Annotated in this window: 51 protein-coding genes, 2 pseudogenes and 1 CRISPR repeat array (1 of these 54 running past the window's edge); of the genes and pseudogenes, 25 read left to right on the top strand and 28 right to left on the bottom strand. The window is 43.1% G+C overall.

The genetic code is table 11. The annotated features are described in order from the left end of the window. From RCO84_RS01320 to RCO84_RS01285, 9 genes and pseudogenes are all read left to right on the top strand, one after another. Positions 1 to 2184 carry the 3' portion of a SusC/RagA family TonB-linked outer membrane protein gene (locus RCO84_RS01320; RefSeq protein WP_287838465.1) on the top strand. Its footprint begins 780 nt before the window's first position, so 2184 of the gene's 2964 nt are visible here — the last part of the coding sequence; its start codon lies off the left edge, out of view; the stop codon is at positions 2182 to 2184. Between the two features lie 17 nt (positions 2185 to 2201). Further along, complete coding sequence (locus RCO84_RS01315) at positions 2202 to 3848, top strand: RagB/SusD family nutrient uptake outer membrane protein (RefSeq protein ID WP_317583581.1); 1647 nt, start codon at positions 2202 to 2204, stop codon at positions 3846 to 3848. Between the two features lie 236 nt (positions 3849 to 4084). Beyond that, a complete protein-coding gene (locus tag RCO84_RS01310) occupies positions 4085 to 5641 on the top strand; it encodes an IS1182 family transposase (RefSeq protein WP_317583579.1) in 1557 nt (518 codons plus the stop codon). 191 nt (positions 5642 to 5832) lie between these two features. Further along, positions 5833 to 6018, top strand: a complete 186-nt coding sequence (locus RCO84_RS16995) for a hypothetical protein (protein ID WP_445081690.1) — start codon at positions 5833 to 5835, stop codon at positions 6016 to 6018. After that, positions 6006 to 6212 (top strand): annotated as a pseudogene (gene nagB / locus RCO84_RS16990) (glucosamine-6-phosphate deaminase); the annotation flags it as partial. The gene RCO84_RS16995 and the pseudogene nagB, both read left to right, overlap by 13 nt. Before the next feature lie 209 nt (positions 6213 to 6421). Further along, on the top strand, positions 6422 to 7960 hold the full coding sequence (locus RCO84_RS01300) for an arylsulfatase (protein ID WP_373690113.1): 1539 nt from the start codon (positions 6422 to 6424) through the stop codon (positions 7958 to 7960). Positions 7961 to 8009: 49 nt separating this feature from the next. Beyond that, positions 8010 to 9227 carry an anaerobic sulfatase-maturation protein gene (locus tag RCO84_RS01295; protein ID WP_317585489.1) on the top strand — a complete coding sequence of 406 codons (1218 nt, stop codon included), beginning with the start codon at positions 8010 to 8012 and terminating at the stop codon, positions 9225 to 9227. 90 nt (positions 9228 to 9317) lie between these two features. Continuing rightward, positions 9318 to 10478 carry a dicarboxylate/amino acid:cation symporter gene (locus RCO84_RS01290; RefSeq protein ID WP_117728424.1) on the top strand — a complete coding sequence of 387 codons (1161 nt, stop codon included), beginning with the start codon at positions 9318 to 9320 and terminating at the stop codon, positions 10476 to 10478. Between the two features lie 616 nt (positions 10479 to 11094). Then, positions 11095 to 11226 (top strand): annotated as a pseudogene (locus RCO84_RS01285) (anaerobic sulfatase maturase); the annotation flags it as partial. 181 nt (positions 11227 to 11407) lie between these two features. Here the strand turns inward: RCO84_RS01285 and RCO84_RS01280 are convergent. After that, positions 11408 to 12091: a DUF418 domain-containing protein gene (locus RCO84_RS01280; protein ID WP_317583578.1), complete on the bottom strand. Its 684-nt coding sequence runs from the start codon at positions 12089 to 12091 to the stop codon at positions 11408 to 11410. Continuing rightward, positions 12033 to 12227: a hypothetical protein gene (locus RCO84_RS01275; RefSeq protein WP_264901258.1), complete on the bottom strand. Its 195-nt coding sequence runs from the start codon at positions 12225 to 12227 to the stop codon at positions 12033 to 12035. The genes RCO84_RS01280 and RCO84_RS01275 overlap by 59 nt, the downstream gene beginning before the upstream one ends. A 254-nt stretch (positions 12228 to 12481) precedes the next feature. Between RCO84_RS01275 and RCO84_RS01270 the strand changes: the two genes are divergently transcribed. Then, positions 12482 to 13783, top strand: a complete 1302-nt coding sequence (locus RCO84_RS01270; protein WP_317583577.1) for an ATP-binding protein — start codon at positions 12482 to 12484, stop codon at positions 13781 to 13783. 68 nt (positions 13784 to 13851) lie between these two features. Here RCO84_RS01270 and RCO84_RS01265 read toward each other — a convergent pair whose 3' ends face one another. After that, entirely contained in the window at positions 13852 to 14061 is a 210-nt protein-coding gene (locus RCO84_RS01265) for a hypothetical protein (RefSeq protein ID WP_287798474.1), read from the bottom strand. A gap of 477 nt (positions 14062 to 14538) precedes the next feature. Here RCO84_RS01265 and RCO84_RS01260 point away from each other — a divergent pair, with 477 nt between their 5' ends. From RCO84_RS01260 to tnpC, 8 genes are all read left to right on the top strand, one after another. Continuing rightward, on the top strand, positions 14539 to 14985 hold the full coding sequence (locus RCO84_RS01260) for a DUF6078 family protein (protein WP_006848382.1): 447 nt from the start codon (positions 14539 to 14541) through the stop codon (positions 14983 to 14985). Positions 14986 to 15196: 211 nt separating this feature from the next. Then, positions 15197 to 17278: a VapE domain-containing protein gene (locus tag RCO84_RS01255; RefSeq protein ID WP_317583576.1), complete on the top strand. Its 2082-nt coding sequence runs from the start codon at positions 15197 to 15199 to the stop codon at positions 17276 to 17278. 120 nt (positions 17279 to 17398) lie between these two features. Next, on the top strand, positions 17399 to 17809 hold the full coding sequence (locus RCO84_RS01250) for a hypothetical protein (protein WP_317583575.1): 411 nt from the start codon (positions 17399 to 17401) through the stop codon (positions 17807 to 17809). Continuing rightward, positions 17797 to 17997 (top strand): IS66 family insertion sequence element accessory protein TnpB, encoded by a 201-nt coding sequence (gene tnpB, locus RCO84_RS01245; RefSeq protein WP_144155435.1) that lies wholly within the window; start codon positions 17797 to 17799, stop codon positions 17995 to 17997. Before RCO84_RS01250 ends, tnpB (RCO84_RS01245) begins: the two co-directional genes overlap by 13 nt. Positions 17998 to 18121: 124 nt before the next feature. Beyond that, positions 18122 to 19147 (top strand): IS110 family transposase, encoded by a 1026-nt coding sequence (locus RCO84_RS01240; RefSeq protein ID WP_287851789.1) that lies wholly within the window; start codon positions 18122 to 18124, stop codon positions 19145 to 19147. A gap of 287 nt (positions 19148 to 19434) precedes the next feature. Next, positions 19435 to 20460: an IS110 family transposase gene (locus RCO84_RS01235; RefSeq protein WP_264957586.1), complete on the top strand. Its 1026-nt coding sequence runs from the start codon at positions 19435 to 19437 to the stop codon at positions 20458 to 20460. A gap of 171 nt (positions 20461 to 20631) precedes the next feature. Continuing rightward, entirely contained in the window at positions 20632 to 20889 is a 258-nt protein-coding gene (gene tnpB / locus RCO84_RS16915) for an IS66 family insertion sequence element accessory protein TnpB (RefSeq protein ID WP_373690109.1), read from the top strand. Between the two features lie 101 nt (positions 20890 to 20990). Then, positions 20991 to 22571, top strand: coding sequence for an IS66 family transposase (tnpC, locus tag RCO84_RS01230; RefSeq protein WP_317583572.1), 1581 nt, complete (start codon positions 20991 to 20993; stop codon positions 22569 to 22571). A 646-nt stretch (positions 22572 to 23217) separates the two neighbouring features. Further along, positions 23218 to 27022: a CRISPR direct-repeat array (repeat unit 30 nt; unit sequence ATTTCAATTCCATAAAGGTACAATTAGAAC). Between the two features lie 214 nt (positions 27023 to 27236). Here tnpC and cas2 read toward each other — a convergent pair. From cas2 to RCO84_RS01180, 10 genes are all read right to left on the bottom strand, one after another. Then, entirely contained in the window at positions 27237 to 27500 is a 264-nt protein-coding gene (cas2, locus tag RCO84_RS01225) for a CRISPR-associated endonuclease Cas2 (RefSeq protein ID WP_118255157.1), read from the bottom strand. A gap of 1 nt (position 27501) precedes the next feature. Then, complete coding sequence (gene cas1b / locus RCO84_RS01220) at positions 27502 to 28518, bottom strand: type I-B CRISPR-associated endonuclease Cas1b (protein ID WP_117693558.1); 1017 nt, start codon at positions 28516 to 28518, stop codon at positions 27502 to 27504. Further along, complete coding sequence (gene cas4, locus RCO84_RS01215) at positions 28515 to 29033, bottom strand: CRISPR-associated protein Cas4 (RefSeq protein ID WP_317583570.1); 519 nt, start codon at positions 29031 to 29033, stop codon at positions 28515 to 28517. The genes cas1b and cas4 overlap by 4 nt, the downstream gene beginning before the upstream one ends. Beyond that, positions 29030 to 31327, bottom strand: coding sequence for a CRISPR-associated helicase Cas3' (gene cas3, locus RCO84_RS01210; RefSeq protein ID WP_317583569.1), 2298 nt, complete (start codon positions 31325 to 31327; stop codon positions 29030 to 29032). The genes cas4 and cas3 overlap by 4 nt, the downstream gene beginning before the upstream one ends. Before the next feature lie 18 nt (positions 31328 to 31345). Further along, complete coding sequence (gene cas7p / locus RCO84_RS01205) at positions 31346 to 32386, bottom strand: type I-PGING CRISPR-associated protein Cas7/Csp1 (protein ID WP_287828759.1); 1041 nt, start codon at positions 32384 to 32386, stop codon at positions 31346 to 31348. An 18-nt stretch (positions 32387 to 32404) separates the two neighbouring features. After that, the gene (locus RCO84_RS01200; protein ID WP_317583568.1) at positions 32405 to 33844 is read right to left on the bottom strand and encodes a hypothetical protein; all 1440 of its coding nucleotides are present in this window, start codon (positions 33842 to 33844) and stop codon (positions 32405 to 32407) included. Continuing rightward, complete coding sequence (gene cas5p, locus RCO84_RS01195; protein WP_287828756.1) at positions 33841 to 34608, bottom strand: type I-PGING CRISPR-associated protein Cas5p; 768 nt, start codon at positions 34606 to 34608, stop codon at positions 33841 to 33843. The genes RCO84_RS01200 and cas5p overlap by 4 nt, the downstream gene beginning before the upstream one ends. 1 nt (position 34609) lies before the next feature. Continuing rightward, positions 34610 to 35389, bottom strand: a complete 780-nt coding sequence (gene cas6, locus RCO84_RS01190) for a CRISPR-associated endoribonuclease Cas6 (protein WP_287828754.1) — start codon at positions 35387 to 35389, stop codon at positions 34610 to 34612. A 643-nt stretch (positions 35390 to 36032) separates the two neighbouring features. Next, on the bottom strand, positions 36033 to 37301 hold the full coding sequence (locus tag RCO84_RS01185; protein WP_317583566.1) for an ammonium transporter: 1269 nt from the start codon (positions 37299 to 37301) through the stop codon (positions 36033 to 36035). Positions 37302 to 37413: 112 nt separating this feature from the next. After that, positions 37414 to 37770: a P-II family nitrogen regulator gene (locus RCO84_RS01180; RefSeq protein ID WP_006849503.1), complete on the bottom strand. Its 357-nt coding sequence runs from the start codon at positions 37768 to 37770 to the stop codon at positions 37414 to 37416. 452 nt (positions 37771 to 38222) lie between these two features. Here RCO84_RS01180 and dapF point away from each other — a divergent pair, with 452 nt between their 5' ends. The 3 genes from dapF to RCO84_RS01165 all read left to right on the top strand — a co-directional run bounded on the left by dapF (position 38223) and on the right by RCO84_RS01165 (position 42682). Next, positions 38223 to 39068, top strand: coding sequence for a diaminopimelate epimerase (gene dapF / locus RCO84_RS01175; RefSeq protein WP_317583565.1), 846 nt, complete (start codon positions 38223 to 38225; stop codon positions 39066 to 39068). A 154-nt stretch (positions 39069 to 39222) separates the two neighbouring features. Next, on the top strand, positions 39223 to 40455 hold the full coding sequence (locus RCO84_RS01170; protein ID WP_144151089.1) for an LL-diaminopimelate aminotransferase: 1233 nt from the start codon (positions 39223 to 39225) through the stop codon (positions 40453 to 40455). A 37-nt stretch (positions 40456 to 40492) separates the two neighbouring features. Then, entirely contained in the window at positions 40493 to 42682 is a 2190-nt protein-coding gene (locus RCO84_RS01165; RefSeq protein WP_118139671.1) for a glutamine synthetase III family protein, read from the top strand. Positions 42683 to 42922: 240 nt separating this feature from the next. Here RCO84_RS01165 and RCO84_RS01160 read toward each other — a convergent pair whose 3' ends face one another. The 5 genes from RCO84_RS01160 to RCO84_RS01140 form a co-directional block, all read right to left on the bottom strand. Continuing rightward, complete coding sequence (locus RCO84_RS01160) at positions 42923 to 43669, bottom strand: ZIP family metal transporter (protein WP_317583564.1); 747 nt, start codon at positions 43667 to 43669, stop codon at positions 42923 to 42925. A 187-nt stretch (positions 43670 to 43856) separates the two neighbouring features. Continuing rightward, a complete protein-coding gene (gene eno, locus RCO84_RS01155; protein WP_317583562.1) occupies positions 43857 to 45164 on the bottom strand; it encodes a phosphopyruvate hydratase in 1308 nt (435 codons plus the stop codon). 165 nt (positions 45165 to 45329) lie between these two features. Beyond that, a complete protein-coding gene (gene trxA, locus RCO84_RS01150; RefSeq protein WP_317583560.1) occupies positions 45330 to 45812 on the bottom strand; it encodes a thioredoxin in 483 nt (160 codons plus the stop codon). Between the two features lie 94 nt (positions 45813 to 45906). Next, the gene (locus RCO84_RS01145) at positions 45907 to 46614 is read right to left on the bottom strand and encodes an SIMPL domain-containing protein (protein WP_118154522.1); all 708 of its coding nucleotides are present in this window, start codon (positions 46612 to 46614) and stop codon (positions 45907 to 45909) included. Positions 46615 to 47460: 846 nt separating this feature from the next. Then, positions 47461 to 47589, bottom strand: coding sequence for a hypothetical protein (locus RCO84_RS01140; RefSeq protein ID WP_264911349.1), 129 nt, complete (start codon positions 47587 to 47589; stop codon positions 47461 to 47463). 424 nt (positions 47590 to 48013) lie between these two features. Between RCO84_RS01140 and RCO84_RS01135 the strand changes: the two genes are divergently transcribed. The 4 genes from RCO84_RS01135 to RCO84_RS01120 are packed head-to-tail and all read left to right on the top strand — an operon-like array spanning position 48014 to position 50204. After that, the gene (locus RCO84_RS01135) at positions 48014 to 48229 is read left to right on the top strand and encodes a hypothetical protein (RefSeq protein WP_005823733.1); all 216 of its coding nucleotides are present in this window, start codon (positions 48014 to 48016) and stop codon (positions 48227 to 48229) included. A gap of 12 nt (positions 48230 to 48241) precedes the next feature. After that, positions 48242 to 48481 carry a DUF6926 domain-containing protein gene (locus RCO84_RS01130; RefSeq protein WP_022159259.1) on the top strand — a complete coding sequence of 80 codons (240 nt, stop codon included), beginning with the start codon at positions 48242 to 48244 and terminating at the stop codon, positions 48479 to 48481. A 23-nt stretch (positions 48482 to 48504) separates the two neighbouring features. Beyond that, positions 48505 to 48930, top strand: coding sequence for a PcfK-like family protein (locus RCO84_RS01125; protein ID WP_317583558.1), 426 nt, complete (start codon positions 48505 to 48507; stop codon positions 48928 to 48930). Continuing rightward, complete coding sequence (locus RCO84_RS01120; RefSeq protein ID WP_317583556.1) at positions 48927 to 50204, top strand: PcfJ domain-containing protein; 1278 nt, start codon at positions 48927 to 48929, stop codon at positions 50202 to 50204. The genes RCO84_RS01125 and RCO84_RS01120 overlap by 4 nt, the downstream gene beginning before the upstream one ends. 168 nt (positions 50205 to 50372) lie before the next feature. Here RCO84_RS01120 and RCO84_RS01115 read toward each other — a convergent pair whose 3' ends face one another. From RCO84_RS01115 to RCO84_RS01070, 10 genes are all read right to left on the bottom strand, one after another. Beyond that, a complete protein-coding gene (locus RCO84_RS01115; protein WP_264906991.1) occupies positions 50373 to 50858 on the bottom strand; it encodes a lysozyme in 486 nt (161 codons plus the stop codon). Next, positions 50855 to 51346 (bottom strand): DUF3872 domain-containing protein, encoded by a 492-nt coding sequence (locus tag RCO84_RS01110; RefSeq protein ID WP_373690147.1) that lies wholly within the window; start codon positions 51344 to 51346, stop codon positions 50855 to 50857. Before RCO84_RS01110 ends, RCO84_RS01115 begins: the two co-directional genes overlap by 4 nt. 15 nt (positions 51347 to 51361) lie before the next feature. Further along, entirely contained in the window at positions 51362 to 52231 is an 870-nt protein-coding gene (locus RCO84_RS01105) for a toprim domain-containing protein (RefSeq protein ID WP_264906987.1), read from the bottom strand. Positions 52232 to 52243: 12 nt separating this feature from the next. Beyond that, positions 52244 to 52825 carry a conjugal transfer protein TraO gene (locus tag RCO84_RS01100; RefSeq protein WP_287830124.1) on the bottom strand — a complete coding sequence of 194 codons (582 nt, stop codon included), beginning with the start codon at positions 52823 to 52825 and terminating at the stop codon, positions 52244 to 52246. A 3-nt stretch (positions 52826 to 52828) separates the two neighbouring features. Beyond that, entirely contained in the window at positions 52829 to 53857 is a 1029-nt protein-coding gene (gene traN / locus RCO84_RS01095) for a conjugative transposon protein TraN (RefSeq protein ID WP_195204526.1), read from the bottom strand. A gap of 59 nt (positions 53858 to 53916) precedes the next feature. Then, a complete protein-coding gene (gene traM / locus RCO84_RS01090; protein WP_317583551.1) occupies positions 53917 to 55260 on the bottom strand; it encodes a conjugative transposon protein TraM in 1344 nt (447 codons plus the stop codon). After that, positions 55241 to 55531, bottom strand: a complete 291-nt coding sequence (locus RCO84_RS01085) for a TraL conjugative transposon family protein (RefSeq protein ID WP_287830127.1) — start codon at positions 55529 to 55531, stop codon at positions 55241 to 55243. Before RCO84_RS01085 ends, traM begins: the two co-directional genes overlap by 20 nt. 11 nt (positions 55532 to 55542) lie before the next feature. Then, positions 55543 to 56166, bottom strand: a complete 624-nt coding sequence (gene traK / locus RCO84_RS01080; RefSeq protein WP_068856390.1) for a conjugative transposon protein TraK — start codon at positions 56164 to 56166, stop codon at positions 55543 to 55545. Positions 56167 to 56196: 30 nt separating this feature from the next. After that, the gene (traJ, locus tag RCO84_RS01075) at positions 56197 to 57210 is read right to left on the bottom strand and encodes a conjugative transposon protein TraJ (RefSeq protein ID WP_068856391.1); all 1014 of its coding nucleotides are present in this window, start codon (positions 57208 to 57210) and stop codon (positions 56197 to 56199) included. A gap of 3 nt (positions 57211 to 57213) precedes the next feature. After that, positions 57214 to 57671 (bottom strand): hypothetical protein (locus RCO84_RS01070; RefSeq protein WP_317583548.1); only part of this gene is annotated, 458 nt, incomplete at its 5' end.

Genomic DNA, 57671 nt, shown 5'->3' with positions numbered 1-57671 from the left:
TTAAAAAATGGCTCTGATCCAGACCACTATGCTAACACAGATTGGATGGATGAAATCATGCAGACAGGTCACATGCAGCAGCATAGTTTATCGGTATCAGGTGGTTCTGAAAATGTACAATTTATGACATCTATTAACTATTCTGACCAAAAGGGTATAATGAAGGAAACTGGAGTACGTAAACTAGGCTTCCGTTCCAACGTCAACTCTAAATACAAAAGATTTAGTTTTGGGTTAAATATAGCAGGAAATTTTAATGATGTAACAGCCCCAGGAAAGAATGTTGCTGGTGAAGGAGGTGTAATGCGATTGATTTCATGGTTTGCACGCCCAACTGTACCTTCACGCTATACCAATGGCCATTATGGTTATGTAGATGGTTCTAATAAAGATGCAGAAGCGTTTAAAAATCCATTAGAGGCTATCAATCTTGGATATAACAAGAATAATGCATGGCGCTTTAACGGAAAGGCAACCATTGGTATTGACATCTATGATGGTTTAAAATTCCAGACTAGTTACGCATATACATTCTATAACAAAGCGACAAAAAGCTACTCACCTAGCGATATAGATGCACGCTATGACGCAGAAGGAAACATGCTGAAAGTAGGGTCTGTAAACAATCAATTAACTGATTACAGATATCGTGAAACCATGTGGACTAATGAAAACCTTCTTACCTATAACAAGCGTTTTGGTCTTCATACAATCAATGCATTGGCAGGTCATTCTATTATTGGCTACGATGAAGAAGGTTTAACTGCATCTAAGCAAGGTTTCCCTACCAACAACATCTATGAGCTAGATGGTGGAACCAAGAATCCTAATACAGGAGGTAATGCCGGTGCTTATCGCTTACAGTCATTCTTTGGACGTATACAGTACGATTATGACAACAAATATCTCTTCGAATTCAATGTTCGACATGATGGATCTTCACGCATGCCAAAATCACACCGCTATGCAACATTTCCTTCTGTATCATTAGGTTGGGTCTTCACCAGTGAGAAATTTATGGAAGAACAGAGCAAGTGGCTCTTCGGTAAGCTCCGTTTTTCTTGGGGAAAGTTAGGTAATCAGGAAATCGGAAATTATCCTTACACTGCAACCTATGCAGCAAGCGGCAACTACTATTTTGATCAGAGTGGAACTCCTCAGGCTGGTCTTATACAGAATTCAGTTCCAAACGAAAATATCAAGTGGGAGACTACACGCAGCGTGAATATTGGTATTGATCTCGGATTCTTCAACAATAAGGTAACCACCTCATTCGATTGGTTCGACCGCAAGACTTCTGATATTTTGATGCAGCTTTCTATGCCAGGTACGTTCCTCGGATTATTGAGTGCTCCTTATCAGAATGTTGGTGAAGTTCGTAACCGTGGTTGGGAATGGAGTGCTAACTATCAAGACCACCGCGGTGACTTTGGCTGGTATGCAGGTTTCAATGTAACCCATGTAAAGAATGAAATTCTCTATATGGGCGGTTTAGATGAGCGTATCAGTGGTGAAACCATCAATAGAGTAGGTGATGCTATTGGTTCTTATTACGCTTATAAGGCTATCGGCATCTATCGTACAGAGGCTGATCTCAACCGAACTAATTCAAAGGGTGAGAAGATTAAACAGAATGGTATTGAGCCAAAATTGGGTGACATCATGTATCAAGATACTAACGACGATGGAAATATTACACCAGACGACCGTGTGATTATCGGTAATCCATTCCCTAAGTATTCATTCGGTTTTAATATCGGAGGATCTTGGAAGAACTTTGATCTCTCAACACTTTGGCAGGGAGTTACTGGAATTTACCGCTATAACTGGGAATCCACTAGTGACTGGCAGGGTAACCGCACAGATCGCTGGTTAGACCGTTGGTCTGAAAGTAATCCAAATGGTTCTATGCCACGCTTGGGTTATAACTTCAATGATACATTCTCTTCATTCTGGTTGTCAAAAGCAGATTACTTGCGCTTAAAGAACTTAGAGGTAGGGTATACATTCGACCAGCTTGCAAAATGGGGTGTATCCAAGGTTCGTGTCTACTTCGCAGCAACCAATCTGCTCACACTCACTTCTTTAGATAACTACGATCCAGAAAAGACCAGTGGAGATTCACGTAACGATATCCACCCTAACATGAAGAGCGTATCATTCGGTGTTAATATTAATTTCTAAAATAGGAGGACTTTACAATGAAACAGAATAGAATATTCAACTCTATAAAAGTTGCGTCATTTTGCAGTATGATGGTGCTTACAGCAACATCTTGCTCTGACGACTTCTTTGATGTAAAAAACCCTAATGAGATTTCTAGTTCAACCTTCTGGAAAACTGAGTCAGATGCCTTGATGGCGCTTACGGGTTGTTATGACGCTATGCAAAATGGCGATTTGAACAACGATTATATTGATGGTGGGAAATTTGGTTTTCTCACCCGTGAAACTTGTACAGACAATGGTGGACACTCTTGGGGTAACTGGATGCTCGGTTCCTCTATTGCACAGGGAACATCAACAGCAAACGATCAGTGTTTCTCTAAGTATTGGAATGCGAACTATGAGCTTATCAAGCGCTGCAACGCATTGCTCGAGAATGTTGATGAAATCAGTATGAGCGACGACAAGAAGGCTGCTTTTAAGGGTGAAGCTATAGCTTTGCGTGCTCTCGGATATTGTAACTTGGTTTCAGTATTCCGCGATGTACCTTATCTCGAAAAGCCATTGACATTGGCTGAATGCCAACCTGCCCGAAATACAAAAGAAGAAATTGCCACCAAAGTTTTAGCAGACCTCAAGAAAAATATTCCTAATATCCCTGTTAAGGGAAAAGCAGGTAAAGGTCGACTTACACAAGAAGCAGCATACGCTATCATGGGGCGTTTAGCTCTCTTTACCAAGCACTACGATGAAGCTATTGAGGCATACAACCATGTAATAGGTAAATACAGCTTGTTCACCTATGGTGATGGTTCTGATGGATATAAGAATTTCTCTGAGCTCTTCACAGAAAAGAATGAGGAATGCGATGAAGTAATCTTGGGTATTCATTATGCAGGACCTGGAAAGAACGAGGGTCAGACCTTCAGTATCAGCTGGGGTGGTCCGATGAATGCAGTTGAGGCTACTCGAAATCTCTGTGATGATTATTATTGCATTGATGGTCTGCCTATAGATAAATCACCCTTGTTCAAGGGTAAGACAGGCAAAGCAGCATACGATAAGGAAAATCCTGATTTTGCACGTTATGAGAATCGTGATCCTAGGTTGAAGGGAACTCTCTTTGTTCCTGGTATGAAGTGGCTCAACGATGTATATAATTATCCTAAAGAAGGTGGCAAGAAAATTCCTTCTGTTTCTCAAGTTGCCATTATGAAATGGTTCGTACCTGAGAATATGGCAAATGAGTATGATGGTAGTCTTGATTACTATGTAATCCGCTATGCAGAAGTTCTCCTTTCTCTTTCTGAAGCTATGATTGAGAAAGGTGGATATAGCCAAGAGCAGATTACCAAGTATATCAATGAAGTACGTGAACGTGTTCATATGCCAAAGGTTGAGGCTGTTGAGGGTAATGGTTTGTCAACCGAACAACTTCGACAGATTGTTCGTCACGAACGTCGCGTCGAGCTTGCTTTTGAGGATCTTCGCTTTGCAGATCTCTACCGCTGGGGCGAATGGAAGGATGCTATCGAACGTATGAATAAAGAATATGAAACATACGGTATGGGAGATTATTCCCGTTCTTACAGAGGGTCTCAGGATGATGTGTGGCCAATCCCACAAAATGAGATTGATACCGATCTCAACTTAAAGCAACATAAAGAATGGGGAGGAGAATGATTTTATAACACGATTCGGTTTAATTTCATTTTTGATTTCACATTTTAATAAACGTTATCAAATTCTAGAAGAGGGTGTGTCATAAGTCTGTGGCGCACCCCTTTTTATTTTTTGCCTTTTCACAGATACGAAATCTTTAAAAAACATTTTTATTTACAACAAAGCCCAAACTTTCACAAGCTCGGGCTTTGTCTTTCCGCAAAAGATTTGTATCTTTGCAGAAAACTTCTTTAAGTATGGCAAAGATACAAATAAAATCTGAAACTCGGCACGAATTGAGCTTTTTTCCTAACTCTTTCGATGATTATGTGCCAAAAGACAGCAAAGTTCGTATGGTGGATCGTATAGTTCGCAGTATGGACATCAACCCTCTCATGGATACCTATGATGGGATTGGTGCTCCTCCTTATAGTCCGAAGATGCTTCTAAGTTTAGTTGTTTTTGCCTATATCAATGGCGTTTATTCCTGTCGTGGCATAGCGGACGCACTTAAATACGATGTTCGCTATATGTGGATTTGTGGAGGTAAGCAATTATCTTTCGCAACAATCAACCGCTTTAGATCCCATCATATGATTAAATGCATCGACTTTTATTTTGATGCAGTCGTCGCCATATTGTTTGAAAAGGGCGTGATTAGTCTGGAGGAACAATATGTTGATGGTACTAAGATAGAGTCGAAAGCAAACAAGTACACGTTTGTATGGAAGAAGACTGTGGAAAAGAACAGGGCTAAGCTCTTGGAAAAGACATCTGCTGCATTGGCTCAGATAAAAGAACAAATTCGCCTGAATGGCGGGAGTGACATTAGGGAAGAAGACAGCGAGCCAGCCACTTTCGCCAAGGATGTAGAGAGAAGTGCACGTTTGTGTGAGAGGCAAGTGAAGAACCTTCCTAAGGCAAAGCTTACAGGAAGAGAGAAGCAAAAGCTAAATACTCAGATAGATCACTTGTTCAAAGCCTCGGACAAACTGCGCGAGTATGAAAAATCACTGGATATACTGGGCGAGAGAAACAGTTACTCCAAGACTGATCCCGATGCGACCTTCATGCGCCTCAAGGAAGATGCCATGAACAATGGGCAGACAAAGCCTGCCTATAACCTTCAAATTGCGACAGAGAATCAATATTGGACGAATTTCGCCCTTTATCCCAATCCAACAGACACCCTGACCTTCAAGCCTTTTTTGGATAAGTACAAGAAAAGACATGGAAAGCAATCCAAGAGCGTCACCGCAGACTCAGGGTATGGCTCGGAGGAGAACTACGAGTACCTAGAGATGGAAGAGATGATGGGTTATGTAAAGTACAACTGGTTTCACAAGGAACAGCATAAGCCTTTCAAGGAGGATGCCTTCAACCAAGCGAACTTCTACTACAACAGGGATGATGACTATTATGTCTGCCCCATGGGACAACACATGGAACCTTGTGGACAACGGCAAACGAAAAGTGACTCCGGCTATGTGTCTGTCATTACATTATATAGAGCACAACGATGTGATGGATGTCCGCTTGGAAGTCTCTGCAAGAAATCCAAAGGCAACAGAACCATATATGTCAACCATAAACTGAATGCATATAAAAAGGAAGCCTTCCTGCTACTAACGTCTGAAGAGGGCTTGAAACACAGAAGCCAGCGACCGATAGAGCCGGAAGCTGTATTTGGGCAGATGAAGGCAGATATGCATTATAAGCGATTCAGGCATTTTGGAATGGACAAGGTTTACATGGATCTAGGATTGTTCGGAATGGGATTCAATTTGAAGAAATATTTGGGTATAAAACGATAAAACTCAATTTTGTTTTTTTTATCGTCAGGGATAACTATGCCCTTTTGTGAACTTTGGGGCTGTTTTGTTATCGATAAAACAAGAAAAGTAAAGTTTCTATACAATATAATAAGATTCCCTTTGTGAAGAAAGACTACGATTCAACTAGAATATATAGAAACACACACAAAAAAAAGGTGCGCCACAGACTTATGACACACCCTCTTCTTTTTGGGTTTTCAAGTTCAGAAGAGCCATTCGTATTAGGTTTGCCTACCGGTTCTTCACCTATGGGCATGTATGCAGAAATCGTAAAGGCTGTGAAGGCTGGCGAAATCTCTTTCAAGCACGTCCTCACCTTCAACATGGACGAATATGTAGGCTTGCCAGAGAGGTAATGATTCTCTGCAATGGTCATAACAAGTCACGTGCGCTCCAGGCTGCCATTGAGGGACCTGTTACCCAGGCATGGACCATCAGTGCTCTGCAGCTTCACCAGCATGGTATCATCGTCTGCGACGAAATGGCTACTGACGAGCTGAAGGCCAGCACATACAAGTACTTCAAGGAAATAGAAAAAGACAACTTATAGTTTTATCATAAAAAATCAACTATTCTATGTTATATCAACACATCATGTACGAGAATAGACTAGGTTGTGTGCCCTTCCTATTGTGAAACAGGAAGGGCACTGTTGCTTTATGAAGAATAAGAGAAATATTCTTAAGAAATATCCCGAAATTTTTGGTAATTACGAATATTCAGCGTACCTTTGCAAGATATAACTTAATACAAAACATTATGGCTAATAATTATCAACCTTTCAACCGATCTTTGCTGGCGATGGCTGCCCTACAAGCCTTGCCGCTATCTCTCTTCGCCCAAAACACCCCGCCCAACATTCTCTTCATACTGTGTGACGACATGGGATATGGCGATCTGGCTTGTTACGGCCAACCTTATATCCACACACCTAATATAGACCGGATGGCGCAGGAGGGGATGAGATTCACCCAGGCTTATGCCGGTTCTCCCGTCTCGGCTCCGTCGAGAGCTACCCTCATGACGGGTCAGCATACGGGACATACACATGTGCGTGGAAACAAGGAATACTGGAGAGGTGTGCCAATGGTAAAATATGGCAACAACGAGGAGTATTCTGTCGTAGGACAGGAACCTTACGACCCGCAGCATAAGATTCTGCCCGAAATCATGAAGGACAAAGGATATAGAACCGGTGTATTCGGGAAATGGGCTGGCGGATATGAGGGTTCGGTTTCTACTCCCGACAAGCGTGGCGTGGACGAATTCTATGGCTATATCTGCCAGTTTCAGGCTCATCTTTATTATCCTAACTTTCTGAACCGCTACAGTCGTGCAATGGGAGATACAGCGGTGGTAAGAGAGGTGATGGAACAGAACATCCAGCATCCGATGTTCGGCAAGGATTATTTCAAGCGCAAGCAGTATTCGGCCCGCATCATCCACGACAAGGCACTGGAATGGATTGACAGTCAAGACAAGGAACATCCTTTCGTAGGATTCCTTACCTATACCCTGCCGCATGCCGAACTTGCCCAGCCGGAAGACTCTATTCTAGAGAATTACCAGAGACAGTTCTTTACCGATAAAACCTGGGGCGGATGGGAAGATTCGAGATACAACGCTGCGGTTCATACCCATGCACAGTTTGCCGGAATGATTACCCGACTGGACCAGTATGTGGGCGAAATCTTCGCCAAGCTGAAGGAGAAGGGACTCGACAGGAATACCATTGTCATCTTTACTTCAGATAACGGGCCGCATGAAGAAGGTGGTGCTGATCCAGAGTTCTTCGGTCGCGACGGTAAGTTGAAAGGTCTGAAGCGCCAGTGCTACGAAGGCGGCATCCGCATACCATTTATCGCCTGGTGGCCTGAGCATATCAAGGCAGGAGCGGTGAACGATACCCAGTTTGCCTTTTACGACCTGCTGCCTACTTTCTGCGATTTGGCTGGCATCAGAAACTTTGCCAAGCGTTATACCAACAGAAAGTTGGCTGGTGATGGTTTCGACGGAATCTCTATCGCTCCTACCCTTCTGGGCAAGGATGCAGAGCAGAAACATCACGATTACCTGTACTGGGAATTTCACGAAACCGACCAGATTGGCGTGAGAAAGGGCGACTGGAAACTGGTGGTAGTAAAAGGCGAGCCGCGGCTCTATAATCTGGCTTCCGATATCCACGAAGACCATAATGTGGCGGCAGAACATCCTGAGATTCTTTCCGAACTCCTGGCTGCCATCAGAAAGGAGCATCGAGACAGCAAGGATTTCGAAATTACGCTGCCAAAGTTCTGATTTTCTCTCCCGGTTACAGAGAAATTACAACTAGATTCAAGAAAAAATGATGAACGACAACATAGCAAATCCCTTTGCCAAGCCACTATATGTAATGCTGAAGCCTGCGGGTGCCCATTGCAACCTGGCATGCAAATACTGTTATTATCTGGAGAAGAACAAGCTCTATCCCACTGCTCAGCGACATCTGATGAGCGATGAGATGCTGGAACAGTTTACCCGAGAATATATAGAGGCGCAAACCATGAGCCAGGTGCTCTTCACCTGGCATGGTGGCGAGCCTCTGCTGCGCTCCATCGACTTCTACCGCAAGGCTTTATCCCTACAGCAAAAGTATGCTGGAGGCAGGCGCATCGACAACGTAATTCAGACCAACGGCACGTTGCTGACCGATGAATGGTGCGAGTTTTTTGCCCAGAACCATTGGCTGGTAGGCATCTCTATCGATGGTCCGCAGCCTTATCATGACCATTACCGGCTGACGGCTGCGGGAAAACCATCGTGGAAGAAGGTGATGCAAGGCATCAAACTGCTGAAGAAACACGGGGTAGAATGGAATGCGATGGCGGTGGTAAATGCCTATAATGTCAATCATCCACTGGAGTTCTACCGCTTCTTCAAGGAAAACGGCTGTCAGTTTCTGCAGTTCACACCTATCGTTGAGCGACTGACCCGACATGAGGATGGCCGTACCCTGGCAAGTCTTGCCGACAAGGATGAGATTTCTCTGAGCGAGGCATCGGTTGCGCCGGAGCAGTGGGGCTACTTTCTCTGTGCAATTTTCGATGAATGGGTTCGGAAGGATGTGGGCAAAATCTTCGTTGAGATTTTCGACTGCACGCTGGCAAACTGGATGGGTATTTCTCCCGGCATCTGTGCTTATTCCAAGGAATGCGGTCATGCGGGAGTGATGGAGCACAATGGCGACGTTTATTCCTGCGACCACTTCGTTTTTCCGGAGTATAAGTTGGGCAATATCCGTGACCATTCGCTCATCGACATGCTTTATGGTGAGCAGCAGCAGGAGTTCAGCCGTCTGAAACACAGTTCTCTTCCCCGTCAGTGCAAGGAGTGTGACATGGAGTTTGCCTGTCATGGAGAATGCCCAAAGAACCGCTTCATGAAAGATAAGTATGGCGATTCCGGTCTCAACTATCTCTGTCCGGGTTATTACCATTATTATCAGCATGTAGCGCCCTACATGGATTATATGAAGCAGGAACTCATGGCGCAGCGCCCACCTTCGAACATCATGAAAGTTTTATAGTGAGCATGACAGATTCTAAAAAAACAGCAAAATACTTGGAAAAAAGTCAGAAATATCGTACCTTTGTAGGCAAAAAGCAATTTTACGAATATGAAAAGAATCAAAATGCCACTATTGGCAAGAATCATCATTGCCATCCTGTTGGGTGTAATCTTCGGCAATTTCTTCAATGAAGCGGCCGTCAGAGCGTTTCTCACCTTCAACGGCATCTTCAGCCAGTTTCTGGGCTTTATGATACCGCTCATCATCATCGGTCTCGTAACACCAGCCATTGCCGACATCGGTCACGGAGCCGGAAAACTCCTTCTTGCCACCGTGGGCATCGCCTTTGCCGACACCATCCTGGCTGGTCTGCTAGCCTATGGTACAGGTTCGGCACTCTTTCCACACATGATTGCCAATTCTGCCCATGTGGCAGTAGATAAGGCAGAAGAACTCAAACCCTTCTTCGAAATCAAGATACCAGCCATGGTTGATGTGATGAGTGCACTTGTGTTCTCGTTCATAGCTGGATTGGGCATTGCCCACAAAGGCAGCCGCACCATGCAGAAGATTTTTCAGGAATTCAAGGAAATCGTATCAGGTGTCATTGCCAAAGTCATCATTCCCCTACTGCCCCTTTATATCTTCGGCATCTTCCTGGGCATGACTTTCTCCGGCGAAGCCTACCACATTCTGCTGGTCTTCGCACAGATTATCCTCGTGATTCTCGTACTTCATATCGTCATCTTACTTTACGAATATCTGTTGGCTGGCGGCTTGTCCCATAAGAATCCGTTTAAGCTGTTGCTCAACATGTTGCCAGCCTACTTCACGGCACTTGGCACATCATCATCAGCAGCCACAATTCCGGTAACTCTGAAGCAGACCTTGAAAAACGGCGTCACCGATGGCATTGCCGGCTTCACCATTCCGCTCTGTGCCACCATCCATCTCTCGGGATCAATGATGAAGATTACCTGTTGTGCGCTCACCATCTGTCTCATCAATGGTATGCCTTGCAATCTCCCCCTCTTCCTCAACTTCATCTTCGTGCTCGCCATCTGCATGGTAGCAGCTCCGGGAGTTCCGGGAGGAGCCGTCATGGCAGCGCTAGGTCCGCTAGCCTCAGTTTTAGGTTTCAATGCTGATATGCAAGCACTTATGATAGCCCTCTATATTGCGATGGACAGTTTCGGTACCGCCTGCAATGTAACCGGCGATGGCGCCATTGCTATAGTCGTGGATAAGATATTCAGAAAGGATAAATAAAAAACAAAAGAGGGTGTGTCACAGACTTATGACGCACCCTCATCTTTATATAAATCTCTCTATTTCTAAAGTGATTCATATATATATTATGTATATCGTATGTTCTATTCTTACTTGCTCAAGCTAACAGAATGGCTCATGTTAGTCATTTCTGGAATTGAGTTTACTACGTGTTTCAAGAACATGCCCATGCAAAGAACCATACCTGAAAACATAACTGCGGCGAAAGCCATTGTAAAAATAGTCATCATAATTATTAACCTTTTTAAAATTTATTATTTGTTATTCCTTAAACACGAGTGCAAAGTTAACACTTTTTTATCGAATAACAGCATCTTTTGCCGAGAAATATCATTGCAATATGTTTTTCTTGATATGGGTCAACCACTTGTTTTTAGCCTTAAAAATGACATTTTGCTATCGGACATGTTGTTTTTGTGGCAATAATTTATATATATATCATTTTTCTCGCTTTATTATGTGTGTAACAAGATAGGGCTTCCTGTCAGATGATAAGAAGTCAGAATCGAAGTGAAAGCCAATCATCGAGCTTCACGTAAAAGAAGGATATGCCTATAACTACTTTTACCTTCTGATAAGCCGCATTAATAAGTATGGCGATTCCGGTCTCAACTATCTCTGTCCGGGTTATTACCATTATTATCAGCATGTAGCGCCCTACATGGATTATATGAAGCAGGAACTCATGGCGCAGCGCCCACCTTCGAACATCATGAAAGTTTTATAGTGAGCATGACAGATTAAAAAAAGCCGCACCATGAAGAACATCTTCCAGGAATTCAAGGAAATCGTGTCTGGCGCCATCGCCATTGTCGTGGATAAAATATCCAGAAAGGATCAATAAGAGATAAAAAAAGGTGTATCATGGATTTATGACACACCTTTTTTTATCTCAAAATCTTAAAGTTTTAGAACTTAATCCAGGTCAGCTTCTTCCAAATTCCCTCGAAAGGACCATGGGAGTGATACTTGAGCCAGAGGTTGGAGAAGAGGCATTGTACTACCACCATGGCGATGCCCACAAAGAAAGCGTAGGTGATGCCGAGCTTCGTCTGGAGATTGAAGCCATAATAAGCAAACAGTCCGCAACTGATGATAGACTGGAGGAAATAGTTGGTCAGACTCATCTTACCAAACTGGCGCAGGAACGACAATCCCTTTCTGAACCATTCCTTTCCGTACCACAACAAAACGAATCCTGATACTACAAACGAGAGGATGAAGAAGTTGTAGATAGGATAAAGCCAATTGTTCCATGTTTCCATGTGGCGCACATCAGCGATGCCTCCCACAATCAATACTAGGATGGAAACCGCCAGCACCTTCTTCCACAAAGCCAGGTTGTTGTTCTCATTATAGAACCAACGCTTTCTACCCACCAGCATTCCGAGTACGAAAAGGCAGATGGTCTGCGTATGTCTTCCCTTCATCAGGCACCAGTAATAGGTAGCCACCTGTCCGTATCGCAGGTTACTGTAGGCATTCTCCAGGAAGGTGCCGTGCTGATGACCATTATACATATTTCCATACACCTCACTCAATACCGATGCATCCACCTGCCATCCAATCATCACATCCCAGCGTATAAGCATGCGCTATGCTTCCATCGTACATATTGAAATGCTCCACAGAGTGATAGAGAATAATACCTGCTACGGCCAATCCTCTCAAGGCATCAGCCACGTCGATACGACTATTTTTCAGTCCTAATGTCTTGTAAAAATTCATTTTGATATTATTTGTTAGTTATTATGAGCCCACAAAGGTATAACATTTTATTGGAAAAAGAGAATAATCCCAAATGTATAACAAATATTAAGTTTTGAAGGAAAAAGAGAAAAAGTCGGCCTTTTCCTTGGTTATTCGTTAGAAAAAGTGTATCTTTGCTCCGCCATTCGTCAGAAAAAGTGTGAAGTTCATACGATTATTCGTCAGAAAAAGTGCGGAATTCATACGATTATTCGTTAGAAAAAGTGTAAATCATGGAAAGAAGCATCTATAACAAACTCGTAGAATGGAAGAACAAGCAAAATCATAAACCTCTGATTCTCAACGGAGCAAGACAAGTAGGCAAGACCTATATCCTGCAAAAATTTGGAAAAAGAGAATATAAAAAACTTGCATTCTTCAGTCTCGACAGAAATCAGAAGGCAGCAGAAGTGTTTGAAAAAGGCGGCACAACAGCTGATATACTGATGGCACTCTCCGCCATCAGCCAGGTAGATATTACCCCCAACGATACACTTATGGTACTCGATGAGATACAAGATTGTCCTAAAGCATTAGAAACTTTAAAGTTCTTTTGCGAGGATGCTCCTGATATTCATATCATCGTGGCAGGATCCCTGCTGGGAATATCACTCCATAGCGGGGTATCATATCCAGTAGGAAAAGTAGAAGAGCTGCGCCTCTACCCGATGAACTTCATCGAATTCCTCGATGCCATGGGAAAAGCGAAACTGGCAAGCATCCTGAAAGAAGGAAATTGGAACGTCATCAATTTACTGGAAACAGAATTGATCAGCCTGCTGCGACAATATTATTATGTAGGAGGAATGCCAGCCGCCGTACTCGCCCATGTAGAGCAGAAGGGACTACAGGAAGTCCGTTCCATCCAAAAGCAGATTATACAAGACTATCGCCGAGATTTCTCGAAGCACGCACCAGATAGAGAAGTGCCTCGCATTAATATGGTGTGGGACAGTATCCCTGCCCAACTTGCCAAAGAGAACAAGAAGTTCATCTATGGAGCCGTGAAGAAAAGTGCCAGAGCCGCAGATTTCGAACTGGCCATCCAATGGCTGATAGATGCAGGACTGGCATATAAGGTTCAGAGAGTCAATACCCCACGCCTCCCTTTCAAATTCTATGAAGACCTGAACGCCTTCAAACTCTTCATGCTCGATGTGGGACTGATGGGAGCGATGGCAGAGACTTCAGCAGAATCGATGCTGGTGGGCGATGGCATTTTCTCTGAATATAAAGGTGCCTTTACAGAACTATATGTCTTCACCCAGCTGAAAAGCCAGGATATTCCATTATACTATCATGCTGTGGATAACTCCACAATAGAGATTGATTTCCTGACCCAATGGCACGACAGGGTTATACCGATAGAAGTAAAGGCAGAGGTGAACGTTAAGGCGAAATCTCTCAGAACATTCATCACCAACAATCCGCAACTGAAGGGACTTCGCTACTCCATGCTTCCCTATAAGGATCAAGACTGGATGATCAACGTTCCGCTCTATGCCTGCCTGACACCATTTGACAAATCATTCTGATGCCTTTTAATAAAAGCTTCGATTCTGACATTTCCGTCAGAATCGAAGTGAAAGCCAATCATCGAACTTCACGTTCTGGAAGGTATGGATGCATCACAGAATGCTTCGGTGGTAATCATCCCCACACCCAGTTTGCTCATCAGCTTCATCCCTTCACTCTGGGGATTCGGATTAGCCAGTTCCCCCATTCCTATCGCCTTGAAAGCCCCGATGCATCCTTCCGGATTGAGCTTCACCAGGACATTACCCAAATCAAATATGATATTCTTGTATCGCATAATCTATACCTTATTTTAAATTTCACTTTTAATCTTTAATTAGATACTTACTGCAAAAGTACTGTAAATTCGGGAGAAAACGAATGATTTGGAAAAGGAATGGCGGGAATATAACATTTATTAGTAAAAGAGGAAAGCCTATGTATGGGAAAGTTTTTCTAAAACTATTGCCACTATTGCCACACTTCTAGTTAACCAATTGGTTTTTAGCTATTTAAGCGTTACAATAAGGGCATTTTCTATTATCACCTATTGCCACCTATTGCCACACTCGGGCGAAAAACGGGGGATTCTCAGCGAAAAAGCAGAGGAATACTTATTGTTTTCGCAGAAAAACATTAAAAAAGTGAAGAAAAAGGCATGCGGTTTCGAACATTTTTTGTATTTTTGCAACCAACAGGAAAAATTCCTGCCGATTCCACCTAGAAGCTTGCGACTCCTGTGAAACCACTTTATACACATTTAACCCAAAAACCAATGACACAAGCAGATTTAGTCAGACTCTACTTCAACAAAGAAAGTGCTTACAACTCATGGGACTATTGCTTCAACCAGCAATGTCCACTGGCTCAGGAATGTGCACACTATCTGTCCGTAACCTACAAAAAACCGGAACAGACCAAAGGCTACGCCATCTATCCCGATGCCTACCACGACAACAAGTGCGAACATTTCCTGCAGCTGCAGATGATGAAAATGGCATACGGCTTTATGAATATTCTTGAAGAACTGAAGCGTAAAGACGAAGCCAGTTTCAGAGTACACATGACTTCCTACTTCGGAAGCAAGACTTCATACTATCGCTATAAATTAGGACAGACAGGACTCGTGCCTGAACAGCAGCAGTACGTGCTGAAATGGTGCCAGCAACATGGATACACCAACATGAGGTTCGACCGCTATGCAGAAGAGGTCAACTATTAACAGCCGCACGCCGATAAAGATTTTAACCCACGTACATGGTCACTCGTACCCGTGTACATGAGTATCCGTACCCATGTACACGGGTACGGATGACCAACACGATGAGCACGGATGACCGAGACGACGGGCACATTTGCCCAACGCCTTGGGCAAAGCTGGGCAAAACCATCGACAATCCTAAGTATCACCCTATCAATAAATTAACAGAAATATGAAGTTTACTATTACAAGAATCAACAAGCAGAACAAGTTGATGGTCAGTTCGAAAACCGTAGAACGGTTTCTGGAGCGCATCGCTAAAGATGATGCCAAGCTGAGTGTCACCAATTTCAGAATGAGTGTGCCACTCATGGAGGCCGACTACCAGTACTACAAAGGCATCAAGGAATGGCAGCACGTTTATCCAGCCGCAGAATTCAACAAGGATGAAAGCGGCAATCTCGTCTTCCAGAAATCAAACGGGCTGGTGATGCTCCACTTCATCAACCTCATGTCGGACCAGGAAAAAGATGCCGTCAAGAAGACGGTCAGTTTGCTGCCGATGACCTTTGCTGCCTTCGAAGGAGCCGACGGCAGAAGCCTCATCGTGCTCGTAAGCATCTGCAACGAAGAAGGAAAAATCCCGACAAAAGAAGCCGACGCCGACTTACTCTACCAGTCTGCCTACGAACAGGTAAAGACGCTCTACCAGTCGCAGGTACAGGCAGCCATCAAACCCGAAAAGCCATCAATGGCATCCAACTTCATGCTTACGCTGGATGCCTCTCCTTATTATAACAGTAAGGCAGTGGCGATGCGCATCTCCCAAAATATGAAGAAGGTAGCCTCAGCCCCTAAAAATGTAGACGATTTAAAGACATACGATGACTATGAGTTCCTCTACCGCAAGGCAGCAGAAGAGACGAAGGAAGAGATGAAAAAAGCCAACATCTCATGGCAGAACGATGGAGACCGGTTCCTTGCCGGTTTCTCAGCCATCGCCATCAAGCTCTGCAACATGGGCCTCAGCGAAGAAGAAGCTTTCATCCATATCCGCCGCAACAACTGGGGACATGTGACAGAAGAGAAACTCCGCCAGATAGTGGGCACCGCTTACGATACCCATTCCAAAGACAAGAGGATGGAGATATCAGCCTCTGCCAGAAAAGGACGTGCCGACATCCTGCAGATGATCAGATACCTGGAGAGCCGGTACCAGTTCCGTTGCAATACCGTGATGAAATATACCGAATACCGCCCGAACAATTCATGGGTTGGCGATTTCAGACCGGTGGATGCCCGTGTGCAGAAAAGCATGACGCTGGATGTTCAGATAGCCGACATCCACGTAAGCATCAAGGATGTAAGGAATTTTCTAGAGTCAGACCGCATCAGAAACTACAGTCCGATAGAGTCCTATCTCTATGACTGTCTGGGAAAATGGGACGGCAAGGACCGCATCCGTGCCCTGGCACGAACCATACCCACCAACAATCCTCATTGGGAAGACTGGTTTTACACCTGGTTTTTGGGAATGGTTGAGCAGTGGCGCGGCATGTATCGCCGTCAATATGGCAACAGTACCATGCCGCTGCTCATTTCCAAGCAAGGTTACAACAAGAGCACCTTCTGTCGCCGTCTGATACCGAGCGAACTGTCGTGGGGCTTCAGCGATAATATGATTCTGTCAGAAAAGCGTCAGGTATTGCAGGCGATGTCACAGTTTCTGCTTATCAATCTCGATGAGTTCAATCAGATTTCGCCACAGGTTCAGCAGGGTTTTCTGAAGAATCTGCTGCAATTGCCAACGGTGAAAATCAAGCCGCCATACGGAAGTCATGTACAGGAATTTCCTCGTCTAGCCTCCTTCATTGCCACGAGCAACATGACCGATATTCTTTCCGACCCATCCGGCAACCGCCGTTTCCTGGGAGTAGAACTGACGGGACCTATCGATGTGAGTGGCAGACTGAACTATGAGCAACTTTATGCGCAGGCGATGCAAGCTCTGGAGCGTGGCGAAAAATCCTATTTCGACGCCAAGGAAACCGCCATCATCATGCAACATAACAGACAATTTGAACAGATTTCCCCTATCAAGCAATGTTTTCTGCAGGTTTTTGAGCCTGCAAGTACCCCGGGAAATGGCGAATATCTGATGGCAGCCGCCATTTTCGACATTTTGAAGCAGAAATTCGGCTCTTCTCTCCAGGTTTCGAGTATACAGAAATTGGGCAGAGAGCTTCAGAATATAGAAGGTTTGAAGAACCGAAGAACAAGATTTGGTACTGAGTATCTGGTAGTTAGGAAATAACCTGCTCACTTTCCATCTCATTCTCTCATAAAAAGAGTGGTAAGCGGCTCCGCGTTTATACCTTGCCCTTTATCGTAAAAGTTCTTACCTTTGCACCATAATTTTAAAAGCAACGAAATTATGAGAGCAACAGAACGTTATGAGAGGGCATGGAATGCCTTCCAGATTCATTTGAATCATAATCCAAAAGCCAGTTTGATTCCTTTTTTAAAGGAACGGCATGTAAACCATCGCTCGATGCATAGATGGATGTCAGAGAAAGGTTATTCTGTTAGGTTAGCCAAACAGCAGATTCGTCTGCTTCAGGCCGAAGCCCGTAAGGAATGTTCCGAGGCAATAGCCAAGGACACTGGGATGATGTTCCTTCCCATGGAAATGCCATCCGAACCCGTCTGTCTAGAGAACTATCTTTTTGGCATAACCCTAACCTTCCCAAATGGAACGATAGTCACCATCAAGAAAGGTAGCGCCAAATCTGTCATGCATCTGATGAAACTTTATGAAAAGGAGGATATGCTATGTTTGGACTAAACGAAAATACCCAGTATTACGTCTGCCAGCGATATGTCCGAATGAACATGGGCATAAATGGCCTGTACCAGATTGTGAGGACGGAGATGGAGCTGCCGCCACTCGGTGGTGCCGTCTTCATCTTCTTCTCAAAGAACCGCCAGCAGGTAAAAATGCTCTTTTACCTTTGCACTCGGAAACAAGTTTAAACGAATTGGTTAACGGGTGTTAAGGTGAACTATAAAATGCTCTAGAATATCACTATCATTTGACTCAGTCCTTCGCCAAGCCAAATGTTTTCTTGTATCCATTTAATATTAAAATGTTAATAATATGGATAAAGAACTGTATTTTGGCGTAGATGTCTCCAAGAAGACTCTCGACCTTGCTTATTATGATGGTGAAGCCATCGATTGGAAGAATGCCCATATTCAGGTGAGCAATGATGATGCTGGATTCAAAAAGATTGGCTCCTGGGTTGCAAAGGTAGGAAAAGACTTTGCTACCTTTTTGTTCTGTATGGAATATACTGGACTTTATAATCAAAACTTCAGATTATGGCTGGAATCCAAAGAATATATCTATGGTATGGTGGAACCTCGCAAAATGCATCGCTTCGAGCCAGACTTGGATGATGACCAGCGCTCTCTAGACCGTATCAAGACTGATGAACTGGATGCTTTCAGAATAGCAATCTATTGTGAGCAGAACCACAAGAAGATTCTTCGCAATCCCTCCAAACTTCCTTCATCTGTCTATTTCAAGTTGAAGAGATTGCTGGCTGAGCGTAAGCAGAACACCAAACAGTCTGTTCTTTACAAGCAACAGCTTCATGATATCTGCGCATACGACACAGACTTATCCGTTGAACGCAAGAAACTCCTGCTGAAGAACATGCAGGAAAACCAGAAAGCAATAGACAAGGAGATTGACAGCTACATGAATGAAGATACAAGCATCAGAAAGAATTACAATCTGCTGACCTCCATTCCTGGCATTGGTCGCATCATAGCGTTGGAAACCATTGTATTGACGGAAAATTTCACTGCAATCAGCAATCCTCGCAAATATGCCTGTTACATAGGAATAGCCCCTTTTAAAAAGGAATCTGGTACCTCAGTAAGAAAGAAAACGGGTGTTTCCAAGAAAGGCTTTTCTGAAGCCAAGGCAGACTTATCCATAGCTGTCCTTTCCGCCATAAGGAACAATCCTTCAATAAGAGACTATTGGATACGCAAGAGAAAGGAAAAATGCGGTGGCATCGTACTCAATGCCATCAAGTTCAAGCTAGTCCTTCGTATGTTTGCCGTGATAAAGCGTGGAACACCATATGTGGAGACAGATGCATATAAGAACTAAAATGCAGCAAAAGTGAACTATCGCACTTCTTAGAGCATAACTATTTCCCGACTAAGTCTTTTGTCTGCGTTTTTTTCACTACCTTTGCCGGAGCATCTGAAATGGAAGGAACTCCGGACGGGGGTAGTGAACTATTTTGTCTTAGACAAAGACCTTTCCCTGATCTAGTCTCCCCAGCCTGAAATGCCAGGTCAAGTGCCGTTTAGGGAATTAGCCGTGGAAGCTTTTAAAAGATGTGGCTTACCCTGACATAGAGAGCTCCTTCCTGCAAAATGCGGTACAAAGGTATGAAAAATAAATCATTTATCGGCATCGACATCTCAAAAAATGTCATTGACGTATCAATTTTCTGTGAAGAAGCCCCAATTAAGGACTTTTCTCACGATGTATTCAACAATTCCCGCAAGGGATTTGGCGAAATGTGCACATGGCTCAAGAAGAATCATGTGGTTCTCTCGAACTGTCTCTTTGGAATGGAGTTCACCGGCAGCTATTCCATGGAACTGGAGAAGTTTCTTAATGCCAGGAACTATCAGTTCTGCATGCTCTCCACCCATGTGGTAAAGCATTATCCCATGGAACCCAAGGACAAGAGCGACAAGATTGACTCTGCCAAGATTGCAGACTTTCTCTATCGCTATAATGGTACCGAATGTGTCAAGCCTTATAAAATGCCTGACAAGACCATGCAGAGACTCAAGGCACTGATGAATGAGCGTAAGTTCCTGGTGGAACAGCGTACATGCTTCATGAACAGAAGACAGCTGTGCACCACAAAGGAAGATGCCCAGTTATATGATGGCTACATCAAGAAATTCAGCCGTGACATTGATAACATCGAGTTGGAAGAGCAGAAGTTGCTGGCTACAGACGATAGCCTTTTGGCTACTTACAAGAATCTTCTGACAATACCAGGAGTCGGCTTCGTCAATGCCATAAATGTCATTGTCATTACCCGAAACTTTACCGCATTTGAAACAGCAAGGCAATATGCCAGTTATGTCGGCGTGGCACCGCACTCCCACACTTCAGGCACCAGTGTGAGATGGCGTCCCCGACCTTCAGCACGCTGTGATGGTCAGGCGAAAGCGGATCTATCCATGGCGGCCACAGTTGCTGTACAATATGATGCAGAGTTACAATCATTTTATAACCGTAAATTAGGAGGTAAGCAAGATTCAGACACTAAACGCAAGGCATTGAATGCCGTTAAGTTCAAACTTGTTCTCAGAATGTTCGCCATAGGTAAGCAGAACAGAAAATGGGAACCGTTGGATTCAAAGAGCAGCAATGAAAAACTTGCAATATCATAAGTCCGAAACAAGTGAACTATAGCAGTCTGTGCTACTGCCATTTAGAGTCTTGTAAAGACACAAACACGGATAACTAATTAGGAATCTAGCCACACGCTATTAAAAGAACGAGTTCCGTGTTGATTTGTAACAGAAAAATCATTTTTGACCATTTCTGCTACCGATATTTTAGTGCCTGTATGCTTCAAAACGCCTCTTTTATATTTATTAACACAAAAAATTGCTCAAAAATTTGGCTATGTCTTAGGAATCAAATGGGATGGCGACGGTTTCCTGCTGTACCAGAAGCGACTGGAGCGAGGAACCTTTGAATTGCCATTCTTTGATTCCCAAAGCAAACAATGCAAAATGCCTTACAAGACGCTATCTGCCATCATGAGCGGAATTTGCCTGAAAAGTATGAGATATCGAAAACGGCTTAATCTGTAGGTGTGTAAGGTTGTGTTTAATAGGTTGTATATCAGTAAGATAGTAAAAATAAATATCTGAAAATCCTTGCATGTCTCGATATTTTTTCGTACCTTTGCACTATGAAAAAGGACGAAATTATAGTACTTTTGAAGGAACAGCTTCAGCTTGCAAACGAACAGCTTCAGCAAGCTAATGCTACGGTGAGTTCGTTGACTGCACAGGTCAACGAACTCATTGAACGTATAAAGTCATTAGAAGAACTACTCGTCCAGAAAGGAATCGCCATTGACAAAGCGAATCGTCAGAACAAGGCACTCGGCAAGCTCGTTTCAGGCAAGAAGTCCGAACGTCAGGAAAAGAATCCACAAGCCTCGATGACGCAGGAGGAATTTGACAAGAAGAAAACAGAGCAGGCCGAAAAGAGAAAGGCACGCAAAAACAACGGTGCCAAGCGTGACATGCATTACGAGATGAAAGAGGTGCATGTTACGATAGATCCAGTCATGGATGCAGGGCTTTTGAAGACGTTGCGTCTCTTCGGAACTCGTACCTGTATACGTTACAGCATGGAACCCATCAAATTCATCAAGACCGTGTATCACATCAACACTTATACTGATAGAAGTATCATGTATCCGGGGAAAACTCCGCCGGCTCTGTTGTTGAATTCTTCCTATTCACCTTCCTTTGCAGCAGGACTCCTGCAGATGCGATACATCTATTCCATGCCGGTAGAGCGAATCATCAAATACTTTGCCGACAATGGGTTTACGTTAAGGAAAACCACGGCAAACAAGCTGATTGCCAGAAGTGCCGATGTACTGGAAAACTTCTATAAGGCTATCTGCCAAGTAGTGTTGCAGCAGGATTATGTCTCGGCGGACGAGACATACCATAAAGTACTGTTAGCCAAGACAAAGCCTGCGGACAAGGGGTCGAAGAAAGGCTACTTCTGGGCTGTAAGTGCGCCTAAACTGGGACTTGTCTTCTTCGTATATGAGGATGGATCACGCTCAGAGCAGGTCATACTTAACGTATTCTCTGATTATAAAGGTACCATACAGAGTGATGCATATGCTCCTTACCGGAAACTGGAGTCGGATGCTTATCCTGACATTATGAGAATCGCCTGCCTACAGCATGTCAAGAGAGATTTCATCGACTGCGGCAAGGAAGACAAGGATGCTCAGGAAGTCGTAGATATCCTCAACAGATTTTATCGAGAAGACAAAAAACATAAGGTTGGGGTAAATGGATGGACCGTTGAAGACCATCTAGCCTATCGGCAGTCATATGCACCGGACATTTTACAGGATTTATTGGAGAAACTGGAGGAAATATCTTCCAGGAAGGATTTGCTGCCCAAGTCTACCTTGGCGCAGGCGGTCGGTTATGCCCTTAATGAATATAATGCCATTTGTGACATCTTCAAAAGAGGTGATACGGCTCTCGATAACAACTATATTGAGAGAATCCAGAGGTACATATCACTATCAAGAAGAAACTCAATGTTCTTTGGTTCGCACGAAGGAGCAAGCCGGGCGGCTATCCTATATTCCATCGCCATCTCATGCAGGCTGAATGGCATTAATCTGTTTGAATACATATGCGACGTAATAGAAAAGACTGCAGAATGGCAACCCAATACCCCATTGGAAAAATATAGAGACTTACTTCCTGACCGATGGAAAAAGCAGTAACAGCATTAGTTTAATCAGCTGTTACTGCTTTTTTTGAATTATGCAAGGTATAAACGCGGAGACGCTTACAAAGAGTGTGGCAATGCGTGGCATTAGGTGGCAACAGAAACACCGCTTACTGCCACGCATTATTCACTTATAATCAGAGAGTTAAACGTATAGGTGATAGATGTGGCAACAAAAACAGAAAAACATTTTCGTATAAGAATCATAAAGGTAGGAGTAAACCACTTTTTGCATTACCATTCGCATGTATTGGCAATGGTGCAGAAATCATGAACTTCATTATGCGAACTCATCCACTTCATTTCACGACTTCATCTACTTCATTGAGTTGACACATACGGCTGCGGTGACTGAAGGAGACGACTGAGTTAGCAGAATGAGACGGCTGAGTTGGCAGAATGAGACGGCTGCATTAGCTGGAGGAGTCGAATGCAGTGGCTGAAGGAGACGAATGCAGTGGCTGAAGGAGACGAATGCGATAGCTGAAGGAGTCGAATGCAGTGACCGGAGGAGACGAATGCGATAGCTGAAGGAGTCGAATGCAGTGACCGGAGGAGACGAATGCTGTGGCTGGAGGAGACACATTCTGAACACTTATAACTAGAGATTGCGGTATAATACTAAAGCTATCAGTACTTCTGAATTAATTCCATAAAGGTACAATTAGAACAGGGATACGCCTTCTCGCAGGATATGCAGGTTGTAGTATTTCAATTCCATAAAGGTACAATTAGAACTGCACGATGAATACAAGATTAAGACCTTTGTATCTTATTTCAATTCCATAAAGGTACAATTAGAACAAGAATGCTTGAAAAGTAATAGGAGAATAATAAAAATTTCAATTCCATAAAGGTACAATTAGAACGTACCAGTCCGCGCCCGTCTTACCCTTGAAGGTTATTTCAATTCCATAAAGGTACAATTAGAACGTTATCAATCTAGCTATTGAATATTGCATCGACCAATTTCAATTCCATAAAGGTACAATTAGAACACAAAGCGGAAAAACCGCCAAAACGTCGCAGATACCTATTTCAATTCCATAAAGGTACAATTAGAACTGCCCTCTGCCCTTCCTCTCGCTTCGCTCATTGTTAATTTCAATTCCATAAAGGTACAATTAGAACTGAACTTCAGGAGCTTCACATCTCTGCCATCGTCAATTTCAATTCCATAAAGGTACAATTAGAACAACAGATTGCAAGATTCTATTTTTGATTTGTCTGTATTTCAATTCCATAAAGGTACAATTAGAACATACCTATGAAAAACACTAGCCTTTTGTTTCTTTATTTCAATTCCATAAAGGTACAATTAGAACGCTCTACAAAAAGTTTAACATTCAGTGTCCTTGAATTTCAATTCCATAAAGGTACAATTAGAACTCAGTATCAAGTTCAAAAAGCTAATATGGACTTTGATTTCAATTCCATAAAGGTACAATTAGAACAATACTTGTGTCGCTGTTCGTCCGTTCTCTTTGTAATTTCAATTCCATAAAGGTACAATTAGAACAATCCAGAAGCTTCTTCGTTGATATTGAAACCAGAATTTCAATTCCATAAAGGTACAATTAGAACCTTGCAGTCTTCTCATTCTTGTGTCGATAATTATAATTTCAATTCCATAAAGGTACAATTAGAACTATTTTTATGGTCTGAGCGTTGTTTACTTTCGCAATTTCAATTCCATAAAGGTACAATTAGAACAGCTGAAAGATACCGATCCATACGTAGCAGTAGTCATTTCAATTCCATAAAGGTACAATTAGAACAGTCGGCACGGAATTAATCCTCAATAATGGACCGAATTTCAATTCCATAAAGGTACAATTAGAACGTACACTTACGTAAACGAAAAGGAGCACCACCAAATTTCAATTCCATAAAGGTACAATTAGAACGACGACTTTGATGATAACCCAGTCATCGCCCATCGATTTCAATTCCATAAAGGTACAATTAGAACCCACCTGCTCCGATACTTTCTTTATCTGTTCGCGAATTTCAATTCCATAAAGGTACAATTAGAACATTGAGGCAAACGAGAGTATGGTGCGCTTCACATATTTCAATTCCATAAAGGTACAATTAGAACATATAAAAACCTTCACGGCTTGCCGCATTCATTTATTTCAATTCCATAAAGGTACAATTAGAACTCAGTTTGGTTCTGAAAGTGTCGTTAATTTAGATTATTTCAATTCCATAAAGGTACAATTAGAACTGGTTCTGCTTCTGTTAAGTTTACTGCTAAGACCTAATTTCAATTCCATAAAGGTACAATTAGAACCTGACGGCAAATATACTCTCAAGCAGACAGAGAATTAATTTCAATTCCATAAAGGTACAATTAGAACCGAGCATTGAGCTTTTATACGCACGGCGATGTACATTTCAATTCCATAAAGGTACAATTAGAACGTCCCAATACAGACCGCAACCAAACTTTTTGCTAAAATTTCAATTCCATAAAGGTACAATTAGAACCGACAATCCAAGGGAAATTTGTATTAAACTCGATAATTTCAATTCCATAAAGGTACAATTAGAACGTCTTGAGGCTGCTGGTTTAAATCCTTATCTTATGAATTTCAATTCCATAAAGGTACAATTAGAACTAGCTTATTAGCCACCTCTTGCATAACCTGAAATGATTTCAATTCCATAAAGGTACAATTAGAACTTCAAATTTTTATTTCTATCTTTGCACCCATGAAAAATTTCAATTCCATAAAGGTACAATTAGAACTCAAATTGAGCACGGAAATTGGATGTCTCAATCATATTTCAATTCCATAAAGGTACAATTAGAACCAAGTTTGTTTCCTTCCGTGTAGCTCATTCAGAAAAAATTTCAATTCCATAAAGGTACAATTAGAACATACGGCATACCATCCGTTAACGAGGAGAAAGGAATTTCAATTCCATAAAGGTACAATTAGAACTCAGATCTGCCCAGGCTTTGCCCGTCTCCTTATGAATTTCAATTCCATAAAGGTACAATTAGAACATCTATCTTTGTGGGCTACGTGTGGGGCTGTGGCATTTCAATTCCATAAAGGTACAATTAGAACTCGGGAGCACTTCCGTTCGTTCAGCATCGCTACGCAATTTCAATTCCATAAAGGTACAATTAGAACACGTTGGCTGGCGGCGGCGGGATGCAAACAAGGTATTTCAATTCCATAAAGGTACAATTAGAACGGGAGGACAGAGATATGAAACAATACATTTTGAAATTTCAATTCCATAAAGGTGCGATTAGAACACAACCAACAAGAGTAACACCATGTCGACCAACAACATTTCAATTCCATAAAGGTGCGATTAGAACAAGTAAGAAATGCCTATGTTATCTAATATGATTAATATTTCAATTCCATAAAGGTGCGATTAGAACTCAAGAGCAATTTAAGGCTGAATTGGCTAATTGGCAATTTCAATTCCATAAAGGTGCGATTAGAACTGGGTTTTCATTCTGCATTACATCCGGACCCTGATAATTTCAATTCCATAAAGGTGCGATTAGAACTTTTTTAAGATAACTCGCATTAGCATTAGCATATTTCAATTCCATAAAGGTGCGATTAGAACGATGCTGATTTCGTTTCTCAGATTGAAGCACATTTATTTCAATTCCATAAAGGTGCGATTAGAACCATGGCGATTGGTGGGTACCCGATGAAATGTATAAATTTCAATTCCATAAAGGTGCGATTAGAACGATGTATCAGCGTCTATGTAGAGAAGGCTTAAATATTTCAATTCCATAAAGGTGCGATTAGAACCCAATGCCTTTCATCCTTGCAAGCGGTTCACTGCCATTTCAATTCCATAAAGGTGCGATTAGAACGGAATCTTCGAGCCCGAATCTTGCCATATCAGATATTTCAATTCCATAAAGGTGCGATTAGAACTCGTAAAAGATTTTGCAGATATGTTTGATTATCATTTCAATTCCATAAAGGTGCGATTAGAACAAAATTATTTCGGTTCGTTTCCCAAAATTCTTTAAATTTCAATTCCATAAAGGTGCGATTAGAACGAGCATATCATATTTAAAGCAAAAAGTACCGACGAAATTTCAATTCCATAAAGGTGCGATTAGAACGGCTATCGGTGTGCTGCTTTGAACAAAGCCGTAGGATTTCAATTCCATAAAGGTGCGATTAGAACATAATGATGAGTTCCATTCTTTTAAAACTGTTGAATTTCAATTCCATAAAGGTGCGATTAGAACTCAGACGTCTAAATTATGTTCTTTTTCACATTTCCGTATTTCAATTCCATAAAGGTGCGATTAGAACTTTCTTTATGTGACGTTTTGCAGTACGTTCCACCCATATTTCAATTCCATAAAGGTGCGATTAGAACATAAGAATGACGGGTATCTTTATTCCATGATAAACAATTTCAATTCCATAAAGGTGCGATTAGAACCCGTTAATCCTTAGGCATAGATGCTCGAAGAATCAATAGGTTTGTGGGTGCAAAGATACAAAAAATCTTCAGAAAAAATGTCGATGCCTAAAGATATTTTTTCTGCGGCCTTACGACAACCAGCCTATTTATGGAGGTTTCAATAAGTCAAAGAACACTTTTGGAGGTTTTTCCGAACCTAGAAACGGAAAAATAGAACCACATCGACAACTCTTTATAAGAAATTATCGGTAGACATTCTTTCTTTTCCAAGAATCTGTTTGTTCATATTATACCCCATTTTATTGGTGAAAACAATGACACTATCCTCGGATTCATCAATGATAGCTTTCATCTTCATTTGCAATTCCCGAAGTTTAGCTTCAGATAATTCTCCCTCCAAAACTGAGTTCTGAATCCAACACAAATATTGGCGGCAAAGCTTCAACATTTTGCCTACTCGCTTCTCACCAACATCATAAACTATAATCACATACATATCACCAATACATTTTAAAAGGTTTATATTCTTCTATTCCTAAAATATCTTTTAGTAGCTTATAGCATTCCAACTTTATAAGATGCTTATAGCTTACATTACGTCCTAAAGAACGATGACGGAATGTCTCATCATAACGCTCTTCCATGGCCTTTACAAAAATCTTCTTTCCCTTTTCGTTCAAAAGACATTTGTTGAGTTTCTTATCAAAATGACTGGTGCTTAAAGCATGCTTATTGAGTACCTTGAAGATGACTCTATCCACGATAATAGGTTTGAAGATCTCGGATATATCAAGACATAACGAAAAACGCCTTTCTCCTGGAGTATGCAGAAAGCTTATCGTTGGATTGAGCTGAGTTTGATGAACTGCCCGGAGAGTTTCAGTATAGCACATCATGTTGCCAAAAGAAATGAGAGCATTTACCTCGTTCTCTGGCGGTTGCTTGGTTCTTGATCCCATGTTGAAATCATCGAGAATGATATCGAATGCAGCATAATATGCCTGTCTGATATTTCCCTCAATTCCCATTATCTCATCTACAGCCTTAGCATCTGGCAAAGTATTACTCAATCTTTTAATAGTATCGATAATATCTTGCAGGTCTTTTCCTCTACGATTATAATAGTTGAGGTTCATAACCATATTCCAAGCTGCTCCCTGAATGAATTTACGCGCCAATTCTACCCTTTTCTTCTTATTTTGGTACGCAGATGTTTGTGCCAACAATGCCTTGCCAGAAAGAAGACTTTCCCTTGGCATGAAGCTTCCGGTATAGTTCTCATAATAGTCGAAGAAGTGGACAGGAATACCTTTCTGCCCCAAAAAGTTGAACAAAGCACTATTTGTCCGCAGACTTCCAAAGGCATACAGTTCCGCAACATCCTCAATAGGAATGTATCGAGGTTGCTGCTTGATTTCTTCATTATCTTCATTTACGATAACAGGCGTGAACTTCAGCGTATTATCTCTGCGTTCCATGATGCCTGGATTGAACAGATAGAAACTTCTTTTCATTCTTCTTCCTCCAACTCGTTTATATAACAAAAATCGAAATAACTACAATTCTTACAGATGCCTTTCTTAACTTTAAACGGGCAAACATCTTGAGAGATTATCTGAATGATGTCTTTAGATATAACCTGAATGTCATCTCTATTAACATCTGTCAAGATTACTTCTTTTGTCTTTCTCAAAAGAGGATATTCCAAGATGCCCTTCACACCATCTATTCCATGTTGCTCGAAAACATACATGTAATATTTCAGTTGCCATTCATGAGCTTTGTCCACCTTATTAGATTTCTTTATCTCATGGATGACCTTGTTCTTGGCATCATAGTAATCTACTTTGATACCATCAATCTCCACTTCCTCATACTTTGATGTACGTTGCGGATAACTTGATTCATGCACCAGCTTACCTTCATAGACCAAGTCTGACTCTTGTTCCATATTGATGCCATTGGCAAACAGCCATAGTTTGCGATGGCAAAGCTGGTAATAGTTGAAATGAGTACCTGTTACTATCATAAGAAATTGTCCTCCTCATCACTTGTCAAGTCCACCCCCTTTTGGTCATCATAGAAACCGGTGCGGACAACGTTTAACCTAACAATGCTATTTTTTCCTATCTTAACCTCGTATCCAGAATCAATTCTATTTAGTTTGGTTTTTCCCTTGATAACAAGATACTCTGGTAAACTAATAGCGTAGAGTAATTTATATTCTAAGAACTCAGAATAGTTTCTGAACTGATACGTTGGAGGAGGACAAACAAAAACATCATCTTGATAGACAATTTTTCTACTTCTCCATTCCTTATTTTCTACATCATCTTCATCACTAACATCTCTTGGACAAATTAACCAATTGTATTTAAACATTTTTTCCAACTCCTTGACATTACTCTTTGCCTCAAATGAAAATTCAAATTTCTCTTTGTATACATTATTCAATAAAATTGTCATATCGTCAGAAGAGTAACTTTTCTGCAGCAATACATCTTTTGTCATCAAGAACGCTTTGCTTGGTATCCAACAATTATCCTCTAATATGCCATATGGTGCAGGATATATAGTTTTATTACGATAAGGAGTAAGAATATATAATATTCCCATATTATCAGAAAATCGGCAAAGTCTTCCAGTTCGTTGTATCATTCTATCTATAGGACACAATTCTGATATCATGATTTCAGAACTTATGTTTATACTCATTTCTCCTATTTGAGTCATAATAACGATACCCTTAGCGGTGCCTTCTTCCCATGCTTTTTCACCTAATGCCTCTATAATTTTTTCTTCCTTTTTCAATTTATCAGGCTCTGTAAACCTACTATGATAGAGATGGATATTGTCAATCTCTTCCTTGGTTCTTTTACTACAAATATGTTTATATAAGGCTATAGCACTATCCACTGTATTCATATAGAGTATTCCATTCCCTATTTCAAAACATTTTTCAATCAAGGGATCGATATCTTTAAATTCATTATAATCAATAATATCTTTAATTTCAAATCGTTTACGAATATTATTAACATCATGAGAATCCTCTAAGATTGAATCAATCTTATATCCTGTATTCTGATATAATGATAATGAAGAATCAGGTAGCGATGCACTCATTATAAGTACTGGCACTTTCCATTCATGTAAAACCTTTAGTAAATACTGAATGTTAGCGAGAGTAAAGTCATCATAGAAATCAGCCTCATCAATAACAACACAAGAATTTGCCAAGTTATAACTAATAAGATGATGGTCCTCACGTGTCATCGTCAAAGACATCAGAAGATGATCAATTGTACAAACTGTTATAGGCGATAATAAACATCTCGCCATCTTATGCTGATTCAACGCATCAGACAAACTAATCTCATTATTTTTCACTCTATCACTAATGACAGACCACGCACTGGAATGATACAATCCAGTTTGCCCCAATTCCTTAGAGACATTTATTGATATAGCATTCGATGTGAATCGGGTTGGCATTGCAAAAATTAATCTATCAGCCCTTTGTGCTTCAATCTGCTTTGATGCCCATAATAATGCCGCATCTGTTTTACCAGCGCCAGTTGGCGCTCTAAGAAGAAGAAGGTCTTTTTTCCAGTTATCTTCTACTATTTTTTGCACACCACGCTTTTGAGTGTAAGGAAATGTATAAGAGAATGGTTCTAAGCAGGAAATATCTTCCATTTCTTCTTTTGCACTTGCTCTATGATCTGCTAATTGAAGTAATCCTCTAATCGCATCATATTCTATATGTTCAGAACATAAGAGTGAAAAATCATTTTTGAGAGTTATACTTGATGACGTCATTAGGAATTCTTTCCATATTGAACGATATGCTTCACAAGCCTCCCATTTGTTTTCATATCTACGCCCTAACTTAGAATGATGAGCTGCAATTGCTACTTTTTGTGACATAAGCAAATCACCTTGTTGATCAACTATACTTAGTGATTCCATCTCATGACGAAAATTATTTTTCCTTAGATTTTCACCTGCCTCATCATGACATTCTTTACTATATTTTAAGAAATTTCCTTCAGGATTTTTAGTTTTCCAGACTTTGTAGTTTTGATAGTCTTTCCAACAGGCAGTTTGCCACTTATTATGTTTTTTCCCCTCATCATGCCATTCAGCAGAAGCGCATAAAAGGTTGGTCAAGTTCTTCCCGACCATTTTTGAGTATTTACTCAAAGAAGCAGGAAGAACCTGACAAATAGATAAAGATTCCTTTACAACATCTTTATTATGTTGCTCTAAAGTTATGCCAGAAGGCTTTGCTAATACTATGTTATTGTCAGCCTTGTTCATTTGTCCGCATTATAGAGTTTACGCTTGTTCGTCGGAGTTAGGAGACTCCTCTTTATCTTGTTTCTTCTTACTTTCCTTTTTCTTTTTTTCCATCTTATTCTTAATATTTATAATCAACTTTTGAACATTGTCAAACTTTTCTACCCTATCAACTTCGGGAAAGTATGTATATAGTTCATTCTCATTAAGAAATTGCATTGCTTTCTTATAAGCTGTCAAAACGCTATCGGATTCTTTATCTGTATCATCACCATAGAAGAAAACAGCCTTTCGATCCTTCAACTCTTCTTTAATTCTTTCTTTTTCGATTTTAGATGCCTTAAAGTAACGTGAAGCCTTTCGACTTAATTTAGGATCAAATACAATGAAAACCTTTTGAGGTTCACCACACACCTCATTACGCGCTTGATTGGCATAATCATTTAGGAAACGAGTTGCCTCCAAGAATATTCTTGCTCTTCTTTTTCTTTCAGACTCATTGGCAAATTTATGCGCAACAGTTTTAACATAAAAGTTCCCGTCGTATTCATACGTCTTGTGTATACTTAATGAAGTAACATCCAAAAAGAAATTCATACGCATATCGTCTTCCTGACTATACTCAACAGTAACAATTGCTTGCTTTTTTGCATCCTCATTTGGATTGTTGTTTACACATACAAGCAAATCATTTCCAAATTTACTTGGATTTAATGCCACCGCTGGCGTTACCGATATTGGAGAAGTTCTTCTTACAGAACCAACACCATCTATGGTATGCATAAATCCGCCCATATCAGCACGTAAATCACACTCGATCTTACTTGTTATACCATCAGCATTAGATACATAAGTGTACTGATCATCATTCTCTCCAATATGATTATCTTCTTGATCATCTATATTAATTCTGTCTATAGCAGAGAAAAGAGAATGACGCTGCATCTGTCCAGAGATATATGCTCTGTCATCAAGACGCTTTTTTATTGTAGGCATGTTTCCTAACAATTTGTCACCTCCATTTGCGATATGATTCTCAAAAGGAGCAATAAGCGTTACTAAAATACCTTTAATTATCATTTTTATATTTTTTAAAAGTTATACATTTTCATTTTTTTTATTCACTGTTTTCAATCTTGAAAAAGCTATCAGAAGATTTTTTGCCTGTTCTAATGGCAACTCACCACATGATACCTTTGACATAAATAATTTAGCACCTTCATCTATGTCATAACCTGTAAGACGAGCTGCTCTTGTTGTAATAAATGCAACTAATGCATCTCCTGTTTTTGCAGACATAATAGCACTTTCAAATTGAATTAAAATTTTATTTTTTAATTCTGTTTGTTCTTCCTTTTTTTCTTTTTTTTTCTTTTCATTCAAGTTCTTATCCACTGATATTTTCTTAGAGGCATAAGTGAAAGCTTGAGAGTTTAGCCAATTCCCAAAAGCGATGGCTGAATTAACAATATCTTCATTTATTTTTTCCATAATGCAAAAATATGTTTTTAATAATAATTCCATTTCATTAGGGTATTCTGCCCTAAAAGAGAAGAAACCACGAAAAGATGCTTTATTAAATAAAGTTAGGAATCTACTTACAAACAAGTCAAACCTATCATATTCATTTTTTCTAATATCATTAAACTTATCTATTTTACTTCGACTACCAACTTTAAATAATTCGATTCTATAAATACTATCAACTATGCTTTGCAACTTTCCCTTCGATGCCAAATCTATAATGACATGATTGAATGAAAATGCTTTTATCTCGTCTGATGACACAAGATAAATATTCGTATTTTTCAATCGGTTCACAACATTACAAATCTCTGGCGAAATTCGGTCTTCCGCATCCTTTGCGAATTTACCAATCGCCCCAAGCAAAGCAACAGCTCCCATAACACTTGTCTGTGGTGCATACGGAAAATTCCCATTAAGCAAACGAGGACGATGTAATGTATATTTTCCACCTTTCTTCCCAGTAACTTTACCATGCAATAAATTCTTCGTTTCATTTATATACATTTCCTCAAAGAGATTAATGAAATGAATCATATCAGGAAGTTCTAAGTCAGGAATGAGACACCAATTCTTTTTATCCCTATAACAAGGCTTATCTGGTGTTGACAGTGTAATACACCCCAAGTAATACTCTCTTAATGTCCATTTCGGTTTTCCTCGTTCATTTAAGCCTTTTCCTTGTGAAGTAAATATAGAGAATTCGCCTGCAAATGGATTTCCAACTAATGGGAGTTTGTCTTTTGTTAGCTCTTTTCTATTTAATTTTTCAATTGTTTCCTTGGCTTTTTTGTTTATAAAGGAAGGTGAAATAAAATCAGCGTCTTTCTTTGCAAAACGATACTTTATTATATTCCTTTCAGCAGCGACTTTAGGAGCTTCAAGGGCATAATGATTTAGACCTTTTTCTAATTCATATAGAATATGGTCTTCGTTTATTTCCTCTTCTTTTTGCAAATTATTATGCACCATCAGAAGCGCCATTGCATATTTAAAAAATGGATGTGTTGTCATACTTTTGTTATTTCAACTTCTACCCAACCTTCGCTATTGCCAAGATATGTTACAGAATTATTTATGTTCTTTTTCAACAAACTTAATAAATCAGCATCAATATTAATTGGTATCTTTATGATACCATGTATTTCTATGTACTCGCGAGATACTGGCGTATAGTAATAAAATGGTATTTTTTGCCAATTGTACTTTTCACTATTGCTTTTATCTGGAGATTTCAGCCAATTGTCTATCTGTTTATTAATATTACTGCCATCACTATCAGAATGCATAATCTCATCATGCAATTCTTTAACAACATCTAAACTTATATGCCTAGAGCCATTTACTTGTACATATGTATCATGTCTTCTACGAGCACGACTCCATAAATCTGTATAGTACATAAAGCCTATATCTCCTTCTTCTAAAGGCTTTATAGGTTCATACCAAGGCGTCCCGTTTAACGAGAAAAACTCCATCAATAATGGAATATAGGTAGAGCCAGGAAAAGAGTTTGGCTTTATTATTGCGTTTTGTTCTCTTTTCAAATTCATGTCCTTTAGAATTTCCTCTCGAATTTCATTGTCAAAGTGCCATCCTAGCATATTTTCAAACATACCGCATAGCATTTTTTTACTAGGATATTTCATTGTTTTATAAAAAGATCCAGGCAATTCAGATACCATAGACAAAGGTGCCAATGGAATAATTTCCAAAACAGCTTGAACATTCTGTTCGGGAAGTTTTTTCAATATCGATAAATCTATATTTTTTTCCATTTTAATCTTTCGTTTTAATAAATCCAAAACCCTGTGAACATTGTTCTCCTACTCCTCCTTCATAAGCAATCTTCATCAACTCTAAAGGTGCTTTCATGCGGAAAGAGCAGAGATATCCACGTACTCTTGATTCGTAAGGAGTATTGGCTTTTATCGTTATCAACTTCGACTTGACCTTATTGTCTGTCAATTCGAATGAAAACTCCTTGTCATTCATATCAAATGGTTGCCCATGAATGCTCTCAAACCTTGCCAACAGTCCCTTTAGTATGCCTTGGGCAAACTTAGGATTGTCTGGAGATAAGTATTGTATTTTGTTGTCCTCATGCTGCTTAACACAAATAGGAGACAAGGCTTGGAAAGTCATAACTTCGGACAAAGGCGGCATGGGCATAGCTTCTACTCCAACAACATCAAATGCAACTTGATATTTCCTATTGCCAATGGTAAAACTTTGATGAGCAAATATTCCTTGAATGAACTCCATGGTGCTTTTCTCTGGAATGAAACTAATGTACCAAGTAGCTCTTTCACCCATGATATTAAGACAGCCTTCTTTCGGCAAAGGTCTTACCTTTTCAAAGATAAAAGGCGAATAGCAAAATAGCTTAAATCTCTTGCTTCCATTCAATTGATAACCATTTTCATGAAGCCATGACGAATATTGCGTATCAGCTTGCGCCAATATGCGATAAATGACAGCAGACTGCTCATACTGATAATTAAAGGGCAGCAAGTCACCATGTTTCCTATCTATTTTCAAAGTTATTTTAAACTTCATAAATATTTATTTTATGCATACAAAGTTAATAAAAAAACTTATACGTTGTTATTTCTTTAAGAATTATTATACTAATATTTCATTTTATCCTATCGAAATGCCAGTTTAGCAAGTAAACAACAAACACCGACATTACCCTTACCTTCATGCCTTAGAATACCCACTTTTTGCATCACCGCCAAATCTCTTTTTACCACCCTTGAAGTCTCCGACATGTTACCGACATGTCTCCGACATTTTTCTCCGACATTTACATCGGCATTACCGCCACTATTACCGCCACATTACCGCCAAAACAATATTTGCACCGACATTTTACACCGACATTTACACCGACAAAATAGCATCAACCTTCTGCGTTCACAGACCAGCACTAAATTGATAACTTTTCCAAAATTATCCCAAAAGGGAAAGAACAAGAAGATTTAAGGAGAAAAGGGGATTACACATTATTATAAATAGGAATTCTTAGGGAAAATAGTGGGGATAACGTTATTGAATATCAGCAACTTAAAAGTTTCATTGTGCAAGTTGAGGCATTTTCATTGTGCAAGTTGAGGATTTATCATAGAAAAATGGTGTTTCATTCCTCAAAATGAAACACCATTGACCTAAATTTTATGCTGATAATCGAATTTCGCAATTAGTTGCTATAAGCACTCTCACCATGCTCGTAGATGTCGAGACCTTCCTCCTCTACTCGCTTGTCAACACGTACACCTACACTCTTATCTACTACCTTGAAGATAATGTAGGTAACTACAACGCTGTAGATGATGCTTACCACGGTGGCTACAACCTGAACCCAAAGCTGATGCCAGTCGCCATAAAGGGCACCCTGCACACCTTCGACTCCTGTTACATACTGAGTGGCGAAGACACCAGTGAGGACTGATCCCAGAATACCACCCATACCATGAACACCAAAGGCATCGAGGGCATCATCATACTTGAACTTCTCCTTTACTACCGCTACCATGAAGAAGCAGACGATGGTGGAAATGATACCGATGCAGAAAGCTCCGAAAATATCGGTACTGCCGGCTGCAGGAGTGATGGCTACCAGTCCGGCAACAGCACCGGTACAAGCACCTACCGTAGTTGGCTTCTTGTTCACAATCCAGTCGATGAGCATCCAGGTAGTGGCTGCTGCAGCTGTGGCGATATGAGTTACGAGGAAGGCATTGGCTGCCAGACCATCGGCTGCCAGACCGCTACCGGCATTGAAACCGAACCATCCCAACCAGAGGAACGACATACCCATGAACACGAAGGTGATGTTGTGAGGTGTGATAGGATGACCCGCACGGTAATCATCTCGCTTGCCTACACAGAGTGCCATAACCAAAGCGGCTACACCGGCATTTATATGAACCACGGTACCACCCGCAAAGTCGATGGCTCCCATCTCCTGCAGGAAACCGCCACCCCATACCCAGTGGGCCATTGGAAGATAAGCGATGATAACCCAAAGGATGGTGAAAAGTACATAACCGCTGAACTTCACGCGCTCGGCAAAGGCACCGAGAATCAAGGCTGGAGTAATGAGGGCGAACATGCACTGGAACATAGCAAAGGTGAGTTCCGGAATGCCTGTAGGCATGATGGCATCCAAGCCGATGCCGTGAAGAAAACATTTATCGAAACCACCGATGACGCAAGCCAGAGGATTGCCCGAATCGGCATATTCTGTAGAGAAAGCCCAGGAATAACCGAAGGCTACCCATATCAGACTGACTACTGCCACGATGAAAACCGTCTGCATCAGGATGCTGAGAATATTCTTCTGGCGCACCAAACCTCCATAAAAAAGTGCTATACCCGGGATTGACATCAAAAGCACCAAGATGGTTGCCATGATCATCCACGCTGTGTTACCCGTATCAAGTGTCGTCAATAATAAACTGCTCATAAAAATATCTTATAGTTAAATTAGAATACAATATTATAATATAGCCTCTCAAATATAAGCTTCAATACCAATCATAAAGTTCAATGTTCAAACCTCAAAATTCAAAGTATCTTTATTCCTCTTTCTCAGCGTTATACAATGCAATGTCGCCACGTTCGCCGGTTCTGATTCTTACCGTATCGAGTACAGGAATCACGAAGATTCTGCCGTCTCCTACTTCACCTGTCTGGGCAGCCCCCTGGATGGCGGCGATGGTTGGTTCCACGTTCTTGTCACGAACCACGATGTTCAGGAGCACACGCTCGATGCTGCTGGTATCATACATCACACCACGGTAAATGCGAGCCTGGCGCATTTTACCCTCACCTCTTACATTATAATAAGAGAACCACTCGATGTCTGCTGCTAAAAGCGCCTTCTTGACATCCTCGAATCTAGACTTGCGGATAATTGCCTCAATCTTCTTCATAATCCTTTAATAATTAATAATGTGTAATACTTCTATTGATTGTCTCTTTTCGAAAACGGACCTTCATTGGTTGCTATTTAAATCAAGCCTTTCATTTACACTATGTTCGTTTTCGACTGCAAAATTAATACATTCTGTCAGCATTTTAAAAGGAATACAAGCATTTCGTTTTTACTTTTTGTCGAACATTTTAAATTTATCGAGGCTTATCATATTCTCCTTACAATTTGTAAGGCAGAAAGCACTTTTATGATACAAATTGTAAGATTGCAAAAAATAATCAAGATTCAGTATTTATTTTCTTGCATATTTCAACAAATCGTCGTACCTTTGCAACCGAAATCAAACAAATAGTCATCGAAATATTCGAAAGACTAGCAAAAAGTCAAATCTCAAAAGAGATAAGACATGAGAGATAAAAGAAGAGTATTCAAATATAAAGGACAACGCAGATGAAAGAAACAGTTCATTTTACAAAGATGCAGGGAGCGGGTAACGACTATATCTATATAGATACCCAACAATACGACATTCCTGACCCAGAGAAGGCGGCAATTGTCTGGAGTGCTTATCACACGGGCATAGGAAGCGACGGACTGGTTCTCATCGGAAAGCCGCACGACGGCATAAGAGCAGATTATTCGATGCGTATCTTCAACGCCGATGGTTCAGAAGCGATGATGTGCGGCAATGCAAGCCGATGCATCGGTAAGTATCTTTACGAAAAAGGATTGACCCGAAAGGACACCATCCGACTGGAAACGCTTTCGGGTATCAAGATATTGAAACTTCATCTTCAGGATAATAAAGAAGTTGTGGAATCGGTAACAGTAGACATGCTGGAACCCCAACTTGAAAATCCCGAGCAATTCATAGGCCCTTCGGTGCTCGAAGCTGACGGCAGAAAATTTGAAGGCACCTATGTTTGCATGGGTAATCCGCATTTCGTTACCTTCGTGGATGACATCGCCACCATCGACATCGCCCACTATGGTAAAATCCTGGAAAGAGACAAGGCATTTCCCCAGAGATGCAACATAGAATTTGCACAAGTAACTGACACAGACGTCATAAGGACACGAGTTTGGGAAAGGGGAAGCGGAATAACAATGGCTTGCGGAACAGGAGCCTGTGCCACAGCCGTAGCCGCAGCCCTTACCAAGCGTACTGGCAGAAAAAGCAGTATCGTGATGGATGGCGGAACGCTGGAAATAGAATATAGCGAGGCTGATGATCATGTCTACATGACGGGACCTGCAGCCTTCTCATTCGAAGGAGAAATCCAGTTGGAGTGTTAATATAGGGAGTGTTGAATGTGGAATGTTGAATGTTGAATTTAGCTGTACCCACCAAGTCAACACTCAACACTCAACACTCAACATTTTAAAAAGAGAACGCAAACTTAAATAACAAATGGTCGATAATGACCGTAAATAAAAGGAGAAACAAAATATGGCATTAGTTAATGAACATTTCCTGAAGTTGGCCAACAACTACTTGTTTGCCGACATCGCAAAGAAGGTGAACGCCTACAAGATTGCACATCCAAAGCAGCGTGTAATCAGTTTGGGCATCGGTGACGTAACCCAGCCTCTCTGCCCTGCCGTCATTAAGGCGATGCACAAGGCTGTAGACGAGATGGCTGAGCAGGCTTCCTTCAGAGGCTACGGTCCGGAGCGAGGCTACGACTTCCTCCGCGAGGCTATCATCAAGAACGACTTTCTGCCACGTGGCATTCATCTCGACGCCAACGAGGTATTCGTAAACGATGGAGCCAAGAGTGATACAGGAAATATCCAGGAGATTTTGAGATGGGATAACAACATCGGCGTTACCGACCCGATTTATCCGGTTTATATAGACTCTAACGTGATGATAGGTAGAGCGGGAATCTTCGAGAACGGCAAGTGGAGCAATGTAACCTACATGCCTTGTGATGAGAGCGACGACTTCATCCCTCAGATTCCAGACCACCGTGTGGACATGATTTATCTCTGTTATCCAAACAACCCTACGGGTACGGTTATCTCGAAAGAGGAACTCAGAAAATGGGTAAATTACGCTATCAAGAACGAAAGCATCATCCTCTATGATGCAGCCTACGAGGCATATATCACTGACCCGGAAATTCCTCATTCTATCTACGAGATTCGTGGAGCCAGAAAGGTAGCGATAGAATTCCACAGTTATTCGAAGACTGCCGGATTCACCGGTGTGCGTTGTGGTTACACCATCGTTCCTAAAGAGTTGAAGGCAAAGACATTGGCAGGTGAGGAAGTGGCATTGAATCCTATCTGGGACCGCCGCCAGTGCACCAAGTTTAATGGTACAAGCTATATCAGCCAGCGTGCTGCCGAAGCCATCTACACCCCTGAGGGTAAGGAACAGGTGAAGGCAACCATCAATTACTATATGGAGAATGCCCACTTCATGAGAGCAGAACTCCAGAAACTCGGCTTGAGAGTATATGGCGGCGAGAATGCACCTTATCTCTGGGTGAAGACGCCAAACAATACACCTAGCTGGAAATTCTTCGAAGAGATGCTTTATGGTGCCAGTGTAGTCTGCACCCCTGGTGTTGGCTTCGGTCCATCGGGCGAAGGCTACATCCGACTCACCGCCTTTGGCGAGCATGAGGACTGCAAGGAAGCCATGGAGAGAATAGCCAAATGGCTGGGAAAATAATTCAACATTGAACATTAAACATTAAATTATATAAGGTATGAGCAACTTAAGATTTGAAGCTGTTTCAGAGGCTTCCAAGAGAAAGCCTGTTGAGGTAACCGCTCCTAGCGAGCGACCAAGTGAATTCTTCGGAAAGAAGGTATTCAACCGACAGAAGATGTACAAGTATCTCCCTGCAGATGTCTATGAGAAACTGGTAGATGTCATCGACAACGGAGCACGTCTCGACCGTAACATCGCCAACGCCGTAGCCAAAGGCATCAAGCAGTGGGCTGACGAGAATGGCGTAACCCACTACACTCACTGGTTCCAGCCATTGACAGAAGGTACTGCAGAAAAGCACGATGCCTTCATCGAGCATGATGGCAAGGGTGGTATGATTGAGGAATTTTCAGGCAAGTTGCTCGTTCAGCAGGAGCCTGATGCATCATCTTTCCCATCTGGCGGTATCCGCTCAACCTTCGAGGCTCGCGGTTATTCTGCATGGGACCCAACATCTCCTGTATTTATCATCGACGATACACTCTGTATCCCTACCGTCTTCATCTCTTACACAGGTGAGGCTCTCGACTATAAAGCTCCATTGCTCCGTGCATTGCACGCTGTAAACGTAGCTGCTACAGATGTTTGCCACTACTTCAACCCTGATGTCAAGAAAGTTATTTCCAATCTCGGTTGGGAACAGGAGTACTTCCTGGTAGATGAAAGCTTGTATGCAGCACGTCCTGACCTGATGCTGACAGGCCGCACGCTGATGGGTCATGATTCTGCCAAGAACCAGCAGATGGACGACCACTACTTCGGCGCCATTCCTGAGCGTGTTCAGGCATTCATGAAGGATTTGGAAATCCAGGCTCTTGAACTCGGTATTCCTTGCAAGACACGTCACAACGAGGTTGCACCAAACCAGTTTGAGTTGGCACCTATCTTCGAGGAGACCAACCTTGCCGTTGACCACAACATGCTCCTGATGAGTTTGATGAAGAAGGTAGCTCGCCATCACGGTTTCCGCGTACTTCTCCATGAGAAGCCATTCGCAGGCATCAACGGTTCCGGTAAGCACAACAACTGGAGTCTCGCTACAGATACAGGCATTCTGCTTCATGGTCCTGGCAAGACACCAGAGGATAACCTCCGTTTCGTAGTCTTCATCACGGAGACTTTGATGGGTGTATACAAGCACAACGGTTTGCTTAAAGCTTCTATCATGAGTGCTACCAATGCGCATCGTCTGGGCGCCAACGAGGCACCTCCAGCAATCATCTCTTCATTCCTCGGCAAACAGTTGACCGACCTTCTCGAGCACATTGAGAAAGCCGACAAGAAGGATCTCTTCACCGTAGCTGGCAAGCAGGGCATGAAGTTGGATATCCCTGAGATTCCGGAGTTGATGATTGATAACACTGACCGTAACCGTACATCACCATTCGCCTTCACCGGTAACCGTTTCGAGTTCCGTGCCGTAGGTTCTGAGGCTAACTGTGCATCAGCAATGATCGTATTGAACACAGCTGTAGCCGAGGCTTTGACCGACTTCAAGAAGCGTGTGGATGAGTTGATTGCCAAGGGTGAGGATAAGACATCTGCCATCATCGACATCGTTCGTCAGGATTTGAAGACCTGCAAGCCAATCCGTTTCGACGGCAATGGTTACTCAGATGAGTGGGTAGAGGAAGCAGCTAAGCGTGGTCTGGACTGCGAGAAGAGCTGTCCTAAGATTTTCGAGCGTTATCTCGACCCTGCCTCTATCAAGATGTTCGAAGATATGGGCGTCATGAAGAAGAACGAGTTGGAAGCTCGTAACGAGGTGAAATGGGAGACCTACACCAAGAAGATTCAGATTGAGGCTCGTGTAATGGGCGACTTGAGCATGAACCACATCATCCCTGTGGCTACTCACTATCAGAGCCAGTTGGCTAAGAATGTGGAGAACATGATTGATATCTTCGGCGACGAGGAAGGCAAGAAGTTGACAGCCCGCAACATCAAGATTATCAAGAAGATTGCTGAGCGCACTCAGATCATCGAGACAGGTGTTGAGGAGTTGGTAAATGCCCGCAAGGTTGCCAACAAGATTGAGAATGAGCACGATAAGGCGATAGCTTATCATGACACGGTAGCTCCAAAGATGGAGGAGATCCGTTATCAGATTGACAAGTTGGAGTTGGCTGTAGCCGATGAGCTCTGGACCTTGCCTAAGTATCGTGAACTCCTGTTCATCCGCTAATCAGCAATGTCTTCCAACATAAGACATATTTCTGACAGATAAAAAAACAAAGCTCTAACAAGAGCTACTCTTCATCAGATATAACAATTGAACGATCAATCTATTTCTTTTATTGGTTGTTTAAGTTTGCGCGGAGTGTGGTTGTGAAATCACGCTCCGCTTTTTTGTTTCCAAAAAAAGCCTACACCTAAGTACACTCTGTATTTAGGATATACTACCTGCCTCGGTATCAGAATCTAATCATACACATTTCTCCATCAATACAAAGGTGATGAAACCCAGGAGAAGAGCGTAGGTGGCTTGTTTCTGGAAGCCATGGGCATGGGTTTCTGGAATCATCTCATCGCTCGTTACATAGAGCATGGCGCCACCGGCAAAGCCCAGCATCACGGGGAGGAAGGTGGTAGAGGCTGAGCCCAAACCGAAACCCAACAGAATGCCTACCACTTCGAGCAGGGCGATGAAGATGGAAATGAAGAAGGTACGGACTGCTGTAACACCTGCCATCATCAAAGGAGCAATAATCACCATACCCTCAGGGATGTTCTGCAGGGCGATACCGAAGGAAACGCCCCACTCCGTTGCGCCTTCTGATGAACAGACACTCACTCCAGCAGCCATGCCTTCGGGCAGTTTATGTAGGGCTATCGCCATCACGAAAAGCATCACATGACTGAGCCTGGCATTGTTGCGATGCTCCTCGGGATCTAGTCCCGTGATACGATGAAGATGGGGAGTCACCAGATCGAGCACGTTCAGAAACAAGGCTCCTGCCATCACGCCGATTACTACCAGCCACCAAAGCCTGGTCTGTTCGAAGGCTGGCACTATCAGTCCCAACGTGGAAGCTGCCAGCATGATTCCGGCACAATATCCCAATACGGCGTCGTTCCATTTGTGAGGCAACTCCTTGACGAAGAATCCCAAAATGGCACCTATAATCGTGGCACCGCAAAGCCCGGCAGCACTAATCAATACGTTTGTCATAATCAATATAATATATCGAAGTTATCCAGTTAAACACATGAAGATGCAGATACATCATAGAAGAAAAAAAGCATGGACAACCATCACGGTCATCCATGCCCATCTATTTCGTATCTGATCTATTCTATTTTTATAAAATGTGTATGTTATGGTGAAATTGGTGTTTTCCAATTTCATATCATCATTCCTATTTCAACTTCTTATAACCATAAGTTGCGTTATTACCCAACTGCTCTTCGATGCGGATAAGTTGGTTGTACTTAGCCATACGGTCGGTACGGCTCATAGAACCCGTCTTAATCTGACCAGAGTTTGTTGCTACGGCAATATCAGCAATTGTTGTATCCTCGGTTTCACCAGAACGATGGGAAGTAACGGTGGTGTAACCATGGCGATGAGCCATCTCGATAGCATCCAGTGTCTCGGTGAGAGAACCAATCTGGTTTACCTTGATGAGGATAGAGTTGGCAGCACCCATCTTGATGCCCTTCTCCAGGAACTTCACGTTGGTAACAAAGAGGTCGTCACCTACCAACTGGCAACGATCGCCGATGGCAGCAGTCAACTTCACCCAGTTGTCCCAATCGTTCTCGTCAAGGCCATCCTCGATAGAATCGATAGGATATTTGGTAATCAGTTCTTCCAGGAACTTGATCTGCTCAGCAGCAGTCAGTTTTTTACCATTAGGATCCTTCTTCTTACCATCCTTCAACTGGCGATAATCGTAGTACCACTCACCATTCTCCTGAACGGCAAACTCGCTGGCAGCACAGTCCATGGCAATCTTCACGTCCTTACCAGGCTCATAACCGGCATCCTTGATAGCCTGACAGATACTGTCGAGCGCATCCTCAATACCATCGAGTGCAGGAGCAAAACCGCCCTCATCACCTACGGCAGTAGAAAGACCGCGGCTCTTCAGGAGCTTAGCCAAGGCATGGAACACCTCAGCACCCATACGGATAGCCTCCTTCTCGGAAGGAGCACCCACAGGACGGATCATAAATTCCTGGAAGGCGATAGGCGCATCAGAGTGAGCACCACCATTGATGATATTCATCATAGGAACAGGAAGGGTGTAAGTATTGCAACCGCCAATGTAGCGATACAATGGGATGTGGAGATACTCAGCAGCAGCATGAGCCACAGCCAAAGAAACACCGAGGATGGCATTGGCACCCAGGTTTGACTTGGTCTTGGTACCGTCCAGTTCCAACATCTTATAATCGATGACACGCTGCTCCAAGGCAGAAAGACCTACCAAAGCCGGAGCTATCACCTGATTCACATTCTCCACGGCCTTCAAGACGCCCTTGCCGCCATAGCGGTTCTTGTCACCATCACGAAGTTCCAAAGCCTCGTTCTCACCAGTGGATGCACCAGAAGGAACCGATGCACGACCTACGACACCTGACTTCAAAGAAACTTCAACCTCTACTGTAGGATTGCCACGAGAATCCAAGATTTCTCTTGCATGAACATTTTCAATAATCATAATTCTATAATACTTTTAATTACATTAAACATTTTTTCCGAGTGCAAATTTAGGTATTATCTGACAAATCTCCAAATTTCGGGCATCATTAAAAGTAGGTATTCGCCCGAAAATACCTACATATAGGTAAGGAGAGGCATGGAAATTTGAGATGCTACCAAATTGTCATTTTGTTTTAATTTTACCAATCAGTTCTTCGAAATCCTCCTTTTGCATAGCACCCATCTGCACAGATGGTTTGCCTTTCACTGGGATGAAGAGGAAAGTAGGAATGCTGCGGATGCCGAAGACGGAAGCAAGTTCGGACTCCTGGTCGATATCCACCTTATAGAAATCTATCTTGCCGGCATATTTCTCGGCGAGAGATTCCACTACGGGAGCCATCATCTTGCAAGGACCACACCAGGTGGTGTAGAAATCGATGACGGCAGGACGGGAACCGGCGAATACCCATTCATCCGGATGAGCCTCGTAATCCATAATCTTTTTTCTGAAATCAGATGTGGTGAGATATTGCACCTTGGCAGTTTCAGTTTTCTCAGACTTCCCTACAGTCGTTTGAGGAGAAACAGCAGGTGCTTTCCTGTTCTGTGTACAAGAAACAAGAAATGGTAGAAATAAAACAGCTGCTAATATAATTTTCTTCATAGTTTTTCGTTGTTTTAATTTGAGAGGGTATGCCATGAGGCTATAACACACCCTCTTATTACAATTAATCACTAATAATAAATAATCACTACTCCTAATCCTTCAAAGAATAAGTAACGGTAGTAACAACCCTTACCTTTTTAATATATGGGGTATTGGAATCGCGGTCTTCAATAGAGAACTGGCCCTGGTCGGCATTCATGATTTTATCAATCTTGCTCTTGCTGTTCTCAGCAAACTGGGTAGCAGTCTGCTCAGCATTCTCTATCGCCTCCTGCATCATCTTAGGTTTCATCTGACGGAAAGCAACATACTCATACTTCACCGGATTCTCGTAACCACCATCCACAATAGCAACCCCCTTCTGAAGCAGATCACCCTGACGGGCAATGATACTGCGGACCAGTTTCACATTCTTCGATGTAACCGTGATAATGGAAGTAATGTTATAACGATAGCCCTGTCGGTTTTCGCCATACCGTTCAGCATTGAGGTCGATGACCACAGGCGCATTCACATTGATTTCATTAGCCTTAACACCATTCTCCACCAGGAAGTTTCTGATGGTTCTCGTGGTGGCATTGATTTTTTGATAGAGTTCAGGCAGGTCATTGCCTATTTCCTTGGAAACGATAGGCCACGTCACCTTATCAGCCTCCACCTCCTTTTCGGCAAGGCCTTTCACTACAACCTTTCGGTCTTTACTAATCACACTTTCAAGTCCCGACTTGATACAAAATCCAAGCATGATGATGCCGATGGTTAAAATCACGGCTTGCTTAATACCAGAATTGATGTTCATAATTAGTCCTCCATTATTAAGTTGTTAAAATTGAGTTTCCATTCTATCTCAGATTGAGTTGCAATTTGAGTTTTCAAAGATACAATAAAAATATAGGAAAACGACACTTTATAATGATGAAAGTACGTTTTTTTTATAAGTAATTGAGAATGAGATAAGTTTTTATCTCATAAAAAGAAGAGGTTACGAATTAGAAATAAACAGAATGTAGCATCCTGCTGTGATTTGCATAACCATCCAAAGAACTCTTTCGGTTGCAAAGGTACGATATTTAATCGGGGATAAAGAATGTTTTAAGATTTTTTATCCTCGATTTTTTGCTTGGATAAATCTGTTTTCATTAAACCATATTCTTCTCTGTTCTTTGCTATTTCCATTTCAATCCATTCAAACTTATGTGGCAATGGTTCCTGTTTTTTGAATTGTCTATTTCGTTTGCATATTCTCATTCTTTCGTGTGTTTTGTATAAAAGTCAGCCGTCGTCGAAGAAAGACAGTCCTCATACCTCAGACTAACTTCCTCCGACTATGGCACGGCAAGAAAAATCCTTGACAGTATGCCTTGAAATGCTTCAAGACTATACTGCCAAGGACTTTTCTTTGTTTGCCGTGCTGACAACGGCTGATTTTTATAGCCACAACTCGCAGTTCCATTTTTTATCGCACAATCCAAACGACATGAAACAGTGGCACGCCACCCTTTCATGTCTCAGTAGTACGGCATGAGGAAAAGTGTTTCTTTTTGTCGGTTGCAGGCTAACCGATCAAAAGAAACACCATTCCTTGATTTGCCGTACCATTTTGTTTGCATACTCCACCGCAAGAAAGAAGTCATTGATGTAAACCTCAACGACCACTTTCATGCTTGGCTGCACAGCCTTGGAGAAAACCCGATGCAAGAAGCATGGACAAGCCATACTCTTCTTTCATCGGAATTTTTCTGATGGCTGTGCCATTTTTGTATGCGATTTCCATTTTTCAAGACGTTTGTAAGACGACGTTGTATCCATTTCTCAGAAATGAGTATGCGATAATCGTGCAGTCCAAAAACTTCCGTGAAGTTTCTATTTTCATTTGCCGCTCTGATTTTCTTTCCTCCACATGGTCTTTCCTTTTGGCATCAACCGTTATCGTGCAGGTGCAAAGGTATGGCAGCGGGCTTTGGAAATAAAAGGTCGAGCCTTCGGTTTTCAAAAAAATCTCCACACCGTTGGGTAGTATTTTTCCGAAAAACCTTGTATTTCCAGCCTCGCCGCCCTTGAAAGGCACCTGAAACGAAACGACCGATGCGACAGGAAGACGCAAAAAAAAATGTCGGAAAATGGAGCGACAAAAAGGTGAAGAAACGAGAACTTCCCTTCAGTTCCTGGAACCGCAAATAAATTTAATTCAAGGCTATATGACAACAAACATCAACATAACACAGACTTGGTGGAGATTACTCTCCGCAGTCGGCTCAACCCTCATCACTTTGGTGGCTTGGTTGGGATATATGGCTCTCTGCATGGTCGGTGAAGTCATATTAGGAATTGTGAAGTTCATCTTCGGCATCATCATTTCCATTCTTTCTATGGTGGTACTGATTGGAACATTCATTTGGTTATTAACACTTTAAAGTACAAGCGATATGAACAGAAGCATTGAAGCGATACCTACATGGGCACTCTGCTACATCATCAATGGCGATGCAAGCGGACTGACAGACGAGGAAATCCGTATGGTGGACGAAGCCATGCGCAAGAACAATATTGAGATAGTAAGTCCAAGATACAACGAGGACATGTGCACAGAACCTTACTTCAGCCATTATCCGTTCTTCGGACTGCCTACAGAAGTTGAGGACTGCGACATCATCTATCACGAGTAACAACCCCTTTAACAACATCAGACATGAACACTACAGAATATTTCAAGAGAACCATACAATCCTATTTGGAGGAGCGTGCTATGGAGGACGAACTCTTTGCAGCCAAGTATGACAACCCCGACAAGAACATAGACGATTGCGTCACCTATATCCTTAATTGGGTACAGAAGAGCGGTTGCAACGGCTTTTGCGATGACGAGATATATGGGCAAGCCATCCACTACTACGAGGAGAAGGACATCGAGGTAGGAAAACCATTGAACTGCCAAGTGTCTGTTAACCACCACATCGAACTCACAGAGGAGGAGAAGGCACAGGCAAGACAGGAAGCCATCCGCCAATATCAGCAAGAGCAGATGAACAAGATGCGTAACAGAGATACCGCCAAGCGCACCTCACAGAGAACGGAAACAGAAGTACACCAACCATCATTATTCGACACGTTATGAAACCAAGAACGAAATATCAGAAGCAAGTCGTAACCTCAAACAAGGGGTTACGACCTATCAAGGGAGCGCAAATGCAATGGGCATTCCGTGAATGCCTTGACCACTATGCCTTTCAGTTGAAACACGGACAGACCACCTGCATGGACTGCGGACACACTTGGACTACGGACGAGGATGCGGACAAATGTGTCTGCCCGAAGTGTAAGGCAAAGTTGGAAGTGCAGCGCACCAAGCGACAGAAGGCAATGTCTTCTACCTATTTCAGTGTACTCACCGAGCGCAAGGAACTGCAACTTATGCGAGCATTTCAGATGAAAGCCTATTACCGCAAGGGACAAAAGGCAGACATTTATTGTTGGGAGGTGGCACGCTATTGGATGAACGAGAAAGGCAAGGTGGAGGTTATGGCACGCAAGCGCACAATGGGTATCTATATGGACACGTTCTGCTACGACTCCGACATTGAACTGCGCAAGGACAACACCACCTATCAGCATATTGCTTCATTTCCGGTCTGCCCCGATATGAAAGTCATTCCTCAGATATGGCGCAACGGCTTTGACGGAGCGTTTCACGGCATCGAACCGCTTACATTGTTCAAGGCGATGCTGACAGACCACCGCATCGAAACAATGATGAAGCAATGTCGTTACGGACACGTCCGCCACTTCATAGACCACCCACGGCACTTGGAAACTTGTTGGAATGCCTACAAGATAGCCAACCGCAACCATTACCTTATTACAGACATCGGCAAATGGGCGGACTACATCTGTATGTTGGTAGAAATGGGCAAGGACATCAGAAGTCCACATTACATTTGCCCCGACAACCTTGAAGCCGAGCACGACAGAATATCCGAGAAAATCAGAGCAAAGAAAGAAAAGGAGCGTACCGAGGAGGAGATACGCAAGGCATTGAAGAACGAGGACAAGTTCAAGGAAATGAAGAGCCGTTTCTTCGGTTTGATGTTCACGGACGGCAATATCGTGGTGAGAATGCTTGAAAGCGTCAGGGAGCACGTTCTTGAGGGCAAGGCGATGCATCATTGCGTAGGCAGCGGTACAAACTATTCACTCAATCCCGACTGCATCATCTTCTCTGCAAGAATAGCCGAACAAAGGGTTGAGACCGTGGAGTTTTCACTCGAACAGATGAAAGTCGTACAATGCCACGGACTACAGAATAAGGATACCGAGCACCATGCTGACATCATCAACTTGGTGAACAGCAATGCAAGACTTATAGAGCAGCGTATGGTTGCAACGACATGAAATCCATATCGGCGGAGCGATGAAAATTCGTTCCGCCACTTTCTTTCTTGAGCCGAGGAGCGGAAAAGAAAGTGGCAAAGAAACCGTCTTTTCCTTATCTGCGATGCTTGCAAAGAACAAAGGACAGCCCCCAATCAAAAGGACTGTCCTATTTTATAAAACCTTATACTATGGAGTAAACAAGAGCAGATACTCCATTTTTCTTCTTCGCTCGATGGAAGGCACTATCTTTCCGTTCCACCTTTTGAAGTCCACATAGTCACGATAGATGTTTCTGTTGCCACTTCGCATCTTGGCATACATCCGGCTTTTCATCACCTTTCCACATCCCACATTGTAGGCAAGTGCAGCCAAGAGCAGCGAGTCACGACCGAAGTCACGAAACATGGCGCAGAGCTTTCTGAGGTCAGAGCGCAGCAATGCATCGGCTTGCCGTTCCGTCATTCTTGGAGAAAACCGCTCGCCAGGCAACAGCTTGTGCCCATATCCGACATAAGGATGATGCTTCGGTCCGTGCAGACCCTCGTACTTCTTGATGCAGGCGACAGCCAACTCAAAACGTGACACATGACGAACTCGCTTTATCGCCCCTTGCGTCTGGGCAGACAAGCTGCCCGATACAAGAAGCAAGGCTAACAATATCATCAACCTCATACGCTACCGAGTTTGTTGGCACTTCTCGCAAACTCTTCCTCCTCATCAGTATCGTTGAAGTTGAACTCCACTTCGTATGACTTGCCGAAGTTGTCCTCCACCACCACTGTCAGCGTCTGTGTCTCCGTGCTTGCCGAGGTATAGTAAAGACGGAACTTCTCGTTCTCCAACAGATAGCGGTCGTTTGGTTGGAACACCGTTCCGTTCTCCATTCTCAACGAGCCTTTTCCGTCATGCTGAAAATAGCGGATGGTATAGATGGTGCCGTCAAACTTTCCCTCCGCCTTCAACTCGCAGCGGATTTCAACGGTCTGTCCACGCACAATGTCCTTTGGCACAGGCATCGTCTCCACCTTGAAAGGATACGACTGCTGAATGTCCAGCTCATCGCTGCACGATGAAAGGATTACCGACACGGCACACACGAAAAGGAATGCCAATACGCTCACTGATTTCTTGATTTTATTGTTCTTCTTCATTGTCTTGATGTTTTTGAATGATTGTTACTTTCTTGTCTTATGGCTCATCAGGTACTCGTTCAAGTCCTTGTAACCTGTGTATAGATGCGAATGGTCAATGAACTTATCGCCATATCGCTTTTGCAGTTCGACACAGGCATTCTCGCCAGCTTCGTCATTGTCCAAGTGACAATACACTTGTGCATAGCCATCTAAAAGATGATGCACCTTTTGCATATTAGCCACCGAATTGAGGATAATATGATCCTCACCACGACCTATACCGAGCATGACGGCAGAGAGGAAATCCATAAAACCCTCGTACAGATGGCAGACGTTGCTGTTCCTGCCAATGAGAGTGACGTCCTTTGGCGACACGCAACCTTTGAAGAAGCGGTTGCGTATCTCGTAGCCATCGCTGTTGTTCTTGAAACCGACAGCAAAGAACTGTTTGCCATTGTATCGGTATTCCACCTGACAGCAGAAACGGCTCGCCACGTCAGCCGATATGCCACGCTCACGCAAGTATTGCCGAAGTGCAGGATGGCTCAATGCCTTTTCCACAATATCACTAAAGGGATTGCCTTTCGCCTTCACAGCCTTTTCTTCTGTTCTTTGATAATGCTGAAACGATGTCGGGAAACTGCCACCAAGCGTTTCAGATATGAACTTGGCTTGTGCCACAAACTCATTGCTGTTGATGAACTCCCCTGCGAGGTTGAAGATGTCACCACCTCTGGCGATGCCATAGTCATACCAGACATTCTTGTCCGTTGATACCCGAAGCGAAGGATTGCGGTCGTTGCGGTATGGCGCATGATACCAAAGTCCCGAAGCCTTGTGCTTGACAGGCTCAATGCCGAGAATATAGAGAAAGTCCACGATAGGCACTTGTTTGATTTCATTGATATCCATAGGCTCACTGTTTTAGTTGATGATGAACTTCATGCCGATGCCAAACTGCGTGTGGAAATGTCCCGTGCTGTTGCCCCAAACAAGCCTTTCCTTAACGGAAGCGGTCAAAGCTATAGCATCCGACAGGTATATTTCCGTTTCCAATGCCACGGCACCACCATAGATAAACGCTCCCTTGTTCTGCAAGGTCGCTCCGTCCGACATGGTTCTCTTGCCCCAGTTTACGGACTCATAGCCAGCCAGTGCCGTACCTCCGATATAGAACAGCACCGTCTTACTGTTGTCGGAAAGGAAGTTGTAGGAATAACCGAACTCGCCCGTCATTTGTGCTATTGGAACGGAAGTGTTACGGTAAGGCTGATGTACTTGCAGATATTCCGCCCCATACGTCCACTTGTCACCACCTTTGGTATAGCTCGAAAGTCCGAGACCTGCATAATAGCCAGCCTTGCAGGACTTCTTGCCGTTATATACTCCGTCAGCCATGCCGACCTTCACCTCGATGCCTTTCATCTGAGGAAGGCATCGTTGGGCGAATGCCTGCCCTGCGGTGAGGGCAAGCATCGCCATGATTGCAATGTTTCTTCTTTTCATCCGTTACTTCACGCTAAGTTCGTTGATTGTCAAAGCTCGCACCAAGTCGCTGTTCTCCACGACAAACGACTGATGGCGACCGCCTTCCTTCTCGTTCATCTCCACGACAAGCTCCTTGTCGTCGGGAATGGTAAATTTCGGCAAGCAGAACACCGTCTGCTCCGTTTTCTTGCCAGCCACACGCACCACATAGTTGTAGGCACGGACAGGAAGAAGCACCTGCTCCTGAATGGCGGTTCGCTTCGCCACCTTCTTGTCCACCACCTTGAACGTGACATAGTCCACGTCAAACGGCACGTTGCTCTGGTTCTTGATTTCTGTGTGGAAATACAGCAAGTCGCTGTGTACATAGATGCCCTTCAAAAGGTACTGGATTCCGAAACGCTTGCTGCCGATGTGCTTCACCTTGCGCTTGTTCTCCTTATGGATGGACTTCATGATGAGGTGTACCAGCATGGGACTTTCCTTGCCCAACTCCTTGAGATAAATCTCCTGTGCATTGTTCGGACGGTTCACCGCCTCACCGTCATGGATGAAGTCAGCCATCTCGATATTGAGCATGAGCGGTTCCTTGGCATACTTCACATTGAATGTGTAGAATGAGCCATTCTCCGTGATGACGCTCATATTGGTCTCTTTCTTGAAGTTCTTCACGGCTGCTTTTACACGGATAACATTCTCCGCACCGTCCGCCTTGCCAGCTATCAAATCCTCTGAACCCAAGTCAACGTACTTGACAGAGGCAGGAAAGAGAATATGAACCGTCTTGTCATAAGTCACTTCCAAACCATGAGGTGGAATCATGCGGTCGAAGGTCAACTTCTTGGTCAAGCCGTGATAGAGGTTGCTGTTCTCTTCCTTCTGCGGATACACCTCCTTGGTCAAGGTCAGCTTCTCTTCCTGGTCGGAAGAAACATTGCTTACTTGCTCAGTCTTTACAGACTTCTGCGCTTTTTTCTTGCCTGTCTTCTGCGCTGATGCAGTGCAGGCTACGCCCAGCATAAGGGCGAACATGATTGTTGTCTTTTTCATTTTGGTTTGCTTTTAATTAAACTTTTGGATTAAGTGGTATAAATGTTGTTGCCTTTCGGCTAATCTTCCTCTTGGTAGAGCATGACCCTGTAGCCAGCCTTCAGGTGTATCTTGACGGTACGCATCTTCTTGGAGATATACTGCGACACGCCTTGTATGACACCTTTTCCCAAGTCGGAGGCAAGCTGTGCCCCGGCATTGGAGGAAATGTTGATGCTGCTGTTCAGCGAGCTTCCCATGTTGGCACCGACTTCATTGGCTGCGTCAACCTCCATCGACTTCGGAATGAAGATGCCCTCCTGACCGTCATTGTCATAGACGGCAAGCTCAATCGGGATAATCATGCCGTTGTGCTCAATGGACTTCAAGGCTATGGAAAGCCTTTCGCCTTGCAATCGTGCCACTCCGACAATGACAGAATTTCGTGGTATCTCTCTATTGCCGACACGCATGGCTTCCAGCAGTCTCAACCTTACTGCCTGTCCGTCCGTTATGGTCTGGTTGCCGTGGATGCAGGCAGAAATCGTGTTTTTGTCGGAAACACCACCTCTTCCGATGGCGGTATTGAACCTTGCCGAAGCCTTTTCCGAGTAAGAGGCGACAAACTCCTCGTTACTCATGGGGCGGGTCAAAGACGAGACCACACGCCTTTGCACTTGCCTTACAGAGGAAACCTTGGCTTTCTTGCCCTTGGTGACAGCTTCCTTGTTTTCCTCTGTTGCTGTTTCAGCCGATGAAGGACTTGCCGCATTGGCATTTCCACCAGGCATGTACTTTGCCGCAAGTTGATAGGACTTCTCCATAAGGGCGACTTGCTCGTCCATATTGGAACGCTTGTTTTCCTGCTGCATCATGCTTGCCTCCAGCTCGTCAAGACGTTTCCTCAACTCAGCATCTTCGCTGCTTCCCCCTTGCTGTGGCTGTTCATAGAAACCGCCCAAGGTCGTGTTCAAGGTTTGGTATGCCTCGGCAGACGAGCGGATGGCATCCGCCTCTTTCCTTTCTTCCTTTGTTGGCTGCTGCCCAGACTGCATCAGGTCAAAATCCTTGCCTTGACCGGATGCTGTCGAATCAATGCCTGGCATGTACTCACCAAGAGTGTTCATTGCTCTGCTTTTTTCCTTTTGCTTGTTGGCAAGATCCTCCTTGGAGTATGCCTTACGCTTGTCCGCCTCCACATCAGTCTTCTCCGCATCAGGCATTTCCATGTTGAATCCCTTGCTGCCTTTCTCACCCTCTGATGCCGACGGCTTGAAGATGAGCCATAACACCAATGCGCAGACGAGACACATGCACGGTATGGCTATCATCTTGTTGCGCTTGATACGCTGTTCCTCTGTCAAAGGCTTCTTTTCCTTTGGAGCCTTATCCGGCTCCACCTTGTCATTCTTCTCCTTCTCCATGTGTCAATTCATTTTGGTTGGTCACTTGCTGCCCCTTGTCGGTGGGCAACTTTACACTCTCAATATGCTCAACCTCTATATTTGAGGTCTTGCCGTTTCCAAAGTTGATGATGGCTGAACCTATCATGTAAAGGCTACAGAGGGCAAACAAGCCGAACATGACGAGCACGACTTTCAGTCTCACCCTTGGCGGAAGGGAATCCAGCCTGTCACGCAGTCTTCCCTTCATACCATTCACCTTTTCTTGGATTGTCTTTATCGGATTTTCCATTCTTGCTATTTTTATCGTTCTACTGTACTGATGTCCCTGTTCTCCACAATGGTGAAACCTTCAATGGTAAAACCATTCGGGTTGTCGTCGGAGCGTGTGGCGTTCACCAACCTGCATACGGTGACAAGACTTCTCTCCGTCACATTGCTCTCTCGGAGTATCACCTGCCGTGCGTAGGTCTTGGCTTGATAAGGGTAGTTATCAAAGTTACAGACCACGCTGTCAACTTGCAGCGACTGGTTGATGTTTCCCGCGATGAGTCTGTTGTAAAAACCTTTCTCCGCAAAGTCCTGGTAATAGTTGTATGCGCTCTTGTCTGCCAGCAGCAAGGCTCGTTTCACGTTGTGCTCGATGGCGCTCTTTTCGGGAGATAGCGTAAAGAACAGCTCATGAAAGCGTCTCACGTGTTCCCTTGCCTCGGCAGGTCTGTTCTGTGAGAGGTCTTGCGAGAGGGCGAGCATCAGCGACTTGCCTCCATCAAGGACGTATATCTTCTCGCGTTGCTTCTCCGCAAATCTGAATGCGAACACCACCGAACATATTGCGACAACAGCGCAACCGATGACGAGGACGATGCAGAACAGGCGTATCTGCCTGAACGAGGTCTCGATATTCTTCAATGACTTGAATTCCATTTTTCTTTTCGTTGTATTGTTCATGAATGACTATATTTTCTTAAATCCGCTCTTGATGAGCCTTCCGGCACGTCCTGCCACATTTCCAGCCGTTGCTCCTGCAATGCTTCCGCCCAGTGAGCCTGCCGTGTTCACGTTCCGGTTGTAGTTGCCGATGCCGCCACCTGCCTGTATGATCCATCCCGCCACGGTCGGTATGGTGAAGTAACCGATGATTCCGATGATGAGGAAAACGATGTAAACACCGTTGCTTGCCTCAATGGAAAAGTTCGGATCGTTCTGCAATGCCTCGATGTCGTTTTGCAGCATCAGCACCTGTATCTTGGCAAGGATGGTACTGAACAAGTCCGAAACGGGTAGCCAGAGATAAATCTGTATGTACCTGCAGAACCATTGCGTCAGCGTGGACTGGAATCCGTCCCATACCGATATGGCGAAACAAAGCGGTCCGAGGATGGACAGGACAATGAGGAAGAATGTCCTCAGCACGTCTATGACCAGTGCAGCGGCTTGGAACAGCAGCTCCAGCAGTTCACGGAAGAAATCACGGATGCTCTTTTTCATGCTGTACATGCCACGCTCCACATACATTCCTGCCATTGTCACCACGTCGCCTGGTGACCAGCCGAGTTCGTCAAGCTGCTTGTCAAACTCCTCGTTGCTTACAAGGTATGCAGTTTCCGGATTGCGTTTCATCGCCTCATACTCCAGTTTGTCTTTCTGCGCCCGGTATTCATTCATGTCGAAGGTCTGTGTCTCCAACATGGAATGTGTACCTTGCACGATGGGACTCATCACGCTGTTGAGCGTACCGAGCACGATGGTCGGGAAGAACATGATGGCAAGTCCGATGGCAAACGGACGGAGCAGCGGAAATACATCTATCGGCTCTGCCCTTGACAGTGACTGCCAAACCCTCAGGGCGACATAGAACAGCGCCCCAAGTCCTGCAAGTCCCTTGGCGATGTCCGTCATGTCGGAACACAGCGGCATCATCTCGTCATACAGGGAGCGCAGTATCTGGTGAAGATTCTCGAAATCCATAGGCTACCAGTATTTCTCGTTTGACTTGCCGTAGAGTCCCATAATGCGGTCGAGGTCGTTTTTCTTCTTGGCACGCAGATAACTCACGGAAATGTTCTTGTTGGTATAATAGCTCACGAGATTGCGGTAACGCTTCATCTTCGAGTAGCAGCGTTCCACCACGTCCATTCGCTCCTTGTCCGTCATGGAAAGGGTCGTGATGTTCACCACATTCTTCAGTTCTGTCAGCACATCGTTGCTTTCCTCCAGCAGTTTGGTGTAGCCGAAGCCGATGGCGGAGAGTTCCTCCACGGAGAAATTGTCATCGTGCATCATCTTCTGGTAGTTGTTGATGTAGATGTCCGTGATGTCGCCCACCATGAGGATGGTCTGCTGCACCTTGCGTGCGTCCTTGACGAGGTTGTTCACCGACTTCAGCGCATCGTAGTACTTCTTGCCCTGCTCGTAAATCTTCACGGTCT

Source organism: Segatella copri, assembly GCF_949820605.1.
In the GTDB taxonomy this organism is placed as follows: Bacteria; Bacteroidota; Bacteroidia; order Bacteroidales; family Bacteroidaceae; genus Prevotella.
This window is presented reverse-complemented; position numbering and strand designations above follow the sequence as displayed.

Coding starts and splice junctions, on each gene's coding strand:
- RCO84_RS01315 (WP_317583581.1), top strand. CDS start 2,202: ATGAAACAGAATAGAATATTCAACTCTATAAAAGTTGCGTCATTTTGC.
- RCO84_RS01310 (WP_317583579.1), top strand. CDS start 4,085: ATGGCAAAGATACAAATAAAATCTGAAACTCGGCACGAATTGAGCTTT.
- RCO84_RS16995 (WP_445081690.1), top strand. CDS start 5,833: ATGACACACCCTCTTCTTTTTGGGTTTTCAAGTTCAGAAGAGCCATTC.
- RCO84_RS01300 (WP_373690113.1), top strand. CDS start 6,422: ATGGCTAATAATTATCAACCTTTCAACCGATCTTTGCTGGCGATGGCT.
- RCO84_RS01295 (WP_317585489.1), top strand. CDS start 8,010: ATGAACGACAACATAGCAAATCCCTTTGCCAAGCCACTATATGTAATG.
- RCO84_RS01290 (WP_117728424.1), top strand. CDS start 9,318: ATGAAAAGAATCAAAATGCCACTATTGGCAAGAATCATCATTGCCATC.
- RCO84_RS01280 (WP_317583578.1), bottom strand. CDS start 12,091: ATGCTTATACGCTGGGATGTGATGATTGGATGGCAGGTGGATGCATCG.
- RCO84_RS01275 (WP_264901258.1), bottom strand. CDS start 12,227: ATGAATTTTTACAAGACATTAGGACTGAAAAATAGTCGTATCGACGTG.
- RCO84_RS01270 (WP_317583577.1), top strand. CDS start 12,482: ATGGAAAGAAGCATCTATAACAAACTCGTAGAATGGAAGAACAAGCAA.
- RCO84_RS01265 (WP_287798474.1), bottom strand. CDS start 14,061: ATGCGATACAAGAATATCATATTTGATTTGGGTAATGTCCTGGTGAAG.
- RCO84_RS01260 (WP_006848382.1), top strand. CDS start 14,539: ATGACACAAGCAGATTTAGTCAGACTCTACTTCAACAAAGAAAGTGCT.
- RCO84_RS01255 (WP_317583576.1), top strand. CDS start 15,197: ATGAAGTTTACTATTACAAGAATCAACAAGCAGAACAAGTTGATGGTC.
- RCO84_RS01250 (WP_317583575.1), top strand. CDS start 17,399: ATGAGAGCAACAGAACGTTATGAGAGGGCATGGAATGCCTTCCAGATT.
- tnpB (WP_144155435.1), top strand. CDS start 17,797: ATGTTTGGACTAAACGAAAATACCCAGTATTACGTCTGCCAGCGATAT.
- RCO84_RS01240 (WP_287851789.1), top strand. CDS start 18,122: ATGGATAAAGAACTGTATTTTGGCGTAGATGTCTCCAAGAAGACTCTC.
- RCO84_RS01235 (WP_264957586.1), top strand. CDS start 19,435: ATGAAAAATAAATCATTTATCGGCATCGACATCTCAAAAAATGTCATT.
- tnpC (WP_317583572.1), top strand. CDS start 20,991: ATGAAAAAGGACGAAATTATAGTACTTTTGAAGGAACAGCTTCAGCTT.
- cas2 (WP_118255157.1), bottom strand. CDS start 27,500: ATGTATGTGATTATAGTTTATGATGTTGGTGAGAAGCGAGTAGGCAAA.
- cas1b (WP_117693558.1), bottom strand. CDS start 28,518: ATGAAAAGAAGTTTCTATCTGTTCAATCCAGGCATCATGGAACGCAGA.
- cas4 (WP_317583570.1), bottom strand. CDS start 29,033: ATGATAGTAACAGGTACTCATTTCAACTATTACCAGCTTTGCCATCGC.
- cas3 (WP_317583569.1), bottom strand. CDS start 31,327: ATGAACAAGGCTGACAATAACATAGTATTAGCAAAGCCTTCTGGCATA.
- cas7p (WP_287828759.1), bottom strand. CDS start 32,386: ATGATAATTAAAGGTATTTTAGTAACGCTTATTGCTCCTTTTGAGAAT.
- RCO84_RS01200 (WP_317583568.1), bottom strand. CDS start 33,844: ATGACAACACATCCATTTTTTAAATATGCAATGGCGCTTCTGATGGTG.
- cas5p (WP_287828756.1), bottom strand. CDS start 34,608: ATGGAAAAAAATATAGATTTATCGATATTGAAAAAACTTCCCGAACAG.
- cas6 (WP_287828754.1), bottom strand. CDS start 35,389: ATGAAGTTTAAAATAACTTTGAAAATAGATAGGAAACATGGTGACTTG.
- RCO84_RS01185 (WP_317583566.1), bottom strand. CDS start 37,301: ATGAGCAGTTTATTATTGACGACACTTGATACGGGTAACACAGCGTGG.
- RCO84_RS01180 (WP_006849503.1), bottom strand. CDS start 37,770: ATGAAGAAGATTGAGGCAATTATCCGCAAGTCTAGATTCGAGGATGTC.
- dapF (WP_317583565.1), top strand. CDS start 38,223: ATGAAAGAAACAGTTCATTTTACAAAGATGCAGGGAGCGGGTAACGAC.
- RCO84_RS01170 (WP_144151089.1), top strand. CDS start 39,223: ATGGCATTAGTTAATGAACATTTCCTGAAGTTGGCCAACAACTACTTG.
- RCO84_RS01165 (WP_118139671.1), top strand. CDS start 40,493: ATGAGCAACTTAAGATTTGAAGCTGTTTCAGAGGCTTCCAAGAGAAAG.
- RCO84_RS01160 (WP_317583564.1), bottom strand. CDS start 43,669: ATGACAAACGTATTGATTAGTGCTGCCGGGCTTTGCGGTGCCACGATT.
- eno (WP_317583562.1), bottom strand. CDS start 45,164: ATGATTATTGAAAATGTTCATGCAAGAGAAATCTTGGATTCTCGTGGC.
- trxA (WP_317583560.1), bottom strand. CDS start 45,812: ATGAAGAAAATTATATTAGCAGCTGTTTTATTTCTACCATTTCTTGTT.
- RCO84_RS01145 (WP_118154522.1), bottom strand. CDS start 46,614: ATGAACATCAATTCTGGTATTAAGCAAGCCGTGATTTTAACCATCGGC.
- RCO84_RS01140 (WP_264911349.1), bottom strand. CDS start 47,589: ATGGAAATCGCATACAAAAATGGCACAGCCATCAGAAAAATTCCGATG.
- RCO84_RS01135 (WP_005823733.1), top strand. CDS start 48,014: ATGACAACAAACATCAACATAACACAGACTTGGTGGAGATTACTCTCC.
- RCO84_RS01130 (WP_022159259.1), top strand. CDS start 48,242: ATGAACAGAAGCATTGAAGCGATACCTACATGGGCACTCTGCTACATC.
- RCO84_RS01125 (WP_317583558.1), top strand. CDS start 48,505: ATGAACACTACAGAATATTTCAAGAGAACCATACAATCCTATTTGGAG.
- RCO84_RS01120 (WP_317583556.1), top strand. CDS start 48,927: ATGAAACCAAGAACGAAATATCAGAAGCAAGTCGTAACCTCAAACAAG.
- RCO84_RS01115 (WP_264906991.1), bottom strand. CDS start 50,858: ATGAGGTTGATGATATTGTTAGCCTTGCTTCTTGTATCGGGCAGCTTG.
- RCO84_RS01105 (WP_264906987.1), bottom strand. CDS start 52,231: ATGGATATCAATGAAATCAAACAAGTGCCTATCGTGGACTTTCTCTAT.
- RCO84_RS01100 (WP_287830124.1), bottom strand. CDS start 52,825: ATGAAAAGAAGAAACATTGCAATCATGGCGATGCTTGCCCTCACCGCA.
- traN (WP_195204526.1), bottom strand. CDS start 53,857: ATGAAAAAGACAACAATCATGTTCGCCCTTATGCTGGGCGTAGCCTGC.
- traM (WP_317583551.1), bottom strand. CDS start 55,260: ATGGAGAAGGAGAAGAATGACAAGGTGGAGCCGGATAAGGCTCCAAAG.
- RCO84_RS01085 (WP_287830127.1), bottom strand. CDS start 55,531: ATGGAAAATCCGATAAAGACAATCCAAGAAAAGGTGAATGGTATGAAG.
- traK (WP_068856390.1), bottom strand. CDS start 56,166: ATGGAATTCAAGTCATTGAAGAATATCGAGACCTCGTTCAGGCAGATA.
- traJ (WP_068856391.1), bottom strand. CDS start 57,210: ATGGATTTCGAGAATCTTCACCAGATACTGCGCTCCCTGTATGACGAG.